Origin of the sequence: Bacillus sp. 1NLA3E (assembly GCF_000242895.2) — a bacterium.
Classification (GTDB): Bacteria; Bacillota; Bacilli; order Bacillales; family Cytobacillaceae; genus Bacillus_BU.
In genome coordinates this window covers 57,672-115,342 of the sequence record NC_021171.1, presented here as the reverse complement: position 1 = coordinate 115,342, position 57,671 = coordinate 57,672, and the positions used below count along the sequence as shown (strand labels likewise).

44 protein-coding genes, 10 tRNA genes, 6 rRNA genes, 1 pseudogene and 1 other annotated feature (2 of these 62 cut by a window edge) are annotated in these 57,671 nt (G+C 40.6%); of the genes and pseudogenes, 1 reads left to right on the top strand and 60 read right to left on the bottom strand.

Going from position 1 to position 57,671, the window contains the following annotated elements; genetic code table 11:
• From sigH to spoIIE, 46 genes and pseudogenes are all read right to left on the bottom strand, one after another.
• Positions 1-126, bottom strand: partial view of an RNA polymerase sporulation sigma factor SigH gene (gene sigH / locus B1NLA3E_RS00585; protein ID WP_015591941.1) — the beginning only. It extends 525 nt beyond the left edge of the window; 126 of the gene's 651 nt are visible here — the first part of the coding sequence; the start codon lies at positions 124-126; the stop codon falls past the left edge of the window.
• 73 nt (positions 127-199) lie between these two features.
• A complete protein-coding gene (locus tag B1NLA3E_RS00580; RefSeq protein WP_015591940.1) occupies positions 200-706 on the bottom strand; it encodes an NYN domain-containing protein in 507 nt (168 codons plus the stop codon).
• A 2-nt stretch (positions 707-708) separates the two neighbouring features.
• Positions 709-1,452: a 23S rRNA (guanosine(2251)-2'-O)-methyltransferase RlmB gene (gene rlmB / locus B1NLA3E_RS00575; RefSeq protein WP_015591939.1), complete on the bottom strand. Its 744-nt coding sequence runs from the start codon at positions 1,450-1,452 to the stop codon at positions 709-711.
• The gene (locus B1NLA3E_RS00570) at positions 1,452-1,874 is read right to left on the bottom strand and encodes a Mini-ribonuclease 3 (protein ID WP_015591938.1); all 423 of its coding nucleotides are present in this window, start codon (positions 1,872-1,874) and stop codon (positions 1,452-1,454) included. Before B1NLA3E_RS00570 ends, rlmB begins: the two co-directional genes overlap by 1 nt.
• Before the next feature lie 3 nt (positions 1,875-1,877).
• On the bottom strand, positions 1,878-3,275 hold the full coding sequence (gene cysS / locus B1NLA3E_RS00565) for a cysteine--tRNA ligase (protein WP_015591937.1): 1,398 nt from the start codon (positions 3,273-3,275) through the stop codon (positions 1,878-1,880).
• Positions 3,276-3,278: 3 nt separating this feature from the next.
• The gene (gene cysE / locus B1NLA3E_RS00560; protein WP_268870664.1) at positions 3,279-3,968 is read right to left on the bottom strand and encodes a serine O-acetyltransferase; all 690 of its coding nucleotides are present in this window, start codon (positions 3,966-3,968) and stop codon (positions 3,279-3,281) included.
• Between the two features lie 59 nt (positions 3,969-4,027).
• Positions 4,028-4,303: a binding site (T-box leader), on the bottom strand.
• Positions 4,304-4,359: 56 nt separating this feature from the next.
• Positions 4,360-5,820: a glutamate--tRNA ligase gene (gene gltX / locus B1NLA3E_RS00555; protein ID WP_015591935.1), complete on the bottom strand. Its 1,461-nt coding sequence runs from the start codon at positions 5,818-5,820 to the stop codon at positions 4,360-4,362.
• A gap of 64 nt (positions 5,821-5,884) precedes the next feature.
• The gene (gene ispF, locus B1NLA3E_RS00550; protein WP_015591934.1) at positions 5,885-6,364 is read right to left on the bottom strand and encodes a 2-C-methyl-D-erythritol 2,4-cyclodiphosphate synthase; all 480 of its coding nucleotides are present in this window, start codon (positions 6,362-6,364) and stop codon (positions 5,885-5,887) included.
• Positions 6,365-6,499: 135 nt separating this feature from the next.
• Entirely contained in the window at positions 6,500-7,192 is a 693-nt protein-coding gene (gene ispD / locus B1NLA3E_RS00545) for a 2-C-methyl-D-erythritol 4-phosphate cytidylyltransferase (RefSeq protein ID WP_015591933.1), read from the bottom strand.
• A 16-nt stretch (positions 7,193-7,208) separates the two neighbouring features.
• The gene (locus B1NLA3E_RS00540) at positions 7,209-8,294 is read right to left on the bottom strand and encodes a PIN/TRAM domain-containing protein (protein WP_015591932.1); all 1,086 of its coding nucleotides are present in this window, start codon (positions 8,292-8,294) and stop codon (positions 7,209-7,211) included.
• 289 nt (positions 8,295-8,583) lie between these two features.
• Entirely contained in the window at positions 8,584-9,963 is a 1,380-nt protein-coding gene (gene radA, locus B1NLA3E_RS00535) for a DNA repair protein RadA (protein ID WP_015591931.1), read from the bottom strand.
• 523 nt (positions 9,964-10,486) lie between these two features.
• On the bottom strand, positions 10,487-12,928 hold the full coding sequence (gene clpC / locus B1NLA3E_RS00530; RefSeq protein ID WP_015591930.1) for an ATP-dependent protease ATP-binding subunit ClpC: 2,442 nt from the start codon (positions 12,926-12,928) through the stop codon (positions 10,487-10,489).
• A gap of 11 nt (positions 12,929-12,939) precedes the next feature.
• Positions 12,940-14,031 carry a protein arginine kinase gene (locus B1NLA3E_RS00525; RefSeq protein ID WP_041580203.1) on the bottom strand — a complete coding sequence of 364 codons (1,092 nt, stop codon included), beginning with the start codon at positions 14,029-14,031 and terminating at the stop codon, positions 12,940-12,942.
• Entirely contained in the window at positions 14,015-14,563 is a 549-nt protein-coding gene (locus B1NLA3E_RS00520) for a UvrB/UvrC motif-containing protein (protein ID WP_015591928.1), read from the bottom strand. The genes B1NLA3E_RS00525 and B1NLA3E_RS00520 overlap by 17 nt, the downstream gene beginning before the upstream one ends.
• Before the next feature lie 22 nt (positions 14,564-14,585).
• Positions 14,586-15,047, bottom strand: a complete 462-nt coding sequence (locus tag B1NLA3E_RS00515) for a CtsR family transcriptional regulator (RefSeq protein ID WP_015591927.1) — start codon at positions 15,045-15,047, stop codon at positions 14,586-14,588.
• 257 nt (positions 15,048-15,304) lie between these two features.
• Positions 15,305-15,421: ribosomal RNA gene (rrf, locus tag B1NLA3E_RS00510) — 5S ribosomal RNA — on the bottom strand.
• A gap of 74 nt (positions 15,422-15,495) precedes the next feature.
• Positions 15,496-18,431: ribosomal RNA gene (locus B1NLA3E_RS00505) — 23S ribosomal RNA — on the bottom strand.
• A 203-nt stretch (positions 18,432-18,634) separates the two neighbouring features.
• Positions 18,635-20,184, bottom strand: a 16S ribosomal RNA gene (locus B1NLA3E_RS00500).
• A gap of 176 nt (positions 20,185-20,360) precedes the next feature.
• Positions 20,361-20,436 (bottom strand) — tRNA-Ala (locus B1NLA3E_RS00495).
• A 14-nt stretch (positions 20,437-20,450) separates the two neighbouring features.
• Positions 20,451-20,527 (bottom strand) — tRNA-Pro (locus B1NLA3E_RS00490).
• A gap of 6 nt (positions 20,528-20,533) precedes the next feature.
• Positions 20,534-20,610: transfer RNA gene (locus tag B1NLA3E_RS00485), tRNA-Arg, on the bottom strand.
• Between the two features lie 10 nt (positions 20,611-20,620).
• Positions 20,621-20,709, bottom strand: a tRNA-Leu gene (locus B1NLA3E_RS00480).
• Positions 20,710-20,717: 8 nt separating this feature from the next.
• A tRNA-Gly gene (locus B1NLA3E_RS00475) sits at positions 20,718-20,792 on the bottom strand.
• Positions 20,793-20,816: 24 nt separating this feature from the next.
• Positions 20,817-20,901: transfer RNA gene (locus tag B1NLA3E_RS00470), tRNA-Leu, on the bottom strand.
• 15 nt (positions 20,902-20,916) lie between these two features.
• Positions 20,917-20,992: transfer RNA gene (locus B1NLA3E_RS00465), tRNA-Lys, on the bottom strand.
• 15 nt (positions 20,993-21,007) lie between these two features.
• Positions 21,008-21,083, bottom strand: a tRNA-Thr gene (locus tag B1NLA3E_RS00460).
• An 18-nt stretch (positions 21,084-21,101) separates the two neighbouring features.
• Positions 21,102-21,177, bottom strand: a tRNA-Val gene (locus tag B1NLA3E_RS00455).
• 10 nt (positions 21,178-21,187) lie between these two features.
• Positions 21,188-21,304: ribosomal RNA gene (gene rrf, locus B1NLA3E_RS00450) — 5S ribosomal RNA — on the bottom strand.
• 74 nt (positions 21,305-21,378) lie between these two features.
• Positions 21,379-24,315: ribosomal RNA gene (locus B1NLA3E_RS00445) — 23S ribosomal RNA — on the bottom strand.
• A gap of 203 nt (positions 24,316-24,518) precedes the next feature.
• A 16S ribosomal RNA gene (locus tag B1NLA3E_RS00440) occupies positions 24,519-26,068 on the bottom strand.
• Together the 16S, 23S and 5S rRNA genes with 9 tRNA genes alongside form the textbook arrangement of a ribosomal RNA operon.
• 409 nt (positions 26,069-26,477) lie before the next feature.
• Positions 26,478-27,962 carry a lysine--tRNA ligase gene (lysS, locus tag B1NLA3E_RS00435; protein ID WP_015591926.1) on the bottom strand — a complete coding sequence of 495 codons (1,485 nt, stop codon included), beginning with the start codon at positions 27,960-27,962 and terminating at the stop codon, positions 26,478-26,480.
• Between the two features lie 209 nt (positions 27,963-28,171).
• Complete coding sequence (gene dusB / locus B1NLA3E_RS00430; RefSeq protein WP_015591925.1) at positions 28,172-29,173, bottom strand: tRNA dihydrouridine synthase DusB; 1,002 nt, start codon at positions 29,171-29,173, stop codon at positions 28,172-28,174.
• Between the two features lie 68 nt (positions 29,174-29,241).
• On the bottom strand, positions 29,242-29,457 hold the full coding sequence (locus tag B1NLA3E_RS00425) for a helix-turn-helix domain-containing protein (protein ID WP_015591924.1): 216 nt from the start codon (positions 29,455-29,457) through the stop codon (positions 29,242-29,244).
• On the bottom strand, positions 29,409-29,939 hold the full coding sequence (folK, locus tag B1NLA3E_RS00420; RefSeq protein ID WP_015591923.1) for a 2-amino-4-hydroxy-6-hydroxymethyldihydropteridine diphosphokinase: 531 nt from the start codon (positions 29,937-29,939) through the stop codon (positions 29,409-29,411). The genes B1NLA3E_RS00425 and folK overlap by 49 nt, the downstream gene beginning before the upstream one ends.
• A gap of 3 nt (positions 29,940-29,942) precedes the next feature.
• Positions 29,943-30,302 (bottom strand): dihydroneopterin aldolase, encoded by a 360-nt coding sequence (folB, locus tag B1NLA3E_RS00415; protein ID WP_015591922.1) that lies wholly within the window; start codon positions 30,300-30,302, stop codon positions 29,943-29,945.
• Positions 30,295-31,143 (bottom strand): dihydropteroate synthase, encoded by an 849-nt coding sequence (gene folP / locus B1NLA3E_RS00410; RefSeq protein ID WP_015591921.1) that lies wholly within the window; start codon positions 31,141-31,143, stop codon positions 30,295-30,297. The genes folB and folP overlap by 8 nt, the downstream gene beginning before the upstream one ends.
• A gap of 294 nt (positions 31,144-31,437) precedes the next feature.
• Positions 31,438-32,364 (bottom strand): cysteine synthase A, encoded by a 927-nt coding sequence (gene cysK, locus B1NLA3E_RS00405; protein ID WP_015591920.1) that lies wholly within the window; start codon positions 32,362-32,364, stop codon positions 31,438-31,440.
• Between the two features lie 219 nt (positions 32,365-32,583).
• Positions 32,584-33,462: a peptidyl-prolyl cis-trans isomerase gene (locus B1NLA3E_RS00400; RefSeq protein WP_015591919.1), complete on the bottom strand. Its 879-nt coding sequence runs from the start codon at positions 33,460-33,462 to the stop codon at positions 32,584-32,586.
• Positions 33,463-33,486: 24 nt separating this feature from the next.
• Positions 33,487-34,365 (bottom strand): Hsp33 family molecular chaperone HslO, encoded by an 879-nt coding sequence (hslO, locus tag B1NLA3E_RS00395; protein ID WP_015591918.1) that lies wholly within the window; start codon positions 34,363-34,365, stop codon positions 33,487-33,489.
• A 30-nt stretch (positions 34,366-34,395) separates the two neighbouring features.
• The gene (locus B1NLA3E_RS00390) at positions 34,396-35,175 is read right to left on the bottom strand and encodes a type III pantothenate kinase (protein ID WP_015591917.1); all 780 of its coding nucleotides are present in this window, start codon (positions 35,173-35,175) and stop codon (positions 34,396-34,398) included.
• Between the two features lie 141 nt (positions 35,176-35,316).
• Entirely contained in the window at positions 35,317-37,287 is a 1,971-nt protein-coding gene (ftsH, locus tag B1NLA3E_RS00385; protein WP_015591916.1) for an ATP-dependent zinc metalloprotease FtsH, read from the bottom strand.
• A gap of 134 nt (positions 37,288-37,421) precedes the next feature.
• Positions 37,422-37,967, bottom strand: coding sequence for a hypoxanthine phosphoribosyltransferase (hpt, locus tag B1NLA3E_RS25080; protein ID WP_015591915.1), 546 nt, complete (start codon positions 37,965-37,967; stop codon positions 37,422-37,424).
• A 135-nt stretch (positions 37,968-38,102) separates the two neighbouring features.
• Positions 38,103-39,374: pseudogene (gene tilS, locus B1NLA3E_RS00380) on the bottom strand (tRNA lysidine(34) synthetase TilS); the annotation flags it as partial.
• Between the two features lie 174 nt (positions 39,375-39,548).
• Positions 39,549-40,517, bottom strand: a complete 969-nt coding sequence (locus B1NLA3E_RS00375) for a protein kinase domain-containing protein (RefSeq protein WP_015591914.1) — start codon at positions 40,515-40,517, stop codon at positions 39,549-39,551.
• Entirely contained in the window at positions 40,486-41,223 is a 738-nt protein-coding gene (locus B1NLA3E_RS00370) for a vWA domain-containing protein (protein ID WP_015591913.1), read from the bottom strand. Before B1NLA3E_RS00370 ends, B1NLA3E_RS00375 begins: the two co-directional genes overlap by 32 nt.
• Positions 41,224-41,299: 76 nt before the next feature.
• Complete coding sequence (spoIIE, locus tag B1NLA3E_RS00365; RefSeq protein ID WP_015591912.1) at positions 41,300-43,774, bottom strand: stage II sporulation protein E; 2,475 nt, start codon at positions 43,772-43,774, stop codon at positions 41,300-41,302.
• Positions 43,775-43,991: 217 nt separating this feature from the next.
• Here spoIIE and B1NLA3E_RS00360 point away from each other — a divergent pair.
• A tRNA-Met gene (locus B1NLA3E_RS00360) sits at positions 43,992-44,065 on the top strand.
• Positions 44,066-44,272: 207 nt separating this feature from the next.
• On the opposite strand, the gene B1NLA3E_RS00355 is transcribed toward B1NLA3E_RS00360, so the two are convergent.
• From B1NLA3E_RS00355 to glmU, 14 genes are all read right to left on the bottom strand, one after another.
• Positions 44,273-44,713 carry a S1 domain-containing RNA-binding protein gene (locus tag B1NLA3E_RS00355; RefSeq protein WP_015591911.1) on the bottom strand — a complete coding sequence of 147 codons (441 nt, stop codon included), beginning with the start codon at positions 44,711-44,713 and terminating at the stop codon, positions 44,273-44,275.
• A gap of 77 nt (positions 44,714-44,790) precedes the next feature.
• Positions 44,791-45,192 carry an FtsB family cell division protein gene (locus tag B1NLA3E_RS00350; protein ID WP_015591910.1) on the bottom strand — a complete coding sequence of 134 codons (402 nt, stop codon included), beginning with the start codon at positions 45,190-45,192 and terminating at the stop codon, positions 44,791-44,793.
• Between the two features lie 17 nt (positions 45,193-45,209).
• The gene (gene yabQ, locus B1NLA3E_RS00345; RefSeq protein ID WP_015591909.1) at positions 45,210-45,839 is read right to left on the bottom strand and encodes a spore cortex biosynthesis protein YabQ; all 630 of its coding nucleotides are present in this window, start codon (positions 45,837-45,839) and stop codon (positions 45,210-45,212) included.
• Positions 45,836-46,144 carry a sporulation protein YabP gene (gene yabP, locus B1NLA3E_RS00340; protein ID WP_015591908.1) on the bottom strand — a complete coding sequence of 103 codons (309 nt, stop codon included), beginning with the start codon at positions 46,142-46,144 and terminating at the stop codon, positions 45,836-45,838. The genes yabQ and yabP overlap by 4 nt, the downstream gene beginning before the upstream one ends.
• Before the next feature lie 100 nt (positions 46,145-46,244).
• Entirely contained in the window at positions 46,245-46,508 is a 264-nt protein-coding gene (locus tag B1NLA3E_RS00335) for an RNA-binding S4 domain-containing protein (protein ID WP_015591907.1), read from the bottom strand.
• A gap of 25 nt (positions 46,509-46,533) precedes the next feature.
• A complete protein-coding gene (gene mazG, locus B1NLA3E_RS00330) occupies positions 46,534-47,997 on the bottom strand; it encodes a nucleoside triphosphate pyrophosphohydrolase (protein ID WP_015591906.1) in 1,464 nt (487 codons plus the stop codon).
• Between the two features lie 15 nt (positions 47,998-48,012).
• Positions 48,013-49,617 (bottom strand): putative polysaccharide biosynthesis protein, encoded by a 1,605-nt coding sequence (locus B1NLA3E_RS00325; protein WP_015591905.1) that lies wholly within the window; start codon positions 49,615-49,617, stop codon positions 48,013-48,015.
• A 252-nt stretch (positions 49,618-49,869) separates the two neighbouring features.
• Positions 49,870-50,406 (bottom strand): stage V sporulation protein T, encoded by a 537-nt coding sequence (spoVT, locus tag B1NLA3E_RS00320; RefSeq protein WP_015591904.1) that lies wholly within the window; start codon positions 50,404-50,406, stop codon positions 49,870-49,872.
• A gap of 206 nt (positions 50,407-50,612) precedes the next feature.
• The gene (mfd, locus tag B1NLA3E_RS00315; RefSeq protein ID WP_015591903.1) at positions 50,613-54,149 is read right to left on the bottom strand and encodes a transcription-repair coupling factor; all 3,537 of its coding nucleotides are present in this window, start codon (positions 54,147-54,149) and stop codon (positions 50,613-50,615) included.
• A 220-nt stretch (positions 54,150-54,369) separates the two neighbouring features.
• Positions 54,370-54,600 carry an anti-sigma-F factor Fin family protein gene (locus B1NLA3E_RS00310; RefSeq protein ID WP_015591902.1) on the bottom strand — a complete coding sequence of 77 codons (231 nt, stop codon included), beginning with the start codon at positions 54,598-54,600 and terminating at the stop codon, positions 54,370-54,372.
• A gap of 103 nt (positions 54,601-54,703) precedes the next feature.
• Positions 54,704-55,264, bottom strand: coding sequence for an aminoacyl-tRNA hydrolase (gene pth / locus B1NLA3E_RS00305; RefSeq protein ID WP_015591901.1), 561 nt, complete (start codon positions 55,262-55,264; stop codon positions 54,704-54,706).
• A 78-nt stretch (positions 55,265-55,342) separates the two neighbouring features.
• Positions 55,343-55,975, bottom strand: coding sequence for a 50S ribosomal protein L25/general stress protein Ctc (locus tag B1NLA3E_RS00300; protein WP_015591900.1), 633 nt, complete (start codon positions 55,973-55,975; stop codon positions 55,343-55,345).
• A gap of 77 nt (positions 55,976-56,052) precedes the next feature.
• A complete protein-coding gene (locus tag B1NLA3E_RS00295) occupies positions 56,053-57,009 on the bottom strand; it encodes a ribose-phosphate diphosphokinase (protein WP_015591899.1) in 957 nt (318 codons plus the stop codon).
• 15 nt (positions 57,010-57,024) lie between these two features.
• A protein-coding gene (gene glmU, locus B1NLA3E_RS00290; protein ID WP_015591898.1) for a bifunctional UDP-N-acetylglucosamine diphosphorylase/glucosamine-1-phosphate N-acetyltransferase GlmU crosses the window boundary here: on the bottom strand, positions 57,025-57,671 show its 3' portion. 727 nt of this gene lie beyond the right edge of the window; 647 of the gene's 1,374 nt are visible here — the last part of the coding sequence; its start codon lies beyond the right edge, outside the window; it ends in the stop codon at positions 57,025-57,027.

Here is a 57,671-nt window from a genome sequence, read left to right as displayed (position 1 = left end):
ATTTCGATATTTATGGATGAGGTAATCTAGTGCATCACTCTCACCATTGTGCACTAATTCGACCAATTCTTCATCCTGAAGCTGTAAATACCGCTCATTATTTCTTGTGCTGAAGTCCGTACTCATGCAAATCCCCCCGACCACACATGCATAGATAGAAATATTATACAGTAGGTTTTTTTTAAGCGTCAACCTTTGGTCATCGTTCTCGGCGCCATTTTTCGAAAATTTTGGATATTTCGTCACTTAGAGGAATTTTAGAAACTGGTTTTTTTTCATGAAAATTCCTAACACTTGTTTCAATTTTTTTCTGTATCGTGGTCATTTCATTAAGCAGTTCTCTTGCTGACTTTCTTAAAGCCCCTTGACCAAAAATAACCCATTGTTCTGTTAAATCAGAGGTGGCAACATGTATTTGTGTCCTACGGTTGTTTAAGCTGCTCGCTAGTTTCTCAATTCTTTCGTCAGCAGATTCATTTTCTTTTGTGAAAATGACTTCAACCTTATAATTATTGTATTTTTTTTCGATTCCCTGTACATAATGGGCATCAAAAACGACAATCACTTGAAATCCCGTATAAGCTTGATATTCTGCCATTTTCTCCACTAAAGAATCTCTAGCCGCACCTAAGTCCTTTTTTTTCAAGGCGATTAATTCTGGCCAAGCTCCAATAATGTTATATCCGTCCACTATCAGGATGTCCATGGTCATTCCCCTAGAGCGTGTCTTTTTCGATAAACCTCATACATGAGGATCGCCGCAGCAACAGAGGCATTTAGTGATGTAACGTGACCGGCCATTGGTAAATTAATCAAAAAGTCACATTTCTCACGGATTAGCCGCCCCATCCCTTTCCCTTCACTGCCAATTACTAGACCTAATGGCATACTTCCGTCGAAAGAACGATAATCTTCGCTTCCCTCTGCATCCGTTCCAGCAATCCAAACCCCACGGTCTTTTAGATCGTCGATCGTTCGAGCCATATTAGTGATCCGTACGACAGGAACATATTCGATGGCTCCGGTAGAGGATTTGGCTACTGTAGAGGTTAACCCAACTGCTCTCCGTTTCGGAATAATAATACCATGTGCACCAACAGCATCAGCCGTTCTCATAATTGAACCTAAATTGTGTGGATCTTCAATTTCATCTAAAAGCAAAAAGAAAGGAGGTTCATTTTTCTTATCTGCCGCAGCAAACAAATCATCCAATTCAGCATATTGATAAGCAGCAACCGCAGCAATAACCCCTTGATGATTCCCTTCTGACATTTGATCTATCTTCTTCTTTGGAACAAGTTGTACCAACACATTATTTTCTTTAGCTAATTTGGTCACCTGTTGCATTTGCCCACCTTGAGAACCTTCTGCAATGAAAATTTTATTAATATCTCGGTTTGCTTTAAGTGCCTCAATGACCGGGTTTTTCCCAATAATGTAATCTGAATTCATCACATGCGTCCTCCTTTCTTTTCTTCTACAATAAGAAAAGCCTTCTTAACTAATTCTTGTAACCGAACTTCATTCTTGGATAAATATAAAGTTCCAATTAATGCCTCAAATCCTGTACTGTATCGATATGTTTGCACATCTGTGTTCTTGGGCACACTCCCGGATTTCGCATTTCGCCCTCTTTTTAACACAGCAATCTCATCTTCACTAAGGATTGCTTCCTCGATAAATTGATGAGCGACCATTGCCTGTGCTTTAGCAGATACATAGTTGGTCGCTTCTCTATGCAATTGATTCGGCCTGACCTTACCAGTTTGCAACAGATGATGACGAACGTACGTTTCAAATACAGCATCCCCCATATAGGCAAGGGCTAGACTATTTAACTGTTTTTCATCAATGACACGTTCATATTGAAGCATGAGTTAACCCCTTTTCCATCTAGTTCCTTGCGGAGTGTCCTCTAAGATAATATTCATATCCTTTAATTGATCACGAATTTGATCCGACAGCTGGAAATCTCGATTTTTTCTTGCTTCAATCCGCTGTTCAATTAACGTTTCAATTTCTATATCTAACAATTCTTGATTTTCAAGTGAAAGCCCCAATACTCCAAAAAGCTTTTCAAATAAGGACGTAAAAGCGTTGATTACTTCTGTAGATGTATTTTTCTCCAACAAGTAATAATTTGCCTGTTTTGAGAGTTCAAACAAGACAGAAATGCCGTTTGCAGTATTAATATCATCATCCATTTCACGAATAAATTCACCCTGGAGATCGCTGATTTTACCAATCCATTCCTGATCATTTTCCGTTAAATTAGTACTAGCATCAATTCGATGTTTCAAATTCTGATATGAGGTTTTCAATCTCTCTAAAGCTGCTTTTGTATTTTCTAATAACTCATCACTATAATTAATTGGATTCCGATAATGGACAGAAAGCATAAAGAAGCGAACCACTTCCGGAGCATGTTTTTTAATAATATCGTGAACTAATACGAAATTGCCAAGCGACTTCGACATCTTTTCGTTATCAATATTAATATAACCGTTATGCATCCAATATCTTGCAAAAGGTTTCCCACTTAATGCTTCTGATTGAGCAATCTCATTTTCGTGATGTGGAAAAGTCAAATCCTGTCCACCAGCGTGAATATCGATCGTATCACCTAAATATTTTTTTGCCATCGCTGAGCATTCGATATGCCAACCAGGACGGCCCATACCCCACGGACTTTCCCAAGCAATTTCGCCTGCCTTGGCCGCTTTCCATAGTGCAAAATCTAAATCATCTTGCTTCTTTTCCCCAACATCAATCCTGGCTCCAACCTTTAACTCATCAATTGATTGATGCGACAACTTCCCGTAGCCTTCAAACTTCCTTGTTCGAAAATAAACATCACCTGCTGATTCATAAGCAAATCCTTTATCCACTAACTCAGAAATAAAATCGATAATAATGTCCATGTTCTCAGTAACACGCGGGTGAACATTTGCCTGCTTGCACCCCAAAGCGGAAACATCTTCAAAGTAAGCATCTATAAAGCGGTTAGCAATCGTTGGAACATCTTCACCTAATGTTTTTGCTGCTTTAATTAATTTGTCGTCTACGTCGGTAAAGTTAGAAATAAACTGAACATCAAATCCTCTAAATTCAAAATATCTCCGGACTGTATCAAAAACAATCGCTGGTCGAGCATTACCAATATGAATATAGTTATAAACTGTCGGGCCACAGACATACATTTTAATTTTCCCTGGTTCTATGGGGACAAATTCTTCTTTTTTTCTAGTTAGTGTATTATAAATTTGAATAGTCATTTTTTAATGACTCCTTTCCTTATGCAACACATCTAATTCCTCTTTTAGTCGTTCGATTTCATCACTTAATTCTTTAAAACGATCCGCAATTGGGTCCGGTAAATCTTTGTAATTAAGATCCTTTTTAATGCGTACACCGTCTTGGACAACTACTCTTCCTTTTATTCCAACGACAGTGGAATTCTGAGGAACATCGTTAAGCACAATTGCTCCTGCCCCAATTTTTGAGTTTTCACCAATTGTAATCGAGCCTAGAACTTTTGCTCCAGTAGCAATGAGTGCATTATCCTTAACTGTCGGATGTCGCTTACCCTTTTCTTTTCCAGTACCGCCCAATGTTACTCCCTGATATACAGTTACATTATTCCCTATTTCACACGTTTCTCCAATTACAACACCCATGCCATGGTCAATAAAGAATCTCCTCCCGATTGTAGCACCAGGATGAATTTCAATCCCTGTGAAAAAGCGACTTATCTGTGAAATGACACGAGCAATAAAATAAAGTTTTCTTTTATAAAGTCCATGCGCCAATCGGTGTGACCAAATTGCATGCAATCCAGAGTAGGTTAGTATAACTTCTACATAGGTCCTGGCTGCCGGGTCCTGTTCAAAAATGACTTCTAAATCCTCTTTTAATACTTTAAACATTGCACTCTCTCCCTTTGTAAGGTCAATGAAAGATTCCTCTATTTTAAACAGCACACCGTAGTTTTGATTTCCCCAAAAAACAAAAAGACGCCTCTGTCGGTGACAGAGACGCCAATAGCGCGGTTCCACTCTGTTTAGACCGTTATGATTCCTCTTCCAACGCCCCTAATATCTCATAGGTGGAAAAAAGACAAAAATGCGGTCTCAAACTTAACCTGTTAACGGAGGGGTCCGCCCAAGCCTACTTGGAAAATAGACCTTTCGACATGGGACTCGGAGGGGCATTTCAAAAAACAAGAGGTCTGAACCACTTTCAGCCTAAGATGGTTCTCTCTGAAAAACATTGTTTTTTTACTTGTCCTCTTCAACGCTTTCTCACTTATAATACTTTTACTATATTACATTTTTCTCGGGTTGTTAACTAACAAAATAATTATTTGCTTAAAATATTATTAAATCTTTTTATGATATTCTCTTTTCCAATCAAAGCGATCGCCTTTGGTAAATCTGGTCCATGGGTTTGTCCAGTGGCAGCCACTCTTATTGGCATAAATAATTTTTTCCCTTTATGCCCTGTTTCCTTTTGAACCGCTTTAATCGAAGCACTAATTTCTGGTGCTGAAAGCTCTGGTAATTCAGCAATTTTCTCTATAAATGCTTTCAAAACTTCTGGAACCTGCTCTTCCGAAATAACAGACATAGCTTCCTCATCATACGTTACATCTTCTTTAAAAAACAACTTGGAAAGCTCGACAATTTCCGCCCCATAACTCATTTGGTCTTGATATAGAGAAATTAGGCTTCGTACCCACTGGCTTTCCTGCTCGTCCATTTGCTCTTTAACGAGTCCGGCGTTAATTAGATGTGGCAATGCTAGCGATACAGTTTGGTCAAGCTCCACTTTTTTCATATATTGATTGTTCATCCAAGTTAACTTCAACTGATCAAACAAGGCAGGAGACTTTGATAGACGTTTTGCATCAAAAATCTCTATTAACTCTTCTTTTGAAAAAATTTCTTCCTCACCAGTAGGTGACCAGCCAAGCAAGGCAATAAAGTTAAATAATGCTTCAGGAATATATCCTAGTTGCTCATATTGCTCAATAAACTGAATAATACTTTCATCACGTTTACTTAATTTCTTTCTGCTCTCATTAACAATTAAGGTCATGTGCCCAAAAACAGGCGGCTCCCACCCTAATGCTTCATAAATCATTAGTTGTTTCGGTGTATTAGATATATGGTCATCTCCACGTAGGACATGTGAGATGTCCATTAAATAATCATCGACAGTGACAGCAAAATTATAGGTTGGAATCCCGTCTTTTTTCACAATAACAAAGTCACCGATTCCTTCAGATTCGAAAGAAACAACACCTTTTACCATATCATCAAAAGAGTAAACTTTCCCTTGAGGAACTAGAAAACGAATACTTGGCTTTCTTCCTTCAGCTTCTAACTTTGCACGATCCTCTTCTGTTAAATGACGGCATTTTCCCGAATAGGCAGGTGTATCGCCTTTCGCAGTTTGTTCTTCTCTTTCTGCCTCAAGCTCTGCTTCGGTACAATAGCATTTATATGCTTGACCTTTTTCAAGAAGATCGTTGAAGTGTTTTTCATATATATCGTTTCGTTCAGATTGACGGTATGGTCCGTATTCCCCACCAACGTCAATACTTTCATCCCAGTCCATTCCAAGCCATTTCAAATATTTTAATTGGCTCTGCTCTCCACCCTCAATATTACGTTTTTGGTCAGTATCCTCGATACGGATGATGAATTTTCCCCCAAGATTCCGGGCAAATAAGTAATTAAACAGTGCCGTACGAGCATTACCAATATGTAAGTGCCCAGTTGGACTAGGCGCATAGCGTACACGAATATTTTTTGACATGCTTACTTCCTCCTGTATTCCTATTTCTGATATATTGTAGCATCAGACAAATTTCTAATAAAGACTAAAGTACCCTTTTTAATAAAACTACAGCTTGAGCAGCAATCCCTTCCTCGCGTCCTGCAAAGCCTAGCTTTTCGGTTGTCGTAGCTTTTACATTTATTTGATTATTGGCTACTTGTAATATCTCAGCTATTCTACTCTTCATAGGCTCAATATATGGCGCCATTTTCGGCTTCTGAGCAATAATCGTACAATCTGCGTTAACTACCTCATAACCTGCTTCTTTAACAATTTGATATACATGCTCTAAAAGATGTGCTGAATCAGCATTTTTAAAAGCCGGATCAGTATCTGGGAAATGTTTTCCGATATCTCCTGCTCCAATAGCACCAAGGAGAGCATCAGCAATAGTATGTAAAAGCACATCGGCATCTGAGTGGCCTAATAAGCCTTTCTCGTATGGAATGGCTATTCCCCCGATAATAAGGGGGCGACCCTCTGTTAATTGATGAACATCAAAGCCTTGTCCGATCCGAAACATAGAAACATTCTCCTTTGTCTAGCTCCAGCGGCTAGCCCCTCGAGGTCTTAAGTCTAATCTCTCCAGATCCTATCGTCTCTTGCGTGATTCGCCTTAAGCTTGTCGGGGCTGAGCGAGCCGCTTCCGCTTTTCGTTTTAACGTCCTATTGATTGACGTTTTCTTATTATTGCATCAGCAAAGTACAAATCCTCAGGTGTAGTTAGCTTAATATTGTCGTAGCTTCCTTCAACAATAGTAATACTGTAGGGAATTCTTTCTACTAAACTGGCTTCATCTGTACCAAGGAAACCTTCCCTTTGAGCACAATGATGTGCATCTAGTAAGATGGAAATACGAAAAGCTTGTGGGGTTTGGACAGCCCACAAGCTGGAACGTTCAACGGTTTCCACGATTTTTTTATCATGCACCTTTTTTATCGTATCCTTTACCGGAACTGCCACAACTGCTGCACCATCCTTTTGGGCAGCGGCTGTGACTAGGTGGATTGTTTCTTCATGAATAAACGGCCTTGCTCCATCATGAACAAGAACAATCCCTTCAGACTTTACCGCTTGGAGGGCATTGTAGACACTATCCTGCCGCTCATTCCCACCAGATGCAAATGATAGAACTTTATTAATTTTATATTTCTTGATAAGTTTTGAAAACTCTAACTCATCGCTCGGCTGAATAGCCAAAACGATACCATCACAGTCCTCATCTTCTTCAAAAACCAATAAGGTATGAATCAGTACAGGTATTCCGTTCAAAGGAAGAAGAAGCTTATTTTTCCCCGCTCTCATTCTTTTCCCTTGACCAGCTGCCGGGATTACAACCTGATAACCCATAGATACTCTCCTCTAATTATAGCGCTTTTTCAAGCAATTTTGGTTTTGCAAAAATCATTCTTCCTGCAGAAGTTTGCAAGACACTTGTAACAAGAACGTCGATCCGCTTTCCTATATAATCTCGACCGTCCTCGACCACAATCATCGTTCCATCATCCAAGTAAGCAACACCTTGATTGTGTTCTTTTCCATCTTTAATAACTTGAACATTCATTTCTTCCCCTGGTAAAACAACCGGTTTTACCGCATTGGCTAAATCATTAATATTTAGGACTGAAACATTTTGCAATTCGCAAACCTTGTTTAAATTAAAATCATTCGTAACAACAACACCGTTTGTTATTTTCGCTAATTTTACTAGCTTGCTATCAACTTCTTGAATTTCTTCAAAATCGCCTTCATAAATTTCAACTTTAATAGCCAATTCCTTTTGAATCCGGTTTAAAATATCAAGGCCTCTTCGACCGCGATTTCGTTTTAATACATCAGATGAATCAGCAATATGCTGTAATTCCTCTAACACAAATTGCGGAATCACAATGGTTCCTTCCAAAAAACCGGTCTGACAAATATCAGCTATTCTTCCATCAATAATCACGCTAGTATCTAATATTTTCATGGCGGTTAGGAGCTCCTGTTTATCAGACTCCTCATCCCCAGCCCTCTTCTTCTTGTTTGAAAATAAGTTTGATAATTCATCACGCTTTTTAAAACCTACTTGATAACCTAAATAACCAAATAATAATGTTAATAAAATTGGAGCAACTGTATTAATAACAGGTACTTGGATTGCATTTAAAGCAAAACCTATTAAAAAAGCTACCACCAAACCAAAAACTAAACCAACACTTCCAAAGATAATATCCGTAATCGGAGCCCTGACAAGAGATTCCTCTACCCATTTCATAAAATCAGTAAAATAATCTACTGCCCAAAAGGTAATAAGATAAAAAATAAGTGCACCAAAAATTGCGGATATATATGGATTGTTGATTAGAGGAATGTTGTCAAAATTTATTAATTTCAATAAATCAGGGATTAAGAAAATACCCAATGTCCCCCCGATTATTAAAAAACAAGCTTGAATAATTCGTTTTAACATTCCTTCACCTCCTATCTATTCATTATAAACAATTTGACTAAATTGAAACCTGTTTTACATAGTTTTTTAAGAATGTAATAATAATGAAATAAATTGATATTATATACGTATTAACCTATAAAAGGTTTCAAAATCGGGGAATATCCTCGGGAAATAATGAAACCACATGATAAGGGTAGCATGGGAAAAATAGGGTGTCAATCAAATGTATAATTCTACCATAGGAAAATACATCCTTCAAGCCTTACTTCAGGAAAATTGACCTATTCACTATTTCAATAAATTATGTCTATTTACCTAAAGTTGCTTGTAACGCTTGCTGAACTGAGGAAACCCCGATTAATTCAATCCCTTTCGGACATTTCCAGCCACCTAGATTGTTCTCAGGGAGAATAATTCGTTCAAATCCTAATTTTGCTGCTTCCTGAACCCGTTGCTCTATTCTTGAAACTCTTCGTACTTCTCCTGTTAAGCCTACTTCTCCAATAATACAATCCGTAGCCCTTGTTGGGGAATCGCGAAAACTTGAAGCAATGCTAACCGCAACTGCTAAATCGATTGCTGGTTCATCAAGCTTCACCCCACCCGCAACCTTAAGGTAGGCATCCTGATTTTGCAAAAGCATCCCCACTCGTTTCTCTAAAACTGCCATTAGAAGTGATACACGGTTATGATCAATTCCAGTTGCCATTCTTCTTGGATTTCCAAAGCTTGTCGGAGAAATTAATGCTTGTATTTCAACAAGTACAGGTCGAGTCCCTTCCATCGATGCTACAACAGTTGATCCTGCTGCCCCTTGGGATCGCTCCTCTAAAAAAATTTCAGATGGATTTTCAACTTCTTCAAGACCCATTTCTTTCATTTCAAAAATACCCATTTCATTTGTCGAACCGAAGCGATTTTTTACAGCACGTAATATACGATAGGTATGATGCCTCTCTCCTTCAAAATAAAGAACAGTATCTACCATATGCTCTAGCAACCGTGGCCCAGCGATTGAACCTTCTTTAGTCACATGTCCTACAATGAAAACAGCAATCCCCTTAGTTTTTCCAATCCTCATTAATTCTGATGTACATTCCCGAACCTGCGAAACACTTCCAGGTGCGGATGTTACATCTGGGTGAAATACGGTTTGAATCGAGTCTATGATAACAAAGCTTGGCGATATGCTCTCAATCGTCCTGCTTATTTCATCAAGATTTGTTTCAGCATAAACCAAAAGGTTTTCAGAAGTTACACCTAGTCGCTCAGCCCTCAGTTTCGTTTGTCTTAGCGATTCTTCTCCAGAAATATATAATACAGATTGACCCTGCACAGCTAATTGTGAGGATACCTGTAAAAGCAAGGTTGATTTCCCTATTCCAGGGTCTCCTCCAATCAGAACTAACGATCCTCGAACAATCCCGCCACCTAACACCCGATTTAGCTCTTTTAAATTGGTTTGTATTCTAACTTCAGTCCCTGTTTCAATCGAAGTGATTGGAGTTGCCTTTGACCCGCCTGCTAACCCTTGGGAATGAGTAAAAGCACCTCTTTTTCCTGTTCCAACAACCTCAACTTCCTCAACCATTTTGTTCCACTCACCACAACCAGGACATTTCCCCATCCACTTTGGAGATTCATACCCACACTCTTGACACATAAACTTTGTCTTCCTCTTTGCCATCATATCTTCCTTTCTATAAGAAAAGCGCAAGCGCCTGCTTAGCGACGTATGGACTGGAGCCCACCGACTGAGATAAAGGAAACACGAAGAGCGTAAGCGATTCGATGTTGACTTATCGTAGGGAGGTGGGTGAAGTCCACTAGTCGTTGGGCGCTGGAGCTAGACAGTTCTCTAAGTTAAAAGCTATACTTTCCTACTTTGTAAGAAAAGCGCAAGGCACCCGTCAATCAGCGACAAGCACAAGACGAGCCGTCGAGAAGGTTGTCTTTTAACCTTCTTGACAGATTGGCTTGTGACCTCGAGCCGACGGCGCCTGAAGCTAGACACTCATCTAAGTTCAAAGTCTTAACTCTTACTTTGTAAGAAAAACGCATTACTATTATTATATCTGAATTAGCTGGTAGGTACCTGTTTGAACAATGGGAACAAAGAGAAGATTTAAATGAGCTTAGGACTGGTTAGCTTCATAGGAGAAAAAAAAGAGGGTCACGAATTTCTCCGTGACCCTCTAGTTGTTTCATCCTTAAGGCTTCGGTATCGCAGTAGGTTGGTCCGCTCTAATAACAAACTCACCGTTATCAACATCAATCATGATGTTATGACCCGTTAAAACAGTACCTTTTAATAGTTCTTCTGATAATCGATCCTCAATATGTTTTTGAATAGCTCTGCGCAACGGACGAGCCCCATATTCTGGGTCGTATCCTTCATCTGAGATTTTATCTTTTGCAGCATCGGTTAATTCTAATTGGATATGTTGATCCTTCAAACGTTTTATTAATTGCTCTGACAGCAACGTTACAATCTGCTTTAATTGAGCTCTTTCCAGAGCATGGAACACAATGATTTCATCGATTCTGTTCAAGAATTCAGGTCGGAACGCCTTCTTCAGCTCTTCCATTACCTTTCCTTTCATATCCTTGTAATCTTGAGCTCCATCTTGTATGTTAAAGCCTACGTATTTATTTCGCTTTAACGCCTCGGCGCCAACATTTGATGTCATGATTAAGACTGTATTACGGAAATCTACAGTACGACCTTTAGAGTCTGTTAAACGCCCATCTTCCAGAACTTGAAGGAGGATATTGAAAACATCCGGGTGAGCTTTTTCAATTTCATCTAATAAAATGACTGAATATGGCTTTCTTCTTACTTTTTCAGTTAATTGTCCACCTTCTTCATAACCTACATAGCCTGGAGGAGATCCAACTAATCTTGAAGTAGAATGTTTTTCCATATACTCTGACATATCAATGCGAATCATCGCATCTTCATCACCAAACATGGCTTCGGCTAATGCACGAGCAAGTTCAGTTTTCCCAACACCTGTTGGCCCAAGGAAAACGAATGAACCAATCGGACGCTTTGGATCTTTTAGTCCAGCTCTCGCACGTCTTACTGCTTTCGAAACAGCTACTACAGCCTCTTCTTGGCCAATCACACGAGAATGAATAATTTCTTCTAATTTCAACAGTTTATCGGTCTCAGTTTGCGCCAATTTTGAAACAGGTATTCCAGTCCAGTTTGCAACAACAGTAGCAATATCCTCTACTGTAACTTCACTATTTTCCTGGCCTTGCTTTTCTTTCCATGTCTTCTTCGTTTCTTCTAATTGCTCTCGAAGTCGTTGTTCTGAATCTCGTAAAGAAGCCGCTTTTTCAAATTCTTGACTTTGGACTGCTGCATCCTTTTCCTTACGAACTACTTCAAGCTTAACCTCAAGCTCTTTTAAATTTGGTGGAGTGGTGTAAGAACGCAAACGCACCTTTGATCCCGCTTCATCAATTAAGTCAATGGCTTTATCAGGTAGAAAACGATCAGGAATATAACGATCTGACAATGAAACTGCAGCTTCAATTGCCTCATCAGTAATCGAAACACGGTGATGTGCTTCATAGCGATCTCTAAGACCTTTTAATATGAGAATTGACTCATCAGCTGTAGGCTCATCAACCCTAATTGGTTGGAAACGACGCTCGAGCGCAGCATCTTTTTCAATATATTTACGGTATTCATCTAACGTAGTAGCACCGATACATTGCAATTCTCCACGTGCTAATGACGGTTTTAAAATATTTGAAGCATCGATTGCACCTTCAGCTCCACCTGCACCAATAAGTGTATGCAACTCATCAATAAATAAAATAATATTTCCAGCTTGGCGTATTTCATCCATGACCTTTTTTAGTCGATCCTCGAATTCACCGCGATACTTTGTTCCAGCAACAACGGTTCCCATATCAAGAGTCATTACCCGTTTATCACGTAGAATCTCAGGTACTTCATTGTTAACAATCTGCTGAGCAAGTCCTTCAGCAATCGCTGTTTTCCCGACACCTGGTTCACCTATTAAGACTGGATTATTTTTTGTACGTCTGCTGAGCACTTCAATAACCCTTTGGATTTCTTTACTACGACCAATAACAGGGTCAAGACTTCCTTCTCGAGCAATAGCAGTTAGATCACGGGCAAGGCTATCCAATGTCGGAGTGTTCGCATTTGCAGTACCTCCCCCTTGATGACCTGATTCATTACTTCCTAATAATTGTAATACTTGCTGACGGGCTTTATTAAGACTTACACCCAAATTATTAAGAACTCGAGCTGCAACTCCTTCACCTTCACGAATTAAACCTAGCAAAATATGTTCTGTCCCAACATATGAATGACCTAATTTGCGGGCTTCATCCATCGAGAGCTCTATCACCTTTTTAGCTCGAGGAGTATAATGAATCGTTTGGGATGCTTCCTGACCTCGTCCGATTAGGTTTTCAACTTCCTTCTGAATCTTTTCTGAACCAAGACCGAGTGCGTATAGCGCTTTAGCAGCTATTCCTTCTCCTTCTCTAACAAGTCCTAATAAAATATGCTCTGTTCCTATATTATTGTGACTTAACCGAATTGCTTCCTCTTGGGCAAGTGCCAACACCTTTTGTGCTCTTTCTGTAAAGCGTCCAAACATCATACATCTTCCTCCTAACTGTTCATTGTATCTAATTTTAATCTTTCTCTTATTAAAGCAGCCCGCCGGATATCTCTTTCATTTGGTCTAAGTGGTCCTCCGGCATACTGCTGTAAAAAACCAGGTTGGGTTAATATCATTAATTCATTCAAAATAGTTTTTGATATATTTTTAATAAACCCCATATCTATTCCAAGACGAACATCGGACAGACAGCGCGCCGCCTCTTTTGTCTCTAAAATCCGACTATATTCAAGCACTCCTAGGGATCTAAATACCCTGTCTTCTAATTCTATGTTTAAAGTTTTTGCTAATGCTTGGCGAGCAGATCTTTCCTGGGAAATCAACTGATGAACCACACTTTTTAAATCTTCAACAATATCAACTTCTGACTTACCAAGTGTAATTTGATTTGATATTTGAAAGATATTACCTAATGCTTCGCTACCTTCACCATAAATTCCTCTAACCACCAATCCTAATTGATTAATAGCGGGGATAATTCTATTTATCTGCTGTGTTAAAATTAAGCCTGGCAAATGCATCATCACAGAAGCTCTTAATCCTGTTCCAACATTTGTTGGGCAACTAGTTAAATAGCCGTATTGTTCATCAAATGCATAAGTCACATTTTCTTCGACCCAGTCATCTATCTCCCCTGCCATCGAAAGTGCTTCAGATAATTGAAACCCCGGAAATATGCACTGAATCCTAATATGATCTTCCTCATTAATCATAATGCTTACTTCTTCATTTTCAGAAAATAAGCAAGCGCCGTGTGTGGCATCTTCCGCTAAATGTGGACTAATTAAATGCTTTTCTACTAGAACACGTTTTTGCAACGGTTGAAGCTCATCCATTTTTAATAATTCGTAATCACCTAGCTCTTTTAAATGATTTTGCTTTATCATGTCTTCCACAGAGGAGATTACTTTCTTTGCTTCATCATTGTTAAATAAGGTTGGAAAAGTGTATTCTTTAAAATTTCGGGCCAGACGAATTCGGGAACTCATTACAATATCCGAATCTGGACCCTCAGCACTCATCCATGAGCTTACAGCCTGATTAATAAATCTTTCTAATGGCAAGCTATTCACCTCCCTCATGACTTTCACACATTTTGCTTTCTAATGACCTTATTTTGTCTCTCACTTCAGCTGCCTTTTCAAACTCCTCATTGGAGATTAAATCCTTTAAGGTCTGTTTTAAATCATCGATGTTTTTTCGAAGTTGGATCCCTCCACCAATTCTTTTGGGGATCTTACCCCGATGGTCAGTATTTCCACTATGAACCCTCTTTAATAAAGGTATTAGGTGATCTTTAAATGTTTCATAGCAGTTTGCACAACCAAATCGTCCTACTTTTACAAATTGTTGAAAAGTCATCGAACAATTTTTACACTGTAATATTTCTTGTGTTTTAAAAGCATCCTGTGGAGATGGTGTATACTTTGGTTCTATATTTAATAATCCTGCAAGTAAATTATTGATAGAAAATCCATGTGCTCCATTCAATAAAAACATTTCGCTTTTTTCTTGAGCACAAACCTCGCATAGATGGAATTCATTCTTTTCACCATTAATGATTTTTGTAAAGTGGAGTGTTGCTGGCCTTTGATTACATTCTTGGCAAATCATTTTTTCATCTCTCCAGATCACATTATTTATATTTAAGAGTGGTTAACATTGCGACTAACATTCTTGCCCGTAATTCATCTCGATATGGGAGATCAATATAAAGAACAGAACGATCGATTACACTCAACATGATTTTAGCTTCACGGTTTGTGATGATCTCTTCTTCAACTAGGCGATAGATAACATCTTCTGCGCTACTTTGTGAAACGTGGCTATTTATTAGAGAAATTAAATGATCAATTAAATGAACCAAATCATGTGTTTGTACTTTAATAATCCGAATATATCCGCCACCGCCTCGTTTACTTTCGACTAAGTAGCCTCTCTCAACTGTAAATCGTGTATTTATGACATAGTTTATTTGGGAGGGTACACATTGAAATTTGTCAGCGATTTCGTTTCTTTTAATCTCAACAATTTCTTTTTCACTCAGCTCCAACACCGTCTTTAAATAATCTTCAATTATGTCTGAGATATTCCTCATCAAACCTCCCCCTATCTGACTTTGACTATATTTGACTTTGATTATACATGATTGATATATCTTTTTGCAATTAATTGAACCATTAATCCATTGTCTCCATTTTGACTTTTCTCAAACAAACTTTAGGGGTTATGGGTGAGGATTTTTTAAAAAGATTTCCTCTCTATGATGGAACTCGTTAACGGTTTTCTTTTATCATACCTTCGGATATTTTTATATACAAAAAAAAGAACAACTCAATGAGTTGTTCTTCATTTGCCCGGCAACGTCCTACTCTCACAGGGGGAGAACCCCCAACTACCATCGGCGCTGAGAAGCTTAACTTCCGTGTTCGGTATGGGAACGGGTGTGACCTTCTCGCTATCGCCACCAGACTATTTAATTGGGAATTTTCATTCCCTCAAAACTAGATAATGCAGAAGAAGTTGTAAAACTAATAACACCGTTTTTGGTTAAGTCCTCGATCGATTAGTATCAGTCAGCTCCACACGTCACCGCGCTTCCACCTCTGACCTATCAACCTGATCATCTTTCAGGGATCTTACTAGCTTGCGCTATGGGAAATCTCATCTTGAGGGGGGCTTCATGCTTAGATGCTTTCAGCACTTATCCCTTCCGCACATAGCTACCCAGCTATGCCTTTGGCAAGACAACTGGTACACCAGCGGTGCGTCCATCCCGGTCCTCTCGTACTAAGGACAGCTCCTCTCAAATTTCCTGCGCCCACGACGGATAGGGACCGAACTGTCTCACGACGTTCTGAACCCAGCTCGCGTACCGCTTTAATGGGCGAACAGCCCAACCCTTGGGACCGACTACAGCCCCAGGATGCGATGAGCCGACATCGAGGTGCCAAACCTCCCCGTCGATGTGGACTCTTGGGGGAGATAAGCCTGTTATCCCCGGGGTAGCTTTTATCCGTTGAGCGATGGCCCTTCCATGCGGAACCACCGGATCACTAAGCCCGACTTTCGTCCCTGCTCGACTTGTAGGTCTCGCAGTCAAGCTCCCTTGTGCCTTTACACTCTACGAATGATTTCCAACCATTCTGAGGGAACCTTTGGGCGCCTCCGTTACTCTTTAGGAGGCGACCGCCCCAGTCAAACTGCCCACCTGACACTGTCTCCTACCCCGATCAGGGGTATGGGTTAGAATTTCAATACAGCCAGGGTAGTATCCCACCAATGCCTCCACCGAAGCTAGCGCTCCGGCTTCTACGGCTCCTACCTATCCTGTACAAGCTGTACCAAAATTCAATATCAGGCTACAGTAAAGCTCCACGGGGTCTTTCCGTCCTGTCGCGGGTAACCTGCATCTTCACAGGTACTATAATTTCACCGAGTCTCTCGTTGAGACAGTGCCCAGATCGTTACGCCTTTCGTGCGGGTCGGAACTTACCCGACAAGGAATTTCGCTACCTTAGGACCGTTATAGTTACGGCCGCCGTTTACTGGGGCTTCGGTTCAAAGCTTCGCCTTGCGGCTAACCTCTCCCCTTAACCTTCCAGCACCGGGCAGGCGTCAGCCCCTATACTTCGCCTTGCGGCTTTGCAGAGACCTGTGTTTTTGCTAAACAGTCGCCTGGGCCTATTCACTGCGGCTCTTCAAGGCTATTCACCCTAAAGAGCACCCCTTCTCCCGAAGTTACGGGGTCATTTTGCCGAGTTCCTTAACGAGAGTTCTCTCGCTCACCTTAGGATTCTCTCCTCGCCTACCTGTGTCGGTTTGCGGTACGGGCACCTTTTATCTCGCTAGAGGCTTTTCTAGGCAGTGTGAAATCAGGAACTTCGGTACTATATTTCCCTCGCTATCACAGCTTAGCCTTCACGGTAACGGGATTTTCCTCGCTACCAGCCTAACTGCTTAGACGCGCATATCCAACAGCGCGCTTACCCTATCCTTCTGCGTCCCCCATTGCTCAAACGATAAAGAGGTGGTACAGGAATATCAACCTGTTGTCCATCGCCTACGCCTTTCGGCCTCGGCTTAGGTCCCGACTAACCCTGAGCGGACGAGCCTTCCTCAGGAAACCTTAGGCATTCGGTGGATGGGATTCTCACCCATCTTTCGCTACTCATACCGGCATTCTCACTTCTAAGCGCTCCACCAGTCCTTACGGTCTAGCTTCAACGCCCTTAGAACGCTCTCCTACCACTGACATCTAAGATGTCAATCCACAGCTTCGGTGATACGTTTAGCCCCGGTACATTTTCGGCGCAGAGTCACTCGACCAGTGAGCTATTACGCACTCTTTAAATGGTGGCTGCTTCTGAGCCAACATCCTGGTTGTCTAAGCAACTCCACATCCTTTTCCACTTAACGTATACTTTGGGACCTTAGCTGGTGGTCTGGGCTGTTTCCCTTTTGACTACGGATCTTATCACTCGCAGTCTGACTCCCACGGATAAGTCTTTGGCATTCGGAGTTTGTCTGAATTCGGTAACCCGATGAGGGCCCCTAGTCCAAACAGTGCTCTACCTCCAAGACTCTTACAACGTGAGGCTAGCCCTAAAGCTATTTCGGAGAGAACCAGCTATCTCCAAGTTCGATTGGAATTTCTCCGCTACCCACACCTCATCCCCGCACTTTTCAACGTGCGTGGGTTCGGGCCTCCAGTAGGTGTTACCCTACCTTCACCCTGGACATGGGTAGATCACCTGGTTTCGGGTCTACAACCACATACTCATTCGCCCTATTCAGACTCGCTTTCGCTGCGGCTCCGTCTTATCAACTTAACCTTGCATGTAATCGTAACTCGCCGGTTCATTCTACAAAAGGCACGCCATCACCCATTAACGGGCTTTGACTACTTGTAGGCACACGGTTTCAGGATCTATTTCACTCCCCTTCCGGGGTGCTTTTCACCTTTCCCTCACGGTACTGGTTCACTATCGGTCACTAGGTAGTATTTAGCCTTGGGAGATGGTCCTCCCTGCTTCCGACCGGATTTCTCGTGTCCGGCCGTACTCAGGATCCACTCAGGAGGGAACGAAGTTTCAACTACAGGGTTTTTACCTTCTTTGACGGGCCTTTCCAGACCTCTTCATTTACCCCGTTCCTTTGTAACTCCATATTGAGTGTCCTACAACCCCAAGAGGCAAGCCTCTTGGTTTGGGCTATTTCCCGTTTCGCTCGCCGCTACTCAGGGAATCGCATTTGCTTTCTCTTCCTCCGGGTACTTAGATGTTTCAGTTCCCCGGGTCTGCCTTCAATACCCTATGTATTCAGGTAAAGATACTACTCCATTACGAGCAGTGGGTTTCCCCATTCGGAAATCTCCGGATCAAAGCTTACTTACAGCTCCCCGAAGCATATCGGTGTTAGTACCGTCCTTCATCGGCTCCTAGTGCCAAGGCATCCACCGTGCGCCCTTTCTAACTTAACCTAAAGGTTAATCTCTTATTATATAAGAGAGAAAAAAACTAATGTGGTGTTTCTCGGTCTTACATTCTTCTTCTTACGATTATCTAGTTTTCAAGGAACAAAAAAGCTTTAAGAGATTGCTCTCTCAAAACTAAACAAACAAACCATCAACATCACATCACTATAAGTGTTGTGTTCCGATTGTCTTTACGACAATATCCTTAGAAAGGAGGTGATCCAGCCGCACCTTCCGATACGGCTACCTTGTTACGACTTCACCCCAATCATCTGTCCCACCTTAGGCGGCTGGCTCCTTACGGTTACCCCACCGACTTCGGGTGTTACAAACTCTCGTGGTGTGACGGGCGGTGTGTACAAGGCCCGGGAACGTATTCACCGCGGCATGCTGATCCGCGATTACTAGCGATTCCAGCTTCATGTAGGCGAGTTGCAGCCTACAATCCGAACTGAGAGTGGTTTTATGGGATTGGCTCGACCTCGCGGTTTTGCAACCCTTTGTACCACCCATTGTAGCACGTGTGTAGCCCAGGTCATAAGGGGCATGATGATTTGACGTCATCCCCACCTTCCTCCGGTTTGTCACCGGCAGTCACCTTAGAGTGCCCAACTGAATGCTGGCAACTAAGATCAAGGGTTGCGCTCGTTGCGGGACTTAACCCAACATCTCACGACACGAGCTGACGACAACCATGCACCACCTGTCACTCTGTCCCCCGAAGGGGAACGTCCTATCTCTAGGAGTGTCAGAGGATGTCAAGACCTGGTAAGGTTCTTCGCGTTGCTTCGAATTAAACCACATGCTCCACCGCTTGTGCGGGCCCCCGTCAATTCCTTTGAGTTTCAGCCTTGCGGCCGTACTCCCCAGGCGGAGTGCTTAATGCGTTAGCTGCAGCACTAAAGGGCGGAAACCCTCTAACACTTAGCACTCATCGTTTACGGCGTGGACTACCAGGGTATCTAATCCTGTTTGCTCCCCACGCTTTCGCGCCTCAGCGTCAGTTACAGACCAAAGAGCCGCCTTCGCCACTGGTGTTCCTCCACATCTCTACGCATTTCACCGCTACACGTGGAATTCCGCTCTTCTCTTCTGCACTCAAGTTCCCCAGTTTCCAATGACCCTCCCCGGTTGAGCCGGGGGCTTTCACATCAGACTTAAGGAACCGCCTGCGCGCGCTTTACGCCCAATAATTCCGGACAACGCTTGCCACCTACGTATTACCGCGGCTGCTGGCACGTAGTTAGCCGTGGCTTTCTGGTTAGGTACCGTCAAGGTACCGGCAGTTACTCCGATACTTGTTCTTCCCTAACAACAGAGCTTTACGACCCGAAGGCCTTCATCGCTCACGCGGCGTTGCTCCATCAGACTTTCGTCCATTGTGGAAGATTCCCTACTGCTGCCTCCCGTAGGAGTCTGGGCCGTGTCTCAGTCCCAGTGTGGCCGATCACCCTCTCAGGTCGGCTACGCATCGTCGCCTTGGTGAGCCGTTACCTCACCAACTAGCTAATGCGCCGCGGGCCCATCTGTAAGTGTCAGCCGAAACCGACTTTCAGCTTTTCCTCATGAGAGGAAAAGGATTATCCGGTATTAGCACCGGTTTCCCGGTGTTATCCCAGTCTTACAGGCAGGTTGCCCACGTGTTACTCACCCGTCCGCCGCTGATATCAGGGAGCAAGCTCCCATCAATCCGCTCGACTTGCATGTATTAGGCACGCCGCCAGCGTTCGTCCTGAGCCAGGATCAAACTCTCCAAGAAAGTTGATTGACTCATAAAAGTTACGTTGGCTAGTGTCATGACCGAAGTCATTCACACTATTAAAAAATAATATTGTTGACGTTTGTTTGTTTAGTTTTCAAAGAGCAACTTGCAATAGCTGCATAAGCAACTTTATAATAGTAACATATTTCATAAAGACTTGTCAACTATTTATTTGGTGGAGCCTAGCGGGATCGAACCGCTGACCTCCTGCGTGCAAAGCAGGCGCTCTCCCAGCTGAGCTAAGGCCCCAAATGAAGATTGAATGGTCGGGAAGACAGGATTCGAACCTGCGACCCCTTGGTCCCAAACCAAGTGCTCTACCAAGCTGAGCTACTTCCCGTATTTATGGTGCGCCCGACAGGGGTCGAACCTACAACCTTCTGATTCGTAGTCAGATACTCTATCCAATTGAGCTACGGGCGCATATTTAAAATGGTGCCGAGGACCGGAATCGAACCGGTACGGTAGTCACCTACCGCAGGATTTTAAGTCCTGTGCGTCTGCCAGTTCCGCCACCCCGGCATAAAAAATGGAGCGGAAGACGGGATTCGAACCCGCGACCCCCACCTTGGCAAGGTGATGTTCTACCACTGAACTACTTCCGCGTTTATATATTCTTTTTGTGAAAATGGTGCGGGTGAAGGGAGTCGAACCCCCACGCCTTGCGGCGCTAGATCCTAAGTCTAGTGCGTCTGCCAATTCCGCCACACCCGCATATTCAAATAAAAATGGTGAGCCATGAAGGACTTGAACCTTCGACCCTCTGATTAAAAGTCAGATGCTCTACCAGCTGAGCTAATGGCTCGTACAAAAAACTAAGTGGTGCCGGCGAGAGGACTTGAACCCCCAACCTACTGATTACAAGTCAGTTGCTCTACCAATTGAGCTACCCCGGCAAACTTTTGGAAAATATATGGTGGAGGATGACGGGCTCGAACCGCCGACCCTCTGCTTGTAAGGCAGATGCTCTCCCAGCTGAGCTAATCCTCCATATATTACAGCCCGGCAACGTCCTACTCTCACAGGGGGAGAACCCCCAACTACCATCGGCGCTGAGAAGCTTAACTTCCGTGTTCGGTATGGGAACGGGTGTGACCTTCTCGCTATCGCCACCAGACTATTTAATTGGGAATTTTCATTCCCTCAAAACTAGATAATGCAGAAGAAGTTGTAAAACTAATAACACCGTTTTTGGTTAAGTCCTCGATCGATTAGTATCAGTCAGCTCCACACGTCACCGCGCTTCCACCTCTGACCTATCAACCTGATCATCTTTCAGGGATCTTACTAGCTTGCGCTATGGGAAATCTCATCTTGAGGGGGGCTTCATGCTTAGATGCTTTCAGCACTTATCCCTTCCGCACATAGCTACCCAGCTATGCCTTTGGCAAGACAACTGGTACACCAGCGGTGCGTCCATCCCGGTCCTCTCGTACTAAGGACAGCTCCTCTCAAATTTCCTGCGCCCACGACGGATAGGGACCGAACTGTCTCACGACGTTCTGAACCCAGCTCGCGTACCGCTTTAATGGGCGAACAGCCCAACCCTTGGGACCGACTACAGCCCCAGGATGCGATGAGCCGACATCGAGGTGCCAAACCTCCCCGTCGATGTGGACTCTTGGGGGAGATAAGCCTGTTATCCCCGGGGTAGCTTTTATCCGTTGAGCGATGGCCCTTCCATGCGGAACCACCGGATCACTAAGCCCGACTTTCGTCCCTGCTCGACTTGTAGGTCTCGCAGTCAAGCTCCCTTGTGCCTTTACACTCTACGAATGATTTCCAACCATTCTGAGGGAACCTTTGGGCGCCTCCGTTACTCTTTAGGAGGCGACCGCCCCAGTCAAACTGCCCACCTGACACTGTCTCCTACCCCGATCAGGGGTATGGGTTAGAATTTCAATACAGCCAGGGTAGTATCCCACCAATGCCTCCACCGAAGCTAGCGCTCCGGCTTCTACGGCTCCTACCTATCCTGTACAAGCTGTACCAAAATTCAATATCAGGCTACAGTAAAGCTCCACGGGGTCTTTCCGTCCTGTCGCGGGTAACCTGCATCTTCACAGGTACTATAATTTCACCGAGTCTCTCGTTGAGACAGTGCCCAGATCGTTACGCCTTTCGTGCGGGTCGGAACTTACCCGACAAGGAATTTCGCTACCTTAGGACCGTTATAGTTACGGCCGCCGTTTACTGGGGCTTCGGTTCAAAGCTTCGCCTTGCGGCTAACCTCTCCCCTTAACCTTCCAGCACCGGGCAGGCGTCAGCCCCTATACTTCGCCTTGCGGCTTTGCAGAGACCTGTGTTTTTGCTAAACAGTCGCCTGGGCCTATTCACTGCGGCTCTTCAAGGCTATTCACCCTAAAGAGCACCCCTTCTCCCGAAGTTACGGGGTCATTTTGCCGAGTTCCTTAACGAGAGTTCTCTCGCTCACCTTAGGATTCTCTCCTCGCCTACCTGTGTCGGTTTGCGGTACGGGCACCTTTTATCTCGCTAGAGGCTTTTCTAGGCAGTGTGAAATCAGGAACTTCGGTACTATATTTCCCTCGCTATCACAGCTTAGCCTTCACGGTAACGGGATTTTCCTCGCTACCAGCCTAACTGCTTAGACGCGCATATCCAACAGCGCGCTTACCCTATCCTTCTGCGTCCCCCCATTGCTCAAACGATAAAGAGGTGGTACAGGAATATCAACCTGTTGTCCATCGCCTACGCCTTTCGGCCTCGGCTTAGGTCCCGACTAACCCTGAGCGGACGAGCCTTCCTCAGGAAACCTTAGGCATTCGGTGGATGGGATTCTCACCCATCTTTCGCTACTCATACCGGCATTCTCACTTCTAAGCGCTCCACCAGTCCTTACGGTCTAGCTTCAACGCCCTTAGAACGCTCTCCTACCACTGACATCTAAGATGTCAATCCACAGCTTCGGTGATACGTTTAGCCCCGGTACATTTTCGGCGCAGAGTCACTCGACCAGTGAGCTATTACGCACTCTTTAAATGGTGGCTGCTTCTGAGCCAACATCCTGGTTGTCTAAGCAACTCCACATCCTTTTCCACTTAACGTATACTTTGGGACCTTAGCTGGTGGTCTGGGCTGTTTCCCTTTTGACTACGGATCTTATCACTCGCAGTCTGACTCCCACGGATAAGTCTTTGGCATTCGGAGTTTGTCTGAATTCGGTAACCCGATGAGGGCCCCTAGTCCAAACAGTGCTCTACCTCCAAGACTCTTACAACGTGAGGCTAGCCCTAAAGCTATTTCGGAGAGAACCAGCTATCTCCAAGTTCGATTGGAATTTCTCCGCTACCCACACCTCATCCCCGCACTTTTCAACGTGCGTGGGTTCGGGCCTCCAGTAGGTGTTACCCTACCTTCACCCTGGACATGGGTAGATCACCTGGTTTCGGGTCTACAACCACATACTCATTCGCCCTATTCAGACTCGCTTTCGCTGCGGCTCCGTCTTATCAACTTAACCTTGCATGTAATCGTAACTCGCCGGTTCATTCTACAAAAGGCACGCCATCACCCATTAACGGGCTTTGACTACTTGTAGGCACACGGTTTCAGGATCTATTTCACTCCCCTTCCGGGGTGCTTTTCACCTTTCCCTCACGGTACTGGTTCACTATCGGTCACTAGGTAGTATTTAGCCTTGGGAGATGGTCCTCCCTGCTTCCGACCGGATTTCTCGTGTCCGGCCGTACTCAGGATCCACTCAGGAGGGAACGAAGTTTCAACTACAGGGTTTTTACCTTCTTTGACGGGCCTTTCCAGACCTCTTCATTTACCCCGTTCCTTTGTAACTCCATATTGAGTGTCCTACAACCCCAAGAGGCAAGCCTCTTGGTTTGGGCTATTTCCCGTTTCGCTCGCCGCTACTCAGGGAATCGCATTTGCTTTCTCTTCCTCCGGGTACTTAGATGTTTCAGTTCCCCGGGTCTGCCTTCAATACCCTATGTATTCAGGTAAAGATACTACTCCATTACGAGCAGTGGGTTTCCCCATTCGGAAATCTCCGGATCAAAGCTTACTTACAGCTCCCCGAAGCATATCGGTGTTAGTACCGTCCTTCATCGGCTCCTAGTGCCAAGGCATCCACCGTGCGCCCTTTCTAACTTAACCTAAAGGTTAATCTCTTATTATATAAGAGAGAAAAAAACTAATGTGGTGTTTCTCGGTCTTACATTCTTCTTCTTACGATTATCTAGTTTTCAAGGAACAAAAAAGCTTTAAGAGATTGCTCTCTCAAAACTAAACAAACAAACCATCAACATCACATCACTATAAGTGTTGTGTTCCGATTGTCTTTACGACAATATCCTTAGAAAGGAGGTGATCCAGCCGCACCTTCCGATACGGCTACCTTGTTACGACTTCACCCCAATCATCTGTCCCACCTTAGGCGGCTGGCTCCTTACGGTTACCCCACCGACTTCGGGTGTTACAAACTCTCGTGGTGTGACGGGCGGTGTGTACAAGGCCCGGGAACGTATTCACCGCGGCATGCTGATCCGCGATTACTAGCGATTCCAGCTTCATGTAGGCGAGTTGCAGCCTACAATCCGAACTGAGAGTGGTTTTATGGGATTGGCTCGACCTCGCGGTTTTGCAACCCTTTGTACCACCCATTGTAGCACGTGTGTAGCCCAGGTCATAAGGGGCATGATGATTTGACGTCATCCCCACCTTCCTCCGGTTTGTCACCGGCAGTCACCTTAGAGTGCCCAACTGAATGCTGGCAACTAAGATCAAGGGTTGCGCTCGTTGCGGGACTTAACCCAACATCTCACGACACGAGCTGACGACAACCATGCACCACCTGTCACTCTGTCCCCCGAAGGGGAACGTCCTATCTCTAGGAGTGTCAGAGGATGTCAAGACCTGGTAAGGTTCTTCGCGTTGCTTCGAATTAAACCACATGCTCCACCGCTTGTGCGGGCCCCCGTCAATTCCTTTGAGTTTCAGCCTTGCGGCCGTACTCCCCAGGCGGAGTGCTTAATGCGTTAGCTGCAGCACTAAAGGGCGGAAACCCTCTAACACTTAGCACTCATCGTTTACGGCGTGGACTACCAGGGTATCTAATCCTGTTTGCTCCCCACGCTTTCGCGCCTCAGCGTCAGTTACAGACCAAAGAGCCGCCTTCGCCACTGGTGTTCCTCCACATCTCTACGCATTTCACCGCTACACGTGGAATTCCGCTCTTCTCTTCTGCACTCAAGTTCCCCAGTTTCCAATGACCCTCCCCGGTTGAGCCGGGGGCTTTCACATCAGACTTAAGGAACCGCCTGCGCGCGCTTTACGCCCAATAATTCCGGACAACGCTTGCCACCTACGTATTACCGCGGCTGCTGGCACGTAGTTAGCCGTGGCTTTCTGGTTAGGTACCGTCAAGGTACCGGCAGTTACTCCGATACTTGTTCTTCCCTAACAACAGAGCTTTACGACCCGAAGGCCTTCATCGCTCACGCGGCGTTGCTCCATCAGACTTTCGTCCATTGTGGAAGATTCCCTACTGCTGCCTCCCGTAGGAGTCTGGGCCGTGTCTCAGTCCCAGTGTGGCCGATCACCCTCTCAGGTCGGCTACGCATCGTCGCCTTGGTGAGCCGTTACCTCACCAACTAGCTAATGCGCCGCGGGCCCATCTGTAAGTGACAGCCGAAACCGTCTTTCAGCTTTTCCTCATGAGAGGAAAAGGATTATCCGGTATTAGCACCGGTTTCCCGGTGTTATCCCAGTCTTACAGGCAGGTTGCCCACGTGTTACTCACCCGTCCGCCGCTGATATCAGGGAGCAAGCTCCCATCAATCCGCTCGACTTGCATGTATTAGGCACGCCGCCAGCGTTCGTCCTGAGCCAGGATCAAACTCTCCAAGAAAGTTGATTGACTCATAAAAGTTACGTTGGCTAGTGTCATGACCGAAGTCATTCACACTATTAAAAAATAATATTGTTGACGTTTGTTTGTTTAGTTTTCAAAGAGCAACTTGACTCAACTTCGCTCAAAAGCGACTTTTTAATACTAACACACTGTTAATACCGAGTCAACACTTTATTAAAATTCTTTTTTTATCTCGTTGCTATATCGTGGCAACAGATAATAATATAGCACCATTTTGAGCTCGTTGCAATATGTTTTTAATACTTTTTACACTTGGAGTTAAATGCAAAATATTCTAATAATTATCCACTTCTTTAATAAGTATTTACCTTTCAATATCATACTCTGCACTATCTTAATTTTTCAAAAAAAAGACAGACCATCGGGCCTGCCTAAATAAATATTATTAACGGTGACGCATTAACGGGAATAAGAGCACGTCCCTAATCGATGGAGAATTTGTTAATAGCATAACAACTCGATCGATCCCAATCCCAAGACCACCAGTTGGAGGCATACCGTATTCTAATGCTTCGACAAAATCTTCGTCCATTAGATGCGCTTCATCATTTCCCTGCTCACGTTCTTTAAGTTGTGCCTCAAAGCGCTCTCTTTGATCGATAGGGTCATTAAGTTCAGTAAAAGCATTAGCATGCTCACGAGCAACGATGAACAATTCAAAGCGATCTGTGAATCTTGGGTCCTCGTCATTTTTCTTAGCAAGTGGTGAAATCTCCACAGGATGACCATAAATAAATGTAGGTTGGATTAATTTATCTTCAATTTTTTGCTCAAAGAATTCGTTAACGATATGACCATAAAGCATATTGTTATTAATCTCAACACCATGTTCTTTTGCAAGTTCTCGAGCCTCTTCGACACTCATCTCCTGCCAGAAATCTGCACCAGTGAATTCTTTAATGGCATCTACCATATGAAGTCTTTTCCACTCTGGCTTAAGGTCTACTTCATATTCCCCATACTGAACTGTCGTTGTTCCTAGTACTTCTTGGGCAATATGAGCGATGAGGTTTTCAGTAAGGCTCATAATATCCCGATAGTCTGCATAGGCTTCGTAAAGCTCAATCATCGTAAATTCTGGATTGTGACGAGTTGAAACACCCTCATTTCTAAATACACGACCAATTTCATATACTTTTTCAAGACCACCCACAATCAGGCGTTTTAAATGAAGTTCGATCGCAATCCGCATAAATAATGGCATATCTAGTGCATTATGATGTGTAATAAATGGACGGGCCGAAGCACCACCAGCAATCGCATGCATCATTGGTGTTTCAACTTCTAAGTAGCCATGATCATCTAAATAACGACGCATCGACTGAATAATGCGGCTGCGTGTAATAAATGTCGATTTACTTTCTTGGCTCATAATTAAATCTAAGTAACGTTGGCGATATCGTTGCTCAATATCTTTCAGACCATGAAATTTATCTGGTAATGGGCGGAGTGCTTTTGTTAAAAATACAAAGTTAGTTACTTTTACCGAAAATTCTCCCATTTTTGTTCTAAACACTGTTCCAACTACCCCAACGATGTCCCCTAAGTCAGCAGAAGTGAAAACTTTATATTGTTCCTCCCCCACTGCATCTTGCCTTACGTAAACTTGAATTTGCCCTGTTAGGTCTTGGATGTGAGCAAAACCTGCTTTTCCTTTACCTCGCTTTGTCATAATTCGACCAGCTAGTGTTACGGAAATATTGTTTGTTTCGAGTTCTTCATTTTCCGCTTCCCCATATTGTTCGATTAATTCCTTTGTAAAATGAGTCCGCTCAAAACGCTTTCCAAATGGATCTAAACCATTTTCCCGCATTGTATTCATTTTTTCCCGTCTGACCACCAATTGGTCATTTAATTCTTCCTGACTCATTCCTATCAACTCCATTAATATATTAATTATGTAAAACGCTCGACAAAACCGCGCATTATCACCATTTTTTTTAGATACTTTATTATTTTACACAATCTTATCAGTTCAGACATCAAAAATGAAAATTAAATAGAATAAAACTGCCAGTTATGTACTGGCAGTTTATTTTATAACAAAAGTAATGTTGAAAAGTTGAAAATAAGCCAACCCTACCCAACATGTATTGCAAGTTGTTCTTTGTCTTCTAAATCTGTAACAAGGCCATATAATAACGCAACTAACTCCGCTCTTGTAACACATTCGTTAATCGCATTTCGAACAACGGCATTTCCTCTTATCCCTTTTAAATACCAGGCAGCATGCTTTCTCATTTCACGAACACCGATGTTTTCGTTTTTCAAATCAATCAATCGATCTAAATGAAGAATGCAAACGTCTATTTTTTCGCGAGCGCTTGGCTCACTGATTAGCTCACCAGTTTCAAGGTATTTTACAGTACGATAGATCATCCACGGATTCCCTAAAGCCGCTCGACCAATCATAACTCCGTCACAGCCGGTTTCAGTAAGCATTTTTTTAGCATCCTGAGGAGTTTGTACATCCCCATTACCGATAATTGGGATGTTTACGGCTTGTTTAACCTGACGGATAATATCCCAGTCAGATTTCCCTTCATACATCTGGACTCGCGTACGACCATGAAGGGCAACCGCTTGCCCACCAGCTCGTTCTACCGCTTGGGCGTTCTGAACCGCATAAATATGGTTTAGATCCCAGCCCATTCTCATTTTAACGGTTACTGGTTTTTTGACTGCGTCAACAACGGCTGCAACCATTTCATAAATTTTATCTGGGTCAAGCAGCCACTTTGCACCGGCGTCCACTTTGGTAATCTTCGGCACTGGGCAACCCATATTAATATCAATAATATCGGCATTTGTATTCTCATCAACAAAACGAGCTGCTTCTACAAGAGTTTCCCTCTCTCCGCCAAAAATCTGCAGACTTAGTGGTTTTTCCTGTTCATCAATATAAAGCATATCCAACGTTTTTTCATTTTTATAGACGATTCCTTTATCACTGACCATCTCCGCGCAAACTAAACCTGCTCCGAATTCCTTTACCGTCAGGCGAAATGCAGAGTTGCAGACTCCTGCCATCGGTGCAAGAACAATCGGGTTTTTCATCTCAATATTTCCGATTTTCAACATACGAGTTACCTCCTTCCTCTAGTTGTTTAGCTTATGCCTACCGGTGCTGATCATCCAGCATCCGCTTATTATTCTTGTTCATCTGGTGGTGTTAGCTCTTCTACGTCTATTTGTAGAATGGCGGCAACTAACTCTAAAAACTCCTGTGTTGGAAATCGATTACCACGTTCCATTTCTCCCAAAACTGAAACCGATACGCCTACTTTTTTAGCAAAAGATTCTTGTGTGAATCCTTTTAGCTTTCGAAAAGCGCGAATACGTCTTCCCCATTTTTCTGCTTCCATATTCGTACTCCTTTTTTATCAGGCAGATTTTCCACCCATAATTTCATAGGTTTCTCAATCATCGGTACGTTAATATCGTTGTTGATTTCTATGAGAGGTACCATAACAAATGCTCTATGATGCATCCGAGGATGAGGAACTATAAGATCTTCTGTTTCAATATTTTCATGATTATATAGTAGAATGTCAAGGTCCAATGTCCTTGGGCCCCACTTAATTTCCCTTTTTCTACCAAGATCAATTTCAATTTTTAAACACAACTTTAGCAGGTCTTCAGGTGAAAGTCCAGTATTTATAGCAATGACCATATTTAAAAAGGGGCCTTGATTTTCATATCCAACAGGATCTGTCTCATAAATTGAAGAAGCATTTACCAACTCAATCTCTTTTTCATTAGTTAATAATTGAATGGCATTTTTCAAATAATAAAATCGATCCCCCATATTTGAACCGATAGACAGATATGCCAAATTTCTCCCCATTTATTATCGACTCCTTTTGATTTCCACGGCAACATGTTGGTAATGTCCTGGAATAGGCGGGTTCGGTTTTATAACCTTTACGGTACACTCTGAAACCATTTCATATGTTTTAAGGACGTTCGTCGCTATTTTTTCAGCTACTGCCTCAATTAATTTTAAAGGTTCACCTTCTACTACATCTTTACAGATAGAAAAAAGTTCTGCATAGTTAATAGAATCATTTAGATTATCACTTTCTCCAGCTCTTTTTAAATCGACGAAAACGGTTAAGTCAACCATGAACCGCTGTCCTAGTCGGTTTTCTTCAGGTAGAACACCGTGATATCCAAAAAAATCCATTCTATATAGTTCAATTTTATCCACCATACTCCCCCTTTGCCAATAGTGCATCCATCATTTTTGCCATTCTAGCCATTTCTTTAACATCATGAACTCGGACGATTTGACACCCTTTTTGTATCCCGTAACAAACCGTTGCTCCTGTTCCCTCCATTCGTTCTGAAGTAGGTAAATTCATGACATTCCCAATCAATGACTTTCGTGATGTTCCTAGTAAAACAGGATACCCTAATGAAACGATCTTGTCCAAATTTCGCATCGTTTCGAGGTTTTCTTCTAGATCCCTTGCAAAACCGATACCTGGATCAAGAATAATCATGTCATCTTTTACACCTGCTTGTTTTACAAGGGCAATACTCTCAAATAAATCATTGAAAACATCTCGAATAAAGAGATCCGAATAATTTCGATCGTTTCGATTGTGCATCAGTACGATTGGCACCTGTAACTCTGCGGCCACCGCTGCCATGTTTGGGTCTGCTTTAGCTCCCCAGATATCATTAATTATATGAGCTCCAGCAAGAATTGCTTGTTTTGCGACTTCCGCCTTATAAGTATCTATGGAAATTGGAACATGAACACTCTTCGACAGAGCCTGAATTACCGGAACCACTCGGTTGATTTCTTCCTCAACGGAGATTTGAACATAACCAGGTCTTGTAGATTCCCCACCTACATCAATAATATCGGCGCCCTGTTCGACCATTTCAAGCGCATGATGCACTGCTTTTTCTATATGAGTATAATTTCCTCCATCGGAAAAAGAATCTGGAGTAACATTCAATATTCCCATTATTAAGGTCTTTTTTTCATAATCAAGTGAAAATGAACCACATTGAATGGTTGTTTTTCTTTCTTTTCGCATTGGTAATTCCTCCTGTAGCTGAACCAACCCTTAGATTGTGTTGGTAAAAATCCGACCTTAGCTTCAACAGTTTTTCTGGTTTGAAAAATCCAATTACCTCATTAAATCCAATTTTCTTAGCTAATTTTATAATAAATTTGCGAGTAATCCCATATAAAAATTCTAATCGAAGGGAGCGGACACAAACGAACCTCCATTTTTACGATCCAATTATTTTATCAGAATCATATTTCTCCTAATAAGAAAAAGAGGCATCAGCTGTTAGCTTCTGCCTCTCTTCTCTCATTTACCCTCTTAATCTTCAAATTGATAAAGCGGAGTACTGAAGTAGCGCTCACCATTATCTGGAATGATCGCAACAACTTTCTTCCCTTTACCAAGCTCTTTTGCTACCTTTAACGCCGCATAAATGGCTGCCCCACCAGAAACACCGGCTAGGATTCCTTCTTTTTTAGCAGCATTGCGTGCAGCTTCATAGGCTTGATCACCTGTTACTTGAATGATTTCATCGTATACATCTGTATCTAATACCTTTGGTACAAAACCTGCTCCAATTCCTTGGATTTTATGAGGTCCTGGTTTTCCTCCAGATAATACAGGTGAATCAGAAGGTTCAACTGCATATACTTTAATATTCGCATATTTTTCGCGAAGCACTTGTCCTACGCCTGTAATTGTACCACCTGTACCAATCCCTGCGATAAACGCATCTAATTGGTCGCCTAATTGTTCAGCGATTTCTTTTCCAGTTGTTCTTTTGTGTACTTCCGGGTTGGCAAAATTGTTGAATTGTTGTGGTACGAAATAACCATTTTCTTTAGCTAGCTCTTCCGCTTTACGAATAGCTCCGCCCATACCTTCTGGTCCAGGTGTCAGCACTAAATCAGCACCATATGCACGAAGGAGATTGCGGCGCTCTAAACTCATTGTTTCCGGCATTACTAAAATAGCTTTATAACCTTTTGCTGCTGCAATCATAGCCAAGCCAATACCAGTATTTCCGCTTGTTGGTTCGATAATTGTAGAGCCTGGTTTTAAACTTCCGTCTTCTTCTGCCGCTTCGATCATTGCAAGTGCAATACGGTCTTTTACGCTACTCCCAGGGTTAAAGTACTCTAATTTTAAATACACATCGGCACTGTTTTCATCAACAACACGATTTAATTTCACTATTGGTGTTTGTCCTACTAAATCTGCAACTGAATTTGCTACTTTTACCATTTTCTCTCCACCTCTTAATCCGAGTATTTATATAGGTTTTATAAAAGTAAATCTACCAATTTTCAGAGTATTTGTCAACCGTTTTGTTCAAAAAATCCAAATATTCATGATAAATCTTTTTAAATTATTAAGAATAGGCTAATTGCTTAAAAAAACAGGGCATCACTCAGTTTGACTGAAAGACACCCCATAAAAAATTGTTTGATTAAACTAGGATGACTAATCCTTTTTATTCCCGTAAAACCATTCTACCTTTGCCTCTTTCCAGAAAATATCCGCTGAAACGGACATATCCATCTGTTCAAGTGCTAATTGCCGACGGATCTGGTTCTTAACCTCTTTGTATGAATATTTTTTTTCAGGAATCCGTTCATGAAGGAGATAAACCGCATAACCTTCATCTGTTTTATATTGTTGTGTCCATTTCCCTGGTTTTAAATCCTTTATCTTCTCCATGATGTCATTGGAGATTCTTTCGTCTTCTTCATTTACATAACCAATGTCACCACCCTGATTCGCAGAAAATTCATCAATTGAACGTTCCATCGCTAAAACTGAAAAACTAGAACCCTGGGCTAATTCTTTAATAGTTTGCTCTGCTTCCTTTTTTGTATGGACGATAATTTGGGAAAGATGATAGGAAGTAGGGACAACAAAAAGGCTTTTATTCTGATTATAATATTTTTTCATTTCTTTATTTGATACAACTGCATCCTTTGTTAGAATCTCTTCAAGTAACAAACTGTACTTAATTTGCTGGCGCAGTTTTTCTTCATTTTGATTTTGGCCTTGAGTATAGGTCGTGGTTTTCAAAAGGGTTAATTCCCGGTCAATATCCTTATCCTTGACACTAATATTATACTTCTTTGCCATCTGCTCTATTACCCTTTGATCAATTAAATCCTTTAAAATGCTTTCTCCATATCTAGCTTCCATTTCATTCAACCATTCTTGACGTGAAATTGAATCATTTCCTATTGATGCAACTTTTTCCTGGTTACTTTGGAGCCAATGGGGTTTTAAAAGTATAACTGAAAAGGTTAAAATATTTAGGATGACAAGCCCTGCTATAATAAGCAAGTAGTGCTTTTTTTTCACGCGTCTTCCTCCAACGTTTCTCCGTTATTTAGCCTCTTTACCTAATTCCTCTAACTCTTGCTTTGAAAAAAGATATTTTTCATTGCAGAAATGACAATGGACCTCTGCTTGTCCATCTTCCTCAATCATATCCTTTATCTCCGCTTTTCCTAAACCAATAATCGCGCTGGCAAAGCGGCCCTTCGAACAATTACATGAAAAAGAAACAGGCACGGTTTCAAGAAAATGAACATTTCCTTTACCTAGAATTTCTTCTAACAGCTCCTCCGGATTTAGTCCCCTCTGAATCAAACTTGATACGGCAGGAATTTCTTTAAGCTTCTGTTCTATCTTTTCAATCGTTTCTTCTTGTGTATCAGGCATCAGTTGAATAATAAATCCACCTGCAGCCAAAATTGAATTATCCGGATTAACTAGAACACCCACACCAACTGACGATGGAACTTGTTCTGATGTGGCAAAATAATAGGAAAAGTCTTCTCCCAATTCTCCTGACACAATCGGGACTTGACCGCTAAAAAAGTCTCTCAGACCGATATCCTTAACAACAGTTAACGTTCCAGTGTTCCCAACAGCTTTACCAACATTAAGCTTTCCTTGGGCATTTTGTTCAAAGTGGATATGTGGATTGGTAACATATCCTCTAACCTCACCTTTTGCATTACTATCTACTAATATTGGCCCAATAGGACCTCCACCTTCAATCTTAATTGTTAGCTTTTGATCTCCCTTTAACATAGCGCCCATAATAACACCTGCTGTCATGGTCCGTCCTAAGGCTGCTGAAGCAATAGGCCATGTATGGTGGCGCCTTTGTGCTTCTTCAACTGTTTGCGTTGTTCTTGCGGCATATGCCCTAACCTGGCCATCAAATGCTAAGCCCTTTACTAAATAATCACTCATTCCTATGCTCCTTTCTCGTTGTAGCAGGGTTCATTTTTTTAGACTCTCCATATTCCGTTTATAAATAAGCTGTAAACCCTTTAATGTTAAAAATGGGTCCACTACATCAATACAAGTTGATTCTTGTGAAATCAAAGTAGCCAAGCCACCAGTGGCAATAACCATTGGCTTTACATTACTTTGTGCTTTCATTCTTTGAACAATCCCTTCGACCTGCCCAACATAGCCGAATAAGATTCCCGATTGCATCGCCGATACTGTATTTTTTCCAATGATATCATCGGGGCGTGATATCTCTATTCTTGGTAACTTCGCTGCTCTAGAGTACAACGCCTCTGTTGAAATCCCAATACCAGGAGCTATTGCACCACCCATATATTGATTATGTTCATTAATGTAGCAATAGGTAGTAGCGGTTCCAAAATCGACTATGATTAACGGACTACCATACTCATGAATGGCAGCTACCGCATTTACAATTCGGTCTGCCCCAACTTCCCGAGGGTTTTCATATTTAATATCAAGCCCTGTTTTCATACCTGGTCCTACGACTAAAGGTTTAACATGGAAATACTTTTGGCACATTCTTTCTAGTGAGAACATAATTGGAGGAACAACTGAAGAGATAATTATGCCATTTATCTCCGAAAAGGATAAATGTACGTGATCAAATAACTCCTTAATCATCATTCCATATTCATCTTCGGTTTTATTTCTGTTTGTTTCAATTCTCCAATGATGTATTAGCTCCTCATTGTTATAAACACCTAATACAATGTTGGTATTGCCGACGTCAAAAACAAAAATCACCCATCTCACCACTTTACATTTATTATTTATTATTTATTTTCTATTTTGCATCATATCATAATTACGATAATTGGTGAAAAAAAAGAGTCCTTATAAGGGAGTTGATAATAGGAAAAGGTGCCCATCAAGGGCACCTTACTTTTAGAGTAGTGGTTTATCTTCACTATCCTGTTTATCTAACTCTGTAGCATTACTATTAGAGTCTAGTTCATCCTTCTTAATCGAAATGTTCACTTTAACATCTTCTGATCCCATATTAATTATTGCAGAATCATTTTTTATGGTTCTATCAGGAAGTGTTCCGTGATCCATTAAGTGTTTAATTTGTTCAGCGTCTAACGTTTCAACTTCTAACAAAGTCGTCGCAATCAAATTAAGTAAACTGCGATTTTCAGTTAAAATAACCTTTGCTCTTTCATAGCTGTCTTTTATGAAACGTTGCATTTCTAAGTCAATTTCATATGCAATCGCATCGGAATAGTTTTGCTCATGACCTATATCTCTACCTAGGAATACTTGCCCTTGTGCTTGACCAAATTGTATTGGCCCAAGCTTGTCACTCATACCATACTCAGTAATCATTTTCCGGGCAATTCCAGTTGCTCTCTGGAAGTCATTATGAGCACCGGTACTTACTTCACCAAAGACGACTTCTTCGGCAACCCGACCACCCAGCAATCCGACCAACTTATCTAAAAGCTCCGGTTTTGTCATGAAGTAACGATCTTCTTTCGGAAGCATAACAGCATAACCACCTGCTTGACCCCGAGGGACAATTGTTACCTTGTGAACCATTTCAGCTTCGTCTAAAATAAGTCCAATTACTGTATGACCAGCCTCATGGAAAGCGACAATGTTTCGTTCTTTTTCAGAAATGACTCGACTCTTTTTCGCTGGACCAGCAATAACACGGTCTGTCGCCTCATCAATATCCAACATATCAACTTTCTTCTTACCTCGGCGTGCTGCAATAAGAGCCGCTTCGTTTAAGAGGTTTTCTAAATCAGCTCCAGAAAAGCCTGGTGTTCTAGAAGCTATCGCTTTAAGGTTAACCCCTTCATCAAGAGGTTTGTTCCGTGAATGTACTTTAAGTACTGCTTCACGCCCTTTAACATCTGGGCGGTCTACAGTAATTTGACGGTCAAAACGACCTGGTCTAAGTAACGCAGGATCCAAAATATCCGGACGGTTTGTTGCAGCAATGATAATAATTCCTTCATTTGCCCCAAAACCATCCATCTCAACTAATAACTGGTTGAGCGTTTGTTCACGTTCATCATGGCCTCCACCTAAACCAGCGCCACGTTGACGACCGACTGCATCAATTTCATCAATAAATATGATACATGGTGAATTTTTCTTGGCTGTTTCAAATAAATCACGGACACGGGAAGCCCCGACCCCAACAAACATCTCAACAAAATCAGAACCACTAATTGAAAAGAAAGGAACTCCTGCCTCACCAGCAACTGCACGTGCCAATAACGTTTTCCCTGTTCCTGGAGGTCCAACTAATAAAACCCCCTTCGGGATACGTGCACCTAGTTCAGCAAATTTACGAGGATCCTTCAAAAATTCAACAACTTCAACTAGCTCTTGTTTTTCCTCATCCGCACCGGCTACATCTTTAAACCGGGCCTTTTTCTTCTCATCATTGTAAAGCTTTGCTTTACTTTTTCCAAAATTCATTACCCTGCTTCCGCCGCCTTGGGCTTGATTTAATAAGAAAAAGAACAGGATAAAAATAATGATAAATGGAATGATTGATGTAAAGAAGGTGACCCATCCGCTTGTTTCCTTAGCAGGTAGTACTTCCACCTTCGAATTAGCTGCTGCTTTATTAATTTTGGATAGCGATTCTTCACTATTCCAGACGTAAGTTACGAAATACTTGTCTTTATCGTAGCTATCAAGCTGTCCCCGAACCTGATAAACACCTCGTTCAGGCTGTAATGAAAGGGACTTAACTTGGCCACCTTCCAAGTATCCAATAAACTTATCGTAAGATATATTCTCTGTTGGCTCGTTATTGCCATTAAAGAAGCTAACTACGCCAATAATGACTAAAAAAATTAATAAATAAAAGATGGTATTACGGAAGATCCGATTCATCCCTTACCTCCTCCCACTCTAAACAAACTATATTAAATAGTATCATAGAAAATTGCACCAATACAAGGAATTACCCCCAGCAGATGCCTGTAACTATAATCAAGCTTGTTTCATTTGTGTTTCTTATTTTTCACTTAATCGTTGGTGCTATATACCTCTGGCTTCAAAATTCCAATATACGGCAAATTGCGGTACCTTTCAGCAAAATCGAGACCATAACCTACCACAAATTCGTCTGGAACTATGAATCCAACATAATCCGCTTGAAGATCGGCTTTACGTCCTGATGGTTTATCAAGCAATGTCACAATCTTAATGGACTTTGCCTTGCGATAACGGAAAAGCTCAACAAGATAGCTTAAAGTTAAGCCGCTATCAATAATATCCTCAATAATCAAAATATCTCGACCTTCAACTTGTGTGTCAAGATCCTTTAATATTTTGACCTCTCCTGAAGATACAGTGGAATTTCCATAGCTTGAGACATCCATAAAGTCCATCTCAAGATGTGTATCAATTCTCTTAAGAAGATCGCCCATAAAAGGCATAGCTCCTTTTAAAACTCCAATTGCCAAAGGAAAGCGATCAAGATATTCCTCTGTTAATTGATTGGCAAGAACTTTAATTTTGTCTTGAATCTGCTCTTCAGTTATCAAAACTTTTTCAATATCCCTTTTCATTACTGGTTGCCCCCTAGAAGAATCATTGCTTTTATATGTTAATTGAATATAGCTGGTGTTTGGATGATCCCTTATTATATGTTTACCCTTTTTAATGCCTGGCACCCAGAGAATATTTCCCTCGTTGTCCGTAACAATCGGCCATACATTTCGGTCATGAATTGGGATTTTCTGTTCAATAAAGATTTCTTTAATCTTCTTCGTCCCATCCATACCCTTTACGCTCATGCGATCACCATTTTTCCTGGTACGGATGATAATAGGAAAAGAAATCTCGTTACAGTCGAGAACAAGTCGATTTACATCATTCCCCAATAATGCCTTCTTATTAAACTGAATTGAAATTTCAGACCCATTGGGTAGCAACAAGTCTCCTGGCTCAGTGATTTCGAACTGATATGGGAGTATTTCCTTTTGATGGAATATAAAAAAACACTCATCATAGGAACGCACAACCTGCAAGCCGTTAGGGAAATCAAGTGTTCCTGAAGGATGAGGATTTCGCATTAAGGAAAGTAATTGGTCTATATGTATTGCGGAAAGGGAATCAAGTCTTTCCTTGTAAAGATATTTTAATATTAGTTGAATACCTCTTCGTTGTAAAGGTATTGGCATTGTTGCAAAGATTTTAATGTCAACAGTCATTTTATCTTTATCGTTCTTCATTACTTTATTCATTTTTTGGACTGTTAATTCCTGAAGATATTCCTCATCATTTTGGATGTCCTCACTGAACCGTTGAAAATGTTCATGAACCAAAGGATTTTCATCTTTCAAAAAGGGAAGCATGTATTTCCGAAAGCGATTTCGACTGTATATGTCTTTATTATTACTTGGATCTCTACGTGGATCCAAATGATGCTCTGTACAATACGCTTCAATTTCTTTTCTCGTTAAACAGAGAAAAGGGCGAATAATTTGACCCCTTGCAAAAGATCGATTAAATAAAATTCCTGCCCTTGCCCTTCCCGTGCTCCCTCGGGTTAGTCTCATTAAAATTGTTTCAATTTGATCGTCACCGTGATGTCCTAGTGCTAAATAAGGAAACTCATATTTTCCCATAACTTCTTTAAAAAAATTATACCTACACTCTCGAGATGCAACTTGTGAATTTTTCCCTGTTATTCCAATATAGGCAGGTACGTCAATATGTTTTACTTCAAATGGAATACTATGTTTTTGGCAAAATTCTTCAACAAATTTTGCCTCATTAAAAGATTCAATTCCACGAAACATATGGTCAACATGTGCTGCAACGATCTTTATATTCCATCTATCACGCTTACTTAAGAGATAATGAAGAAGGGCTATCGAGTCTGGTCCACCAGATACACCAACAACAACTCCCTTATTTTTCAATTCAATTCCATGATGATCAAAAAAGGCGGTTACCTTGTTTTCTAACATGCTAATCTTCCTTTAAACAAATTGTACCCTTAATAATTTGAGGATTATTAAAAGCTTATCACTTTTCTCTATTCCGATACAAAAACAAAGGCATATCTTAAAGAAAAAAATTCATAATTGGTTTTCTTTCAATACGATTTAGATTTAAAAAAGTTTCAATTATTTTTTAAACTTTTAAAGATGATCATAAATATAAAAAATATAAAAAATACAGATTACCGAAGCAATGATAATTGTTTCAAGCATTCCGCCTTGTTTCTTTTGTTTTGAATACTTCCCCCGACTTACCGTCACTGGTTGATGTGTACTTTTTCGTGTTGTTACTTGAGGCCGCTTCGGAACATGATTCAAGGCATGAAGCATGTCTAAACGCATTTGACTTGCTGAAGCATAGTCCCCCTGTAAAGCTTTGATCAAAATATCCTCGATCCTCTTTAATTCTTTTTTTTGGTGAATCATACTTTTTAACTGTGACATTCCGCCGGTCGTTTTATTAAATCGGTTTGGATAGGCAGTATTCAACATAATCATGGCCACAGAAAATAAATCATAGCTTGCCTCAGCTTTACGGCTCCCTAACCCCCAGTAACCTCTATCGAAAAATTCCGTAAACTCCTTAATTGCTCTACCTTGTAGCGTTGTTCCACCTACATCAATACAACGAATACTAGGAGGTGGGCCTGTTATAATAAGGTTTTCTGGCTTTAAATCTCCAAATACCCACCCATTTTGATGAAGTTGCTCTAAATCAGATAATAATTGCAGAACGAATACATTCGTCCATTCCGGCCCTTTTTTGTTAATATACGTCAATAGATCAGGGCCTTCTATATATTCCATTACATAGTAGGATATTTTCCCAATTCTTATTTCCCAATCATCAACATCAAGCAAACAAGGTCCAAGGGTTGAACCCTGGACCTTGGCAAAGGACTTCAGCACATTAACCTCAGAAGTAATCGACATACTATTATCACTCATTTTTAAGGCAACTAATCCATTAAGTGATTGAGCTAAGTAAACAATTCCATTTGCACCCTTACCAAGCTCTTTGATAATTGTGTAACGATGATGATGCCACTTTCCTTGTATTACTGTCCCTGGGCTAGCCTTACATTGACTCTTCAAAGAATGATTCATCATCACCAGATAACAAACTCCTTAATGATCTTTTTTGCTTAAAATAAGTTAATGCTTCACGAATAGCCGGCCCTGTAGGAGTTAATCCTCCAGTTGTTAATTTTGGGAAAATAGTTGTTAAGGATTCCAACTTCGGTGTCCAATCTAAAAGTTTTTCGACATCGTTCTTTTTCCCGGGAAATACAAAAACCGAAAAACGGTTATCTCCTGATCTAGCATTTAGACTCAGTGATAAGTCTAACAGAGCCTCCTTTACTGTCGGAAGTTTTTGCTTCATGCTTGCACTGGTATCGACCAGAATCAACACTTCTAACTCGACTTTCTCACCTAGTTCATCTACCACTTCCATTACCTCTCCGCGTTTTTCCGGAGGCAGATCTTCAACCGTTTTTGAACCACCAAGAATTTGTTGAATTTCTCGATTAACAAGCCCCTGCAATGTCTGTGTCATTGCTTTTCTTGTAACCATTTGCACAGTTTGAGAAAGTTGAGTTGCATAAACGACTTGGCTTACTCCCTTACCAGCCATAGAAATATCTTCAATTTCCTTTAAGCCTCTTTCATCAATGATATCCTGATCTATAACTCCAATAACATTTATCGTGATGCCTTGTTCGTTCGCGAGGGCTGACATCGCGACAGGATCCTCACCATGATTTGAGCAACCGTCTGTAATTAGTAGTATTTGGCGTAATTTGCCTGTCTTCATTCTTTCCCTCCATCCAATTTTCCCTACCATCTTCGCCGAAAAAAGATGATGTTATACACAAAAAATTGGAAACTATTTATGCTTTTTTGCGGAGTTTTTGCATGGGGATTGATGCCCATTTCGGGGTATTGTGCTGTATTTTAGAAACGACAATTGTCATATCATCGTCAATATAACCACCTCTTGATCGAATGACATCCTCAATAATCAAATCTGCAATCTGCTGTGGATCTTCTGTCTCTAATTCCTGAAGCTTTCGTTTCATCCAAAGATCGTAGTTCTCAACATGTTTTGGACCTTCAAAAACCCCATCGCTCATCATAATCAGTAAATCTCCAGCCTTAAGTTGTTCCCCAACTACATCTACATCAAATTCCTGAAAGACTCCCATCGGCAAATTGCTCGCTTGGATTTTCATGACCTTGTTCCCTCTTTTAATAAAGCTTGGAGTGGAGCCAATCTTTAAAAATTTTGCGGAGGCATTTTGTAAATCAATCATTGCTAAATCTAAGGTTGAAAATACCTCATCATTTGTCCGAAGAGACAACACAGAATTCACTGACTTGATAGCCACCTTTTCTTCAATTCCTGATTGTAATATTTTTTGAAGTAAACTAAGAGTCTCGGTGCTTTCAAGATGGGCACGTTCACCATTTCCCATTCCGTCACTTATGGCAATAGCATATTTACCAAAACCAAGCTCTATCGTGGAATAACTATCTCCTGATACAAAACCACCATCCTTCGCCGCATGGGAAACTCCAGTTTCGACGACATAGGCTTTGGCTGAACCAAAGGTAACATGTGAAAATCCATTCGGGAAAGTTGAACATTCCTCCGAATTAACCACAATAGTCTCTCCGAGAATATCTGATAGCATTGGAGCAATTAGCTTTTCACATTCCCCGTGACCTTCAGAATAGGGGACAGTCATATCAATATCAACATTACCTTTCATTAAACTATAGATTTCTACCTGTTCAATTTGAATACCAAACTCCTGTAAGGACTCTAATATTTGCTCCTCTTGTTTGTGATGGTTTTCCCGTTCCCTTTGAATTTCCTTAGCAAAATTCTCCATTACCTCTGACACTCCCAGCAGTTGTTCTGCTACAAGTCTGCGGCTTTCTTGAACTTGCTTTTTCAGTTTTTGATTTGCTTGAAAATAAGTTAACTCTTGACCAATTGCATCGATTACTTTATTTGACCGGGTACAATGCTTTTCCCATTCCCTCGATATCTTTTGTGGAACCACTCCATAATTTTGATCCATTTCCTGCATAATCTCTTTCATAGAATCATAGGTTGTATTAAAGTTCCTTGTCCAACAATAATCCTTCTTAAAGCATGTTTGACACGTTTTTTCAGTTACATTACTTAGGAAAAAATCCAGTTCCCTTGACGGATCATCAACTTTCCCATGAGCTTCATTTGATGTAAAACTATTTGATAAAGCCTGGAATACATTTGAAAATTGGGAAACCTTTTGCGCCGTGACATCTCTCATTTTTCTCATATATTGTTGTTGCTCTGCCGCATATTCGGCCGTACCTGGAATATGTTTTGCTAACTTTATGGTTAATCCCTGAGGAGTAAGAAGAACTAACAAGATAGCAGCCAAGGTCTCATATACGGTTTTTGAAAGTAATCCTCCACCTTCTCCATACATCCCTACTAATACGGTTGCAATCAATAACCCTAATGAAACACCAATCTTTTTTCCCTCTTTAAGGAGGCCACCCAGTAAGCCAGAAAAAGCAAGCAAGCTCATTTGATAAAAACTAGAAACATTTGCTAGACTCAAAATCAAACCTGTTACAACTCCCACTGTAGACCCGACTGTTGCCCCAGCAACTAGAGAAAACAATAATACTAAGTATCTTGATACAATATTTTCTATTGATAAATTATAAACTGACCAGCCTATTGTACCGGTCATAATCGATGCAAGCATGATAATCAAACAAACAATTTCTTCTGTTTTTAATGGTTGCCTTCGCTTGTTTATCGATAATAGGGGAATACTTTGTTGGAAAATTAAGGTTAAAATACAACCTAACCCCCCATCAACACCTGCCATTATCCCATCATAGATCGATACCTCTTGATCCACAAAATAACCCTGGATTAGATTACCTGCTAAGAGAATGAAAAATACAATGGTTGGAACCGTTTTAAGATCATTTTTTAACCATTTCTCGACAATTCGGTAGACAATGAGGAATAAAACCGAACTTCCAAAGGTTACAGCAGTGTCTGAGATTGATAGAGTAGTAGCACCAGCGACTAAACCAATCAGAGCTAACGGAGCTCTATCTCGCTTAATTAAATAAACAGCAGCAAAGAATGGTAGACTAAATGGGGTCAGTTTTTCTAAAATCAAGGCTCGTCCCAATAAAAAACCGATAAATAATAGAATATAGCCTTTTTTTATAAAAAAAGTTTCTAGTTTAGCTGAAATTTTTTTCAATCCACTAAATAAATCTACTTTTGAACCGCTAAAATTCACTTCTCCAATCGGTTCAATTAAATTCCGCTCTACCTTTGCCATTAGCCACACTCCTTACGATTACTATTTCTATTTATTATATAGGTGTAATTGTCAAAATTTTGTCACAATTCCAAATGCCTATTATATTTTTGTTCGACTCATTTCTCCGAAAAACCCAAAAAGGAAACATTATTATTAATGCTCCCCCTTTTCCAATATAAAAAATATTGACAGGCTCACTTTTTCTATGTATTATACATTTTGTGCCTTAAATTTTGGCGGTGTAGCTCAGCTGGCTAGAGCGTACGGTTCATACCCGTAAGGTCGGGGGTTCGATCCCCTCCGCCGCTATAACGAAGAACGGAAGTCGCCCGTTAATCGGCGCTGTGGCTAGACAAATAGAAAAGCATAAAAAAACCGCCCAGAGTTTTTACTTTGGGCGGTTTTCCCTATATTAATAGAACCAAAAAAAGACAAGCTTTTATAAAAACCTGTCTCTTCATACATAAATATATAATAGCAAAAAGTCCACATGTTTAATAAAAAATAAGCAGCAAGTTAACCTCTTTTGGCTCCTCTTCCACCGCGTTTGGATTCTGTATGACGCTTTAATGATGATAAGCGATCTTCACTATCCTTTAAGAAGCGTGCCATTTTTGATTCGAAATTTTCGACTTTGTTGTTGTTATTGTTGCGGTAATCATTCGCTTTTCCCTGGCGCGGACGCTGTGAATTAGAACGTGGTTGTGGCCTTAATTCAACCTTCTCTTTTGCCTTCTTGATTGATAAGCCAATTTTACCATCATTTCCAATATTAATTACCTTAACCTCGATAATATCGCCTACTTTTAGGTGATCATTAATATCTTTAACATAGTTATCAGCGACCTCACTAATGTGAACAAGACCAGTTGAACCCTCTGACAGCTCTACAAACGCTCCAAAATTCGTAATGCCCGTTACCTTCCCTTGTAACTTGCTGCCTACTTCGATTGACATATAAAAAATTTTCCTCCTTAAGAAATATAAAAAATCAAACTTAGTATATAATATATAAAATTAAGTGAAAATGTGTGTCAATTAGTTAACTTTCCAGATGTTTTTCCCTTTTTCTCATCTGGAATATTGAAGATAATCTCATTGTTTTCTGATAAGAAATAGTCTTTACGAGCCAGCTTGGCTATGTACTCGTCGTCATTTAGCTTAATAATTTCATCTTTAAGACCACTGTGATCTTTCTTTAGATCCACCAATTCATTTTGTAGTTTGGCCTTTTCAGATTCCCTTTTTTCGAGTGAAGAGGCTTGCGACATGAGTGTAGAAATCATAAAGTATGCAATTACACTGGCAAAAACGAGGAAGAAGAATAGTCTTCTAACTACCCGTTTTCGCTTGTTAACAGCATTGATTCCCGCTATTTCATGTTGGTATGCTAAATCAGTTTGTATTTTTGCAACGTTTCTTTTGATGGCACTCAATGACGCAGACCTCCTTACTATTTTTGCTTTTTCCACCGTTCTATCATACTACTCAAATATTTCTTTATTTTTCTCAAAAATCCTGCCATTATATTATATAACTTCTCGACGATTTTTTTAATCCTTTTCGGCAATAATTTCCAAAATAGTAACAAAATAATCACAATTGGTCTAAACAAAACTTTGACAATCCATACAAGTGTTTTTCCGATAAATTTCAAAAAAAGCAGCAGCCCCCGAACTGCGGCCATCATAATCGAAATGAGGAAACCGAATAACACTAACAGCGGTCGATAAATAAGAATCTGAACCAATTTAACAAAGAATCTCCAAATAGAGATGATTATGGTGATAGCCATTTCTAAGCATTTTAAATAAACCCGTTTCATTAGACTTTGATAAGCTGCAAATCCACAAAATAAGGCAATAAATATATAAAATCTAAGATCCCCTTCATTTACAATAAACAGCACATAAAAAATAGTTAATCCTTGTAATAACCAAAATAATATATCATTTAGAAAAACAAGCCAGTGTTTTTGGGTATCCCGCTTTAAGAAACGATTGTACGTATCCAATGCTGCTCCAAAGAAGGACCCCATGCCGACCATAGCCAGCATGGTAATAAATTGCGTTGAAAGTGTCATCGGAATAACTTGCTAAAGAATCCCTTAGCCTTCTCCCCATGCTGCTGCTCATCCAAGTAAATTAATTCGTAAATTTTACCTTTAATCGCGACAATCCCTTTATCTACATCTAGATTCTTCATTTGCAAATTTTGACCCTTAATTGCTAAAAATCCCATCACTGTCTCCAATAGAAACTCCTCATTATCAAAGCTTTCTACTTGCTTCACCCCGGTAATTTCTAGAATTCGTCTACCTCGCATGATCACATCGTGCTCTTGAACATTGGTGGTTTTAGTAGAGTTTTGATCATAATATTGGCTCACCTTTCATCCCTCTCAGTCAGCTGCTTTTTGTACAAGTGTATGAAAATGGGAGAAAATATAGAACTGAATCAAGGGCGATAAAAAAAACAGAGGCGGTTGATTACGCCTCTGCTACTCGATCTTCACTTATAACTGAATACATTTCTGCGGCCTCTTCTTTTCGGGAAGACTCTTGGAGCCGTTCAACCTTTACCGTCACAATCCTTTGACCAAATTTAACAGTCAGTACATCGCCCACCTTAACAGTAGTACTTGACTTTGCCTGCTTGCCATTGATTTCAATTCTGCCTTGGTCAGAAATTTCCTTTGCAACTGTTCGACGCTTTATTAATCGTGAAACTTTTAAAAATTTATCTAAGCGCACGAGTCATTCCTCCTTTTGGATCAAATTATAAACCCAATTTCTTTGCTTGTTCCCAATATTGATCAAGCTCATCAAGATCATGGTCTGCAAATACTCTTCCACTCTCTTTAACCTGTGCTTCTACAAACTGGAACCTTTTTGTAAACTTTTGGTTCGTAGCCAAAAGCGCTTCCTCTGGATGTATTTTATAAACACGTGCCAAGTTAATCATTGAAAACAGCAGATCACCAAACTCCTTTAAGGAATTTTCATTTTTTTCCGCTTTGTTGATCTCATCTTCAAATTCCTTAAGTTCCTCTTTTACCTTAGCCCAAACAGGAGCTGTTTCTTGCCAATCGAATCCTACCTTGGCCGCTTCCTTTTGAAGCTCAAATGCCCTGATTAGGCTCGGTTGGGCCATTCCAACTTTATCTAAAAGAGAGGCTTCTCGCTTCGTCTTTTCTCCACTCTTTATTTCTTCCCAATTGCTCAGAACATCCTCGACATTGTTAACTTCCACATTTCCAAAAACATGCGGATGACGCCGGATCATTTTAGCTGAAATTCCTTCAATAACATCATCAATTGAAAAATAGCCTTCATCTTCGCCAATTTGGGCGTGAAGCATTACTTGAAGTAAGACATCCCCTAATTCCTCTATCATATGATCGATATCGTCATTATTGATCGCTTCAATCAATTCATATGATTCTTCAATTAAATATTTTTTTAAACTCTGATAGGTTTGCTTTTTATCCCATGGACAGCCATTTGGTCCCCGAAGCTCAGCAATAATTTGGCGAAGCTTAGCAAAATCTTTATAGAGAATTACTTCATCGGTAACTGGCGGTACATACACTGTTGTTAAATTATTTATTTTAACTACCCTGTCCAGTTCATACAAAGGAATCTCCTGTACCTGCTCTGCATCACTTCCGGCGGCGGTTACGACATATACCTTATAATCGTCTGGTAGTCTTTCCATTAACGTTAACTTAACATTTGAAGCAACATAAGTATCATATACTTGTCCAATCATCACATGCTGATGAAGATTGAGCTCCTCGCGAGTTAAGGAAGTTCCGTCCAATAATTGAAATCCGTCGATTGGATCAATTAAAAGTGCCTGAAAAATGGAGTCAATAAAGCTTTGACCACCACCAATTTCTATTTCTATCCCTCGTTCTGCCCCTTTAGCTAATAAAAGCTGGACCGTTTTCTCGGCCACGAGAGGATGTCCAGGAACAGCATAGGTGATGGTTACAGTTTCGCATTTTTGAAGCAGGATTTCACTAATCTCTTCATACACTTGTTCAAATTGATCAAATTTTTCGTAGACAGAATCAAATGATTCAAATTGAACACCCTCCTTTTCCAGATCACGGATAACAGGATGCTCCCTTGTTCTTAAATAAACAAGATTGGTTTGAACCACTTTTTTATAGACTCCAAATGGAAGCTGGTTCAAGTCTCCAGCACCCAAACCAAGAACAACAATTTTCCTTGTCAATGGGATCATCTCCAGTTATTTTTTTGGTAAAAGTGCTATTAGTTTGCTTCCCAACGGAAGTAAGACAAGCTCTTCTTCTTTAAATACACCGCTTTTTAAAACAAATATCAAATAAAGCGCACCCCCGATCATCACAGCCGTAAGCGACTGTAATGACGCAAAGAATCTTCCTGATGGAAAAAACATATCTGTTACTTTAATGTAGCCTAGCAAACTACTACCCATGATCAATGAAGCAAAGGCAATGGTTTGGATGTAACCCTTCGGCATTATTTTTTGTCCGACAACTCTTGTTAATTTTACAGATAATAAAATCAAAATAACAATCATGGCTACTACAGATGCAATTGCTGCACCAAGCGTCCCAAAATGAAGGACAAATGGAATATTTAATAAACACTTAATCGAAAAACCTAATAAAATAATTCCTGCCGGTAGAATGCTTACACCTAATCCTTGAAGAATACTTGAGATTGTAATAATGATTGAGGAAAAAAGAATTAATAAACAAATAATGGCTAAGATATTGGAACCTTGACTGTTTTCAAATAACATGACATTCGTTGGCTTGATAATACACATTAAACCGATTGATCCGCCAACTCCAACCATGATACTAATTTTTAGAGCGGTTTGTATTTTATTAACCAAAACATCTTTATTTTTTTTCATTTTTTCACTTGAAATCAATGGGACCAACGAAAGAGACATGGAAGTGGCTAGAACGGTTCCTAACTGTAACAACGGTTGGCCACGGTCATATATCCCCTTAAGTTGTTTTGCCTCAAATTCACCGATTCCTGATGATACAAGCAATGTGTATAAGTTAATAGAATCAGCCATTTGAATAAATATTAATAGCATACCCGTAATACAGATAGCAAACCCCTGAAAGGTTAAGGTCTTCACAATATCTAAAACTTCTTCCATTTTAACGGAACGAAAAATAGCTATGATTGAAAGACTACTATTCCTTTTTCGCTTACTAAAAAAAGTAGCTAAGATAACTCCTGAAACGATCCCGCCCGTAATCGAGCCAAATGCGGCTCCTCCGCCAACAATATAAAGAGAATATCCCTCATGCATAAATAAAGCAGCTAACACCAAAATAGTTGTTACTCTTATCAATTGTTCCCCAACCTGTGAAACAGCTGTCGGCAACATGTCGCCATTTCCTTGGAAGTATCCCCTAAATACCGAATTAAACGGAAGAATAATAAAGATAATTGAAATGACTCGAAATAAAACAGCCAAATGAGGATCTTTCATTTTCCCTGCAAAAAAGTCAGCACCAAAATACATGCCAGAAAAAGCAAGAATACCGACTATAAAGAGGAAGAAAAAAGATGTAAAAAGTAATCGAGTTGCTTCAAACTCATCTTCATTGCGACTTTTTTTCTCGGAGTAAAGCTTGGAAATAATCACCGGAAACCCATTGGTTGTTAAGACAAGCGCCAATCCATAAAATGGGTATACTTGCTGATATATATAAAACCCGACATCCCCAACCATATTTTGAAAAGGAATTCGATACACAGCACTTAATATTTTCGTAAGGATGGCGCCAATTGTTAATATTAAAACACCCTTCAAAACATCCTGATTTTGTCTGGGCTCCATAGCCCGTCTCACCTACCAAATTATAATTTTCAACGTATTATAGCATATTACCCTTTTTGCTTTCAGTTATTAATGTTGAATAAACATGAGAGCCCTCGTTAACATCCGCCTTATTATGTTAGTTTCTATGTAAGGATTTTCTAGTAATGATAAAGTTCTTGTATATATCAATTGAAAAAAGGCAGCTCTCTGCTACCCTTTTCAGCAAAAACATTATGAATATGTTGTAAAATCGTTATAAATCATTACTTCCTATGTCTCCATCTGCCGAGCTAAGAAACTCGAGGCCGTTTCCACAGCTTTCTGTTCAACGTCTCCGAGTGTTCCTTCTTTTGCAACTATAATGACAGCACCAATCGGATCACCATTGGCTATAATTGGGCCAATAGTATAGGAAGTTGCATTCTCATCAATCCCATCCACAAGTGAAACTGATTCCTGTTGATTCATGATGACAGGACTTCGATCTTCCATCGTTTTTTCAACTAAATCACTAATGTTCTTATTTAAGTAATCTTTCTTTGAACCGCCTGCAACAGCAATATAAGTATCTCTATCGCAGATTAAGACAGGATTCCCCAAACTATCATACAGGGCCTCAGCATACTCTTTTGCGAAATCACCCAACTCACTAATAGGTGAATATTTCTTTAAAATGACTTCTCCGTCTCGATCCACAAAAATCTCGAGAGGGTCACCTTCACGAATCCTAAGCGTTCTACGAATTTCCTTTGGAATAACCACACGACCTAAATCATCGATTCGACGAACAATACCAGTTGCTTTCATCCAAGTTGCCTCACTTTCATCTGATGATTTGTTGTTTGGCAATGATTCATGGTGGTTCTGGAGTTAAATCATCACCATGTTAGAACTTATTATCTTTCAACTGGAAAGTTCTATACACAAACAAACAATTTTTCTCATAGATGTTAGTTATTCCAACTCTGGTAAAAAAGTGAAATTTACCTCATGATAATCCACAACAAGTTTTATCATGAAGAAAGTGACTCATTAGCAGCCTTTGATTGATAAATGGACTGGATTAGTTCAAAGGCAACAGACAGCCATTTATGACTTTCAATTCCTTTAATATGAAGAACAAGCTTAAATTTCTTCCCATCCTGCCCCATTCCGACCATTCGCCCATACTTAGAGCTTATTTGCACGATCTTTTTCATATCAATACCGGCACTTCCCTGTTCAGACAATATAATTGTGACTTCTTGTTTCACTTGTTTGATTAATTCCACTTTGGATAATTGTGCATAAACCTTCAACTCAGCAATTTGGAATAAATAGGCCACCTCTTCAGGGTATTCGCCAAATCGGTCGATCATTTCCTCTTGAAGCTCCTCCAGTTCTTCGAGTGCTGTTAATGAACGGAAGCGTTTGTACATTTCTATTTTTTGATGTCCGTCACCTATATAGGCATCAGGAATATAAGCATCAACCTCAACATCAATTTCTAGTGTTGGTGCTTCATCAAGATTTATATCACTTTTTCTAGCTTCAATCGCTTCTTTAAGCATCTGAGAATATAGATCAAATCCAACTGAATCGATAAAACCGTGCTGTTCAGCTCCAAGTAAATTTCCTGCCCCACGAATGGATAAATCCCGCATAGCAATTTTGAATCCGGAACCAAGTTCAGTGAACTCCTTAATTGCTTGAAGTCGCTTTTCCGCAACTTCAGTCAGTACTTTATCCTTACGATAGGTGAAATAAGCATAAGCGACCCGATTTGATCGGCCAACTCGACCTCTCAATTGATAAAGCTGAGACAAGCCCATCCTATCGGCATCAAAGACGATTAACGTATTAACATTAGGAATATCTACGCCCGTCTCAATGATTGTCGTACTGACTAGTACATCGTATTCTCCTTCAAGGAACCCTAGCATAACCGATTCAAGCTCATTTTCTGACATTTGTCCATGAGCACAAACTACCCTGGCATCCGGAACAAGCATGGAAATTTCCTCAACCTTCCTTTCAATGTCCTCGACCCGGTTATAAAGGAAATATACCTGCCCATCTCGAGCTAATTCCCGCTCAATCGCTTCTCTAACAAGTCCTCCATTATATTCCATAACATAGGTTTGAACTGGAAAACGATTTTCCGGAGGCGTTTCAATGACTGACAAATCACGAACACCCAGCATGGACATGTGCAGAGTTCTTGGGATTGGAGTGGCAGTCAGTGTTAGTACATCAACGTTTGTTTTTAATTGTTTAATTTTTTCTTTATGGGTCACACCAAATCGTTGTTCTTCGTCAATTATTAGTAGTCCGATATCGCGATAAATGATATCTTTTGATAACAAACGGTGGGTTCCGACAACAATATCAACGGTTCCAGCTTTTAAACCCTTTATCGTTTCTAGTTGTTCTTTTCTAGTACGAAAACGACTTAATAGTCCAATTTTTATCGGATAGTCCTGGAAACGCTCCCGCATTGTTTCATAGTGTTGTTGTGCAAGTATTGTAGTCGGCACTAAAAACGCAACCTGTTTCCCATCTGCAATTGCTTTGAAACCGGCACGAATCGCTACCTCGGTTTTCCCATAGCCAACGTCACCACAAAGCAAACGATCCATCGGACGTTCTTTTTCCATATCTTTTTTAATTTCATTAATTGATCGAATCTGGTCCTCTGTTTCTTGATAGGGAAATGCCATCTCAAAGTCTCGCTGCATATCGCCATCAGGTGAGAAGGAATGGCCTTTAGCAGCTTCACGTTCCGCATAAAGCTTGATGAGATCATCGGCAATATCTTGCACAGATGATTCAACCTTTTTCTTAACTCGTTTCCAATCTGTACCACCAAGTTTATAGATTTTTGGCTCTTTTCCTTCTGAGCCAACATATTTCTGAACAAGATCAATTTGTTCGACAGGAACATATAGTTTGTCGCTTCCTTGATAACGAATATGGAGGTAATCTTTATGAACTCCGTTTATTACGAGTGTTTCGATTCCTAAATATTTTCCGATTCCATGATTAACATGAACAACATAATCCCCGACACGAAGCTCAGAATAGCTTTTGATTCTCTCTGCATTTGACAATTTTTGACGGCGTGGTGTCTTTTTCGTACGTTTATTAAACAGCTCTTCCTCAGTTATGACAGCTAGTTTTTGAATGGGAAGCTCAAATCCGGTATGTAAATTACCCTCCGTGATTTGGATTTTACCTGGAAGAAGAGGCTGATCCTTCTTAAGAACTACTGCTTCAATTCCATAGTCTTCTAAAACACTTTGAAGTTTTCCTACTCTTTCTTTATCTGTTCCTAGAAATAGGACTGTATTTTTCCCTTTAGCCCACCGCTCTGTTTCTGTCTTTAATACATGCATTTGCCCATGGAAATTCTGCATCTGCTTACAAGAAACATTTATAATGTTTTGTGGATTTGTATTTGGAACATGTCTTAAAAACAAGGACATATAGGAAACAGAGTGTGCTGATTTATGGAGCAAAGGTAATAATTGATGGGATATTTTAACATCATGTAATATTTTACCTTCTCCCAATAGACTTGTATACCACTCAGCTTCTTCCTTTTCTAATGAATCATTCATTTCTTGTACTCTGCTAATTTCATCCACAAAAATTATTCCATTTGTCGGTAAATAGTCTAGTAAACTACTGGCGTCCCCGTAAGCAAATGATAAATATTTAAAAACTTGTTCAGGTTTTTGTCCCATTCGTAATTGTTCTAGCTCATAACCAATATTTTGCGCTAATAGTGTTTTAATCTTCTCTTGTTTAACAGTCTTCATGCTTTTAGCTAAGCCTGTCTCAATTTTTTCAATGAGACTTTCAAAATGCTCTGTTTCAAATAGCATTTCAGTAGCTGGTCCAATTTTCACTTCTTTTTGTTTTGCCTTTGATCTTTGATCCTCTAATGAAAACGTCCGAATTGAATCAATTTCTGTATCGAATAATTCAATCCGAATTGGATCGGACTCAGTTAGAGAATAAATATCCAGAATTCCACCTCGAACACTAAATTCCCCAGGGGCAGATACCATTTCAGCCCGAACATATCCCATATTCACTAATTTATTTAGAAGCGCATCTAAATCTACTTCTTCTCCAGTCTTAAGTGAAATTTGATAGCTTTTCCATAAATTCTTAGGTGGTAATATTTTACGAAGTCCAGCAACGGGCACGATGATGACACCGCTTTCTCCCCGAACCCAATGATTCATGGCCTCAATTCGTTGTGCCTTTAATTCTGGACTTGCTATGCTTAACTCTGCTGCAATGAGCTCATTTGCAGGATAAAGATAGACATCAGATTCCCCTAGTATATTGGTAATGTCGTCATATATTTTTTGAGCCTGTAAAAGATTTGGTGTAATAATCAATAATGGCCTTTTTGTTTTTTCGTAAACGGACGCCAGAAAAACGGTTCTGGCTGATCCGGATAATCCTGCAATTAATTGTTCTTTTAAACCCTCATCTACTCCGGCAATTACAGACTGAACATCTTCTTGTCTGCTTATGACAGATTTAAGTCCTTCCATCCGGACCCCTCCTCTCTATATAGAAAAGCGTAAGGCGCCGCTTATCAGCGACAAGCATAAGACGAGCCGGCCGGAAGGTTGCTTTTTAACCTTCTGGACGGATTGGCTTAGACCATAGAGCTGATGGCGCCTGAAGCTAAACAAATCGAAAAGCGTAAGCGGTTTGGTCGCCGCACCTAAACGATAACAGAAAAATGCTTTGGATGATGGTCCAAAGCTGTTAATGTATCAGAAAATCATATTGGTGATAGTCAGGATTCCGCTGTAAATATTCCTGACAGTCTTCACAAATGGATGTTATATGGATATCACCTTGTTGATCATAAGAAACCATTTCCTGTCGTTCCTCATCTGATAGCTTGTGTAAACCAAGTTCTTCACTATGAACGGACACTTTGTCTATAGATCCAATATTTACTCCGCAATGACGGCAATGGTAATAAATAGCCAAATAACTTCCTCCTCAACAGCATGGATAAAAATATTATTTACTGTTTGGAGAAAACTTATTCGTAAACCTATTGTATGTTATTTTTCTAGCAAACATGTAGCATTTAAACATTGAATTCATTCATAACTTGTAAAAATGGCCTTTTGAGCCACTGCTCACATGCACCCGAACATTTAACAATGACATCCTCCATCAAAACCCGTTCGTCCTTTGTAAAGCGTCCTAATACATAATCAGCTACGTTCGTTCCAGTTCGCGGGCGATCAATTCCAACTCTAATGCGATTAAAGTTTTGTGTACCTAGATGGGCTATCGTTGATTTTATCCCATTATGACCACCAGCACTACCTTGTTGGCGTAGACGAATCCGGCCAACTGGCAAATCAAGATCATCGTAAATGACGACTAAATCCTCAATCTGCACTTGATAATAATCCATCACAACGCGAATCGATTCTCCTGAAAGATTCATAAATGTAAGAGGTTTTAGTAACAATATTTTTTCCCCTTCAACATTTCCCATGCCAAAAATACCTTTAAACTTTGCTTGATCTAATCGAATATTAAGCTGTTCGGAAAGTTTCTCTATCACAAGAAAACCAATATTATGTCTTGTATTCTCATATTGTTTTCCCGGGTTTCCAAGGCCAACAATAAGCTTCATGCTCCCACCCCTATGTGATCTCTACTCTTTTAATCATACTATAAAAGAGGCTGACTTTTTAGTCAGCCTCTTATTTTATTATTCCTTTTTCGTTGTTTCTCTTCCCTCAAGCGCTTCAGGTGTCCCTGGTGACTGTTTTTCACCGGTACTAATCTCAACTTCTTGCTTAGGAGGAAGAATCGATACTAACACTTCGTCTTCATCATGATTTATTTTAACATCACTATTTGAAGAAATATCAGCTACCGTCAGATTCTCTCCAACCTGTAAATTAGAAATATCAACATGGATTGCTTGCGGAATATGATCCGGCGTTGCTGTAATCGATAGTTCATGAAGAGGTTGCTGAAGAACCCCACCATCCTTGACACCCAAAGGATCACCATCTAATTGAATCCGGACAGTTACTTGGATATCAGTTGACATATTTACCGCGAGAAAATCCGCATGAATAATTTCTTTATTTATCGGATCTGCTTGATAATCACTTAATATTACATTGCAGTTTTTGCCGCTAAGCTGCAAGGAGATAATTCCATTTCTCCCATTATCACGAATGGCTTTCGTTAAATCGGTCACATTGACCGATACAGGCTTACTCTCCATATTCACGCCATAAACAATCGCCGGAATATTGCCGTGATCACGTAATTCCTTTAAGTTCGACCGTTGAAATCCAGTTCGTTCTTGCGCCACTAATACTGCACTCATTTGAAGTTCACTCTCCTATTTTTTTCTCGGGCATCTATATAAAATTGCCCTAAAATAGGTAGAATTAAACATCTTTTTTATTCAAACAGAACACTTACAGATTGTTCTTCATGAACACGAATAATCGCATCCCCTAGCAAAGGTGCTACAGAAAGATTGACAATCTTATCAATATTCTTTTCTTCAGGAAGTGCAATAGAATTCGTAATGACAAGCTCTTTAATTTTTGAATTTTGTATGCGGCTAATTGCTGGACCTGATAATACTGGATGAGTACAGCAAGCGTATACTTCAGCTGCGCCATTTTCTACAAGCGCATTGGCAGCAAGCGTAATCGTACCAGCCGTATCAATAATATCATCAATTAAAATGGCAATTTTACCATCGATATTCCCAACAATATTCATTACTTCCGCCACATTTGGCTTTGGACGGCGTTTATCAATAATAGCAATTGGTGCTTTTAAACGTTCTGCCATTTTACGGGCACGCGTAACACCACCATGGTCAGGTGAAACGATAACAATTTCCTTGTCATAATGTTTATTTTTAAAGTACTCAGATAAAATCGGTACACCCATTAAATGATCAATTGGAATATCGAAGAAACCTTGAATTTGAGGTGCATGTAAGTCTAAGGTAATAACACGAGTTGCTCCTGCTGTCTCTAGTAGGTTAGCAACAAGTTTGGCAGTAATCGGTTCACGTGCACGTGCTTTACGATCTTGACGAGCATAACCATAGTAAGGAATTACAAGATTAATCGTCTTAGCAGAAGCTCTTTTAAGGGCATCAATTAGGATCAATAGTTCCATTAAATGCTCATTTACCGGTGAACTAGTTGATTGAATAATAAAAACATCACAACCACGAATACTTTCTTCGATGTTAATCTGAATTTCACCATCACTAAATCTTGTAACTGAACATTTACTAAGTTCCACTCCAATTACCTTTGCAATCTCTTCAGCAAGTTTTACATTTGAATTTAACGTGAATACCTTTAAATTGGGATCTAAATATTGGTTTGACATGATTGACCCTCCGCTTTATTTCTTATGGTTTAATTTTTCAACATAATTTTCCTTATTCACTTGGCGCGCACGTGCAATTGAAAGTGCATCTTCTGGTACATCACTTGTGATCGTAGAGCCTGCAGCTACATAAGAACCTTTTCCAATCGTAACTGGGGCAACTAAGTTGGAATTACAACCAACAAAAACATGATCTTCAATTTTTGTTAAAAATTTATTTTTACCGTCATAATTAACCGTTATCGATCCACAGCCAATATTTACATCCTTGCCAACTTCCGCATCACCTATATAACTAAGATGTGATGCCTTGCTACCTTTACCAAAATTGGCCTTTTTTATTTCAACAAAATTCCCGATCTTCACATCATCATGAATATCTGATTTCGGTCTAATATGGGCAAAAGGACCAATATTAACAAATGAGCCGATGCTGCTATCGTGGGCTACAGATTGACGGATGTTCGTTCCATTGCCGACATGACATTCTTTAATTTCACTATTTGGGCCGATCACACACTCGGAACCGATCTCTGTCTTTCCAGTTAAAATAGTACCTGGATAAATAACTGTGTCTTGACCAATTTTAACATCAGAACCAATATACGAAGTTGCAGGGTCAATTAGTGTAACACCATTTCGCATATGGGATTCATTAATTC

What these genes read in the sequence shown, in the direction of transcription:
- B1NLA3E_RS00580 (WP_015591940.1), bottom strand. Translation starts at nt 706, where the DNA reads ATGGACATCCTGATAGTGGACGGATATAACATTATTGGAGCTTGGCCA.
- rlmB (WP_015591939.1), bottom strand. Translation starts at nt 1,452, where the DNA reads ATGAATTCAGATTACATTATTGGGAAAAACCCGGTCATTGAGGCACTT.
- B1NLA3E_RS00570 (WP_015591938.1), bottom strand. Translation starts at nt 1,874, where the DNA reads ATGCTTCAATATGAACGTGTCATTGATGAAAAACAGTTAAATAGTCTA.
- cysS (WP_015591937.1), bottom strand. Translation starts at nt 3,275, where the DNA reads ATGACTATTCAAATTTATAATACACTAACTAGAAAAAAAGAAGAATTT.
- gltX (WP_015591935.1), bottom strand. Translation starts at nt 5,820, where the DNA reads ATGTCAAAAAATATTCGTGTACGCTATGCGCCTAGTCCAACTGGGCAC.
- ispF (WP_015591934.1), bottom strand. Translation starts at nt 6,364, where the DNA reads ATGTTTCGGATCGGACAAGGCTTTGATGTTCATCAATTAACAGAGGGT.
- ispD (WP_015591933.1), bottom strand. Translation starts at nt 7,192, where the DNA reads ATGGGTTATCAGGTTGTAATCCCGGCAGCTGGTCAAGGGAAAAGAATG.
- B1NLA3E_RS00540 (WP_015591932.1), bottom strand. Translation starts at nt 8,294, where the DNA reads ATGTTAAAACGAATTATTCAAGCTTGTTTTTTAATAATCGGGGGGACA.
- radA (WP_015591931.1), bottom strand. Translation starts at nt 9,963, where the DNA reads ATGGCAAAGAGGAAGACAAAGTTTATGTGTCAAGAGTGTGGGTATGAA.
- clpC (WP_015591930.1), bottom strand. Translation starts at nt 12,928, where the DNA reads ATGATGTTTGGACGCTTTACAGAAAGAGCACAAAAGGTGTTGGCACTT.
- B1NLA3E_RS00525 (WP_041580203.1), bottom strand. Translation starts at nt 14,031, where the DNA reads ATGAGGGAGGTGAATAGCTTGCCATTAGAAAGATTTATTAATCAGGCT.
- B1NLA3E_RS00520 (WP_015591928.1), bottom strand. Translation starts at nt 14,563, where the DNA reads ATGATTTGCCAAGAATGTAATCAAAGGCCAGCAACACTCCACTTTACA.
- B1NLA3E_RS00515 (WP_015591927.1), bottom strand. Translation starts at nt 15,047, where the DNA reads ATGAGGAATATCTCAGACATAATTGAAGATTATTTAAAGACGGTGTTG.
- lysS (WP_015591926.1), bottom strand. Translation starts at nt 27,962, where the DNA reads ATGAGTCAGGAAGAATTAAATGACCAATTGGTGGTCAGACGGGAAAAA.
- dusB (WP_015591925.1), bottom strand. Translation starts at nt 29,173, where the DNA reads ATGTTGAAAATCGGAAATATTGAGATGAAAAACCCGATTGTTCTTGCA.
- B1NLA3E_RS00425 (WP_015591924.1), bottom strand. Translation starts at nt 29,457, where the DNA reads ATGGAAGCAGAAAAATGGGGAAGACGTATTCGCGCTTTTCGAAAGCTA.
- folK (WP_015591923.1), bottom strand. Translation starts at nt 29,939, where the DNA reads ATGGGGAGAAATTTGGCATATCTGTCTATCGGTTCAAATATGGGGGAT.
- folP (WP_015591921.1), bottom strand. Translation starts at nt 31,143, where the DNA reads ATGCGAAAAGAAAGAAAAACAACCATTCAATGTGGTTCATTTTCACTT.
- cysK (WP_015591920.1), bottom strand. Translation starts at nt 32,364, where the DNA reads ATGGTAAAAGTAGCAAATTCAGTTGCAGATTTAGTAGGACAAACACCA.
- hslO (WP_015591918.1), bottom strand. Translation starts at nt 34,365, where the DNA reads ATGAGTGATTATTTAGTAAAGGGCTTAGCATTTGATGGCCAGGTTAGG.
- ftsH (WP_015591916.1), bottom strand. Translation starts at nt 37,287, where the DNA reads ATGAATCGGATCTTCCGTAATACCATCTTTTATTTATTAATTTTTTTA.
- hpt (WP_015591915.1), bottom strand. Translation starts at nt 37,967, where the DNA reads ATGAAAAGGGATATTGAAAAAGTTTTGATAACTGAAGAGCAGATTCAA.
- B1NLA3E_RS00375 (WP_015591914.1), bottom strand. Translation starts at nt 40,517, where the DNA reads ATGATGAATCATTCTTTGAAGAGTCAATGTAAGGCTAGCCCAGGGACA.
- B1NLA3E_RS00370 (WP_015591913.1), bottom strand. Translation starts at nt 41,223, where the DNA reads ATGAAGACAGGCAAATTACGCCAAATACTACTAATTACAGACGGTTGC.
- spoIIE (WP_015591912.1), bottom strand. Translation starts at nt 43,774, where the DNA reads ATGGCAAAGGTAGAGCGGAATTTAATTGAACCGATTGGAGAAGTGAAT.
- B1NLA3E_RS00355 (WP_015591911.1), bottom strand. Translation starts at nt 44,713, where the DNA reads ATGTCAATCGAAGTAGGCAGCAAGTTACAAGGGAAGGTAACGGGCATT.
- yabQ (WP_015591909.1), bottom strand. Translation starts at nt 45,839, where the DNA reads ATGACACTTTCAACGCAATTTATTACCATGCTGGCTATGGTCGGCATG.
- B1NLA3E_RS00325 (WP_015591905.1), bottom strand. Translation starts at nt 49,617, where the DNA reads ATGGAGCCCAGACAAAATCAGGATGTTTTGAAGGGTGTTTTAATATTA.
- spoVT (WP_015591904.1), bottom strand. Translation starts at nt 50,406, where the DNA reads ATGAAAGCAACTGGTATTGTTCGTCGAATCGATGATTTAGGTCGTGTG.
- mfd (WP_015591903.1), bottom strand. Translation starts at nt 54,149, where the DNA reads ATGGAAGGACTTAAATCTGTCATAAGCAGACAAGAAGATGTTCAGTCT.
- pth (WP_015591901.1), bottom strand. Translation starts at nt 55,264, where the DNA reads ATGAAGCTTATTGTTGGCCTTGGAAACCCGGGAAAACAATATGAGAAT.
- B1NLA3E_RS00300 (WP_015591900.1), bottom strand. Translation starts at nt 55,975, where the DNA reads ATGAGTGCAGTATTAGTGGCGCAAGAACGAACTGGATTTCAACGGTCG.
- B1NLA3E_RS00295 (WP_015591899.1), bottom strand. Translation starts at nt 57,009, where the DNA reads ATGTCAAACCAATATTTAGATCCCAATTTAAAGGTATTCACGTTAAAT.